Below are 54,921 nucleotides of genomic sequence, written 5' to 3'. Positions count from 1 at the left end.
AAAGCTCTTACCGTCGCACTGGATGACGCTGACCGGCATGCGGCCGGCGGGCTTGGCCGCCTTCTTGTCCTTCACCGCGACCTTCAGAAAATCGAAAAGCCCCATCCCGCGCCCCCGGAAAACCGCCCCGGATCACCGGGAGGAAGGGCGAATGCCGCCCTCACCCGCGATTAAACGCGGACATGCTTCTTGGAGCAACGGAAACCTGATCGGGAGAAATCCCAGGGAAACCCGGGGAAGCGCATCAGCGGCGGACGGACTCCTGCATGGCGGCCCAGGCCCGCTGCGCCCGCCTGACGGACAGCAGCGCGAAGGGCAGCAGGGTCACCAGGACCACCGCCATCCCGACCATGACCGACAAGGCCCCCAGCGCATCGGAGGCGGGAAGCCGGGCAACCAGACCGGCCAGAAGATGCAGGATCAGCGCCCCCAGCACCGACACCGCCAGCAGCGGACCGACGACGGCCGGCAGCAGGCCAAGGGTGCCACGCCGCGAGCGCCCGGCAGTGCCGGCCGCAGCGGCATCCTCCGCCGCCCATCCCGACCGGCCCGCCGGGTACGGCATGCCGGCGACGCCCCGCACAACGCTCCGCATTGGCACCTCCGCTCTGGCTGTCTCTCCGCACTCCGTACGGCCGCATTTCGAAGGTCCGCCCGGATTACCGCCAGTCGGGGTACCGAGAGAACCGATGCGGGAACTATAGGATGCTTTCTCCGGCCTGGCTAAAATCCAATACGATTACCCCCTTGTGCAGAGCCCCACCCCTGCCCCGGCCCAAAGCATGGGCATCGAAAGTATAGGTCCGGCCAGCAGGCACGACGGGAGGCATGGCCGCCGGCAAAGCCGACGGTCTCCACAGAGGCTGTGGATAACTGTGTGGGCAAGCCGTGGGCAGTCCCGATTCGCGCTAGGCGATTCAAGGGGGCTACGGTGTTTGCCCAAAAATCAGGCAAATAACGCAAGCGCCTGATTTATAAAAGAAAACCCTGTTTTTTGGCTCTTGGAGCCCTGGCCGCGTGTCAACCGAAATCTGTCACATTCCGCCCGACCCTGCGATTTCACACCCTGTTGTGCCCTGTTGACAACTGCTCCCAAGGGCATTCCACCATCGTTGCGGGTGGGGCGGCCCTGATCGGCCGCCCTATGACCTTCGGAAAGGCGGGGTCTCCGCAACCGCCTGAACCCTTTAGCTCTCCGTCTTCGCCCAGCAGCGCAGAACCTCCGCCACGCTCCAGGCCTGGGAGATGCAGCCGCGCGGGGTGAAAGGCGCCTCGGCGTCGAAGATCTCGCTGATGGTGCCGATGCCGGCCTCGTCCAGATGCGGCAGGAAGCCCTCCAGCAGGCGTCGCGCCCCCGCCTTGTCCTCCGGGTGCAGCTTCAGCCACGCATCGACGTAGGGGCCGATCAGCCAGCCCCAGACGGTGCCCTGGTGATAGGCGGCGTCGCGCGCCCGCAGGTCGCCGAAATACTTCGCCTTGTAGTCGCGGCAGCCCGGCGCCAGCGACCTCAAGCCCACCGGGGTCAGCAGGCGGCTGCGCACCGTCTCCACCACCGGCTCCCACCGCTCGCGCTCCAGGACCGGATGATCCAGCGAGACGGCGAAGATCTGGTTCGGCCGGCAGGCGATGTCGTCGCCATGCTCGCCATCCACCACGTCGAACAGGTGGCCGGCCGACGGGCACCAGAAGCGCGCGTTGAAGGAGGCGTGGGCCTGATCGGCCAACTCGCTCAGCGGACGGGCGGCGGCCTCGCCGTCCTCCTCGCGCAGCCAGCCGGCCATCAGCCGCAGGGCGTTGTGCCACAGCGCGTTGATCTCCACCGCCTTGCCCCGCCGCGGCGTCACCACCCAGTCGTCGACCTTGGCGTCCATCCAGGTCAGCTGGTAGCCCTCCTGCCCCTGGCGCAGCAGCCCGTCCTTCGGGTCGACGCCGATGCCGAACCGGGTGCCGCGGCGGTGGAAGTCGATCACCTCGCGCAGCTTGGGCAGCAGCAGGCGCAGCGTGTCGCGGTCGCCGGTGGCGCCCAGATAGCGGTGCAGCGCGTGGAAGAACCACAGCGTCGCGTCGGCGGTGTGGTACAGCCCGCGGTCCTTGCCGTCGGGGAACATGTTGGGGATCAGGCCGTCGCGGATGTAATGGCCGAAGGTGTGCAGGATCCAGCCCGCCTCCAGATGGCGCCCGGTGGCCAGCGTCAGCCCTTCCAGCGCGATCATGGTGTCGCGGCCCCAGTCGGTGAACCAGTGGTAGCCGGCGATCACCGTCCGCACCTCGTCGCCTTCGGCCCGCGCCCGCATCTGGTCGGCGACACGGCCGGCCGGCACGAACAGGAAGCTGTCGGCGGACAGCACCAGCTCCGCCATCGCCCCTTCGCGCAACGCGGGATGGGCGTTCTGGATGATGCGGCGGCGGCGCTCCGTCTCGAACACCAGCACGTCCGCCGGCGGCAGAGCCTCCAGCCGCCACCAGTCCTCGGTCGCGGCGGCGAAGGTGATGCTCTGGCCCGCCCCGACCTCGCCGCTGAAATAGCCGGGCGTCCACAGCGAGCCGCGCGCCTGATAGCCGCGTTCGTCCTCCACCCGGTAATAGACGTCGCGCCGGATGCCGCCGTCGAGCGTCATCGGGAAATCGCCGCCCTCGATCGCCATGCGCAGCACCGGCAGGTCGGGGCCGGCGGAAACCTCGTAGCGCTGCCCGGCCGCGGTGATGCGATAGGCGCCGGCCAGCGGCCGGTCGACCGCCGATTCCAACGTGCGGAAGGCCATCACCGGCCGCAGGCGCAGCTGCACCGGCGCCTTCGCCTCCATCACCCGGTAGGTGACATGGACGATGTTCTGGCCGTGGGGCAGGACGACCTGCTTCTCGATCACCGCCCCGCCGGCGCGGAAGCGCCAGACCGGCAGCCCTTCCTCCATGCGGAATTCCTGCAGGGCGGCGGTCTGCCCCTCCTCCCCCGCTTCGCCGCCCGCCGGATCGCCACCGGTATCGCGGCAGCTCAGGCGATAGCTGCGGCCGTCGGCGTCGATGACCACGTCGCTCAACTGGCTCAGCATCAGCACGCGGCCGAGCGGGGCCGGCAATGCCGCGATCAGCAGCCCGTGGTAGCGCCGCGTCACCGCTCCCGACACCGACCCGGAGGCATAGCCGCCAAGACCGTTGGCGACCAGCCATTCACGGGTTTCGGCACCTTTCGGACCGGTGTTCAGAACCTCGCGCGACAGGGTGCGGACGAAATCAGCCATGGGGACCTACGCTCAGCTATCGGTTTCCGACCCTTGGGAAACCACGATGACCGGGGTTGTGTTGCCTCCGCTATCGTCGCTTTTCGTCGGAAAATCGCGTGCGGGGGTCAGAACCAGCGCCGCATGGCCGGGCAGCCGCCATGCGCCGTCCGGCTGTTCCACCGCCGCCGTGCCGCAGCCGCCATAGGTCGGCTCCTCGCTGGACCACAGCACCGTCCATGCCCCGTCGAGTGGCGGGGCCAGCAGCGGCTCCGCCAGCGCGCGGAGCGTCAGGTCGCGGCCCAGATTGACCAGGACCAGACGGTCGTCGCCCTCTTCCTCCCCGAAGAAGCGCAGGACGAACGCCTCCTCGCCCAGCACCGCGCCGTCCAGCCCGCCAACGCGCTGGGCGGCGAACACCGGGTCCTCCCGGCGCAGGCGCAGCAGGTCGCGGTGCATCGTCCAGACCGCGGCGTTGACCTCCCGCTCGCGGTGGTCGAGCTTGCAGCGGGTGAAGCTGTCCTCCGCCTGCGGCTTGGGCAGCCCGGTCCGCATCGCCGGCTCGGCGATGCTGGGGAACTGCGCCAGGAACTCCGCCCTGCCCGCCTCGACCAGCTTGGCCAGGTCCGGCTTGTGGTCGGCGAAATAGAGGAAGGGGGCGCCGGCCGCGAACTCCTGCCCCTGGAACAGCATCGGCGTGCCGGGACCAAGCAGGATCAGCGCCGTCATCGCCCGCAACAGCCCCGGCGTGGTCAGCGCATGCAGCCTCAAACCGCGGGCGGAGTTGGCGATCTGGTCGTGGTTCTGCAGGAAATTGACGAAGGCTGGCCGCGGCATGGCGAAGGCGGGCATGCCCCGCCGCTTGCCCTGCCAGCGATACCACTGCCCCTGATAGAGGAAGCCGTGCTTCATCGCCGACACCAACTCCTGCGGCGTGCCGCGATAGTCGGTGTAATAGGCCTCGTTCCTGCCGGTCAGCGCCACCATCGCCGAATGGTGCAGGTCGTCGTTCCAGATGGCGCACAGCCCGCAGCCGCCCTCGTCGGCCGGCTTCACCATGCTGGCGTGCTGCGGCTCGTTCTCCCCCACCAGGATGGTGGCGCGCCCGCCGGCCGCCTTGCGCACGGCGCGGGAGATCTCGGTCAGGATGTGCGGCTCGCCACGGTCTTCGCTGGCGTCATGAATCGACTGGGTGGCGTCCAGCCGCAGCCCGTCCAGATGGTATTCCTCGATCCAGAAGGCGGCGTTGCACAGGAAGAACTCCCGCACCGGCGCGGAGTTGGCGCCGTCGAAGTTGATCGGCTCGCCCCACTCGTTCTTGTGGCGGTCGGTGAAATAATCGTCGGAAAAGCATTTCAGGTAATTGCCGTCCGGGCCAAAGTGGTTGTAGACGACGTCCAGTATGACGGCGAGCCCCAGCCGGTGCGCACCGTCGACGAAACGCCGCATGGCGTCGGCATCGCCATAAAGCCGCGTCGGCGCGAACAGGTTCACCCCGTCATAGCCCCAACCGAAGCAGCCGGGAAACTCCGACACCGGCATGACCTCCAGCACCGTCACGCCGAGGTCGGCCAGCGCCGGCAGCTCCCGCAGCGCTGCGTCCCAGGTCCCTTCCTGCGTGAATGTGCCGATGTGCATCTCGTAGATCACCTGGCCCCGGATGGCGCGGCCCTGCCAGTCCTGATCGGTCCAGGCGAAGCGGTGCGGATCGACCAGTTGCGAGGCCCCATGCGGCCCCTCGGGCTGGAAGCGCGACATCGGGTCGGGATAAAGCATGTCGCCGCCGTCCAGCCGGAAGCGGTAGAGCCCGCCTGCCTCCAGCCCCGGCACGACGCCGGAGAAATAGCCGTTGCCCTCGCCCTCCAGCGCCGTCGCCCGTCCGTCCGGTTCGGCCATAAGCTCCACCCGTCCGGCCTTCGGCGCCCAGACCCGCGCATGGGCGCCGCCGGGCAGCAACTCCACACCGATGGGCCAGCGGCGTTTGACGGTGGCCTGCGCCTGTTCGACAGGCGGTACGGCGGCGGACATCTTCACGGCAGTTGCCCCCGATGAGTGATGCGGATTTGCCTTGCGGGGATGGTCAACAGGGGTGGGGCGGCGTGGTCACGGGTGGGCTGAAAATTGTTTCAGGGGCTAAGGGTTTCGGGGTGGGTATCGGCTTCGGATGCCCCCACCCCGTCCCCTCACACCCGCTCCCCAAAGCTCCGCGCCGCCGCGTCGATCACCAGCGGGTGGGCGCGCAGCGCGGTCAGCGCCGCTTCGACCTTGTCGTCGGTGACCTCCAGCGTCACCAGCACGTCCGAGCGGTCGCCGCGCTCGGCGTCGCGCTCCTCCCGGCCAAGCTGCACGACATCGCCGAAGCGGTCGCGCAGGCTGCCGACGATCTCGGCCTCCACACCCCGGCCGCGTTCGGCGGGATAGGCATAGACCAGTTCCATGGCGGCTCTCCCTTCTCACTCTAGCCTTGCGGGGCGAAGACGACGCGCAGGCAGTCGTCGGCCTTCTCCTTGAACATGCGGTAGGCCTGCGGACCGTCGTCCAGCGGCAGCCGGTGCGTCATCAGATAGGACGGATCGAGGTCACCATTGCGGATGTGCTCGAACAGCCGGTCGGCATAGCGCTGGCCGTTCTGCTGGCCCATGCGGAAGGTCAGACCCTTGTTCATCGCCGCCCCCATCGGGAACTTGTCGATCAGCCCGCCATAGACGCCGACGATCGACAGGGTGCCGCCCTTGCGGCAGCTCTCGATCATCTGGCGCAGCACCGCCGGCCGGTCGGTCTGCAGCCCCACCGCCTGCTTGGCTCGGTCGTACAGGTCCTCCACCGCGTTCGACGCGCTGTCGGCCTCCATGCCGACGGCGTCGATGCAGACGTCGGGACCGCGCCCGCCGGTCATCGCCTGCAGCGCGTCGAAGATGTCGACGCGGCTATAGTCCAGTGTCTCGGCCCCCACCTTCATCTGGGCGGCGCGCAGCCGGTCGGGAAAGCGGTCGATGCCGATCACCCGCTCCGCCCCCAACAGATAGGCGCTGCGGATCGCCATCTGGCCGACGCCGCCGCAGCCCCACACCGCCACCACGTCGCCCGGCTTGATGCCAGCCATGTCGGCGGCCATGTAGCCGGTCGGCACCGCGTCCGACACGAAGACCGCCTTCTCGTCGCTGACTCCCTCCGGCACGCGGAAGGCGTTGAAGTCGGCATAGGGCACACGGATATATTCCGCATGGCTGCCGGCATAGCCGCCGAAGGCATGGCTGTAGCCGAAGATGCCGGCGCCGCAATGGCCGTAGGCGGTGCGGGCATAGTCCGGATTCGGGTTGGAGTTGTCGCACAGCGAGCTTTCGCCGTGCTGGCAATGCCCGCAATGGCCGCAGCCGATGATCGACACGGTGATGACCCGGTCGCCGCGGTTGAGATAGCGGACCTCCGGCCCCTTCTCCACGATCTCGCCGAGGAATTCGTGGCCGATGATGTCGCCGGGCCGCATGGTCGGCACATAGCCGTCGATCAGATGCAGGTCCGACCCGCAGACCGACGACAGCGCCACCTTGACGATCACGTCATGCGGATTGACCAGCACCGGGTCGGGCACCCGCTCCACCCGCAGGTCGTTGGTTCCGTTCCAGCAGAGCGCCTTCATTCCGTCGCCTCCCGGAAAGTACCCGATCCGTTTCCGCGCGGCTGCCGTTCGATGGTCGACAGTTCGCCGGTCTCCACCCGCTGTTTCAGCCGGCGCAGCGCCTCTTCCGCCTGCCCTTCCGGCGTCACGCCCAGCAGCGCCGCCACCTCGGTGGCCGGAACCCGGTAGACCAGCGTCAGCCGCACCTCCGTCCCGCGGTCGCCCGGCGCCGGGCTCAGCATCAGCGAGGCGCGGTGCGGCAGAGCCGTCTCGCCCACCGTGTGCCAGGTCAGCAGCCGGTCCTCGTCGACACGGTCGAGCACGCAACGCCAGCTCGGTCCCTCGCCACCCGAAACGGCTTTGGCGAGCCAGCGGCTTTCGGTGGCCGACAGCACGTCGACCCGCTCCAGCTGCGGCATCAGCTTCGGCAGGTTGGCGAAGTTGCGCCAGAAGCGGAAGACCGCCCCCGGTTCCGAGGCGATGGTGACGACCGCCTGCGTGCGCTCCGGCGTCAGCGACCGGCGGCGGGAGGCCGGGACGCTGCGCCAGGCACCGGGGTTCGGCACGGCACGCAGGGACCGCTCACCCAGGGGCCGCAAGCCCAGCGCGCCGACGGCGAACAGGCCGGCACCGCCCAGCGCCAGCATCGCCCCGCCCCATCCCGACCGCCGCAATCCGATCACGCCCAGCGCGGTGCCGCCCATCATGGCGAGCCAGCGGCCGCCGGTCGCGGCCTCGCCCGAGCCCAGGTCCGACCCCAGGTTTGAAAGAAAAGAGTCCGGCTGCGGCCAGCGGCCCCGCCCGGTCAAACTGTTCGACGCCATCGCCGCTCCTTTCCCGTCTGTGCAAATTCTTCGGCCAAAGCCTTTGGGCCAAAGCCTTTGGACAGAGAACAGCCGGGTTGCGGCTTCGTTTCCTCGCTTGCCTCGGCAAACGGCAACCGCGGGGCGTTCCCGCTGTTAGCATCTTCAGCAGCCAAGATCGGAAGGGAGAAGGGCCGTGCCGCTTCTGGACGCCACCATGGGCATCGCCGACGCCGAAGGCTTTCAGCCGGTGACGCTGGAAACCGACCGTGGCCCGGTCGAGGCCCGCTATTACCCGGTGCCGGGCGGGGAACTGGCGGCGCTGTGGGTCGGCGGGGTCGGCGGCGGCTTCGACACGCCGGCGCGCGGGCTCTATCCCCGGCTGGGCGCCGACCTGACCGCGGACGGCATCGCCTCGTTGCGCCTGCGCTTCCGCGATCCACGCGACCTGGAGGAGGCGGTTTACGACCTGTTGTGCGGGCTGAGCTTCCTCGGCCGCCAGGGCATCCACCATGTGGCGCTGGTCGGCCATTCCTTCGGCGGGGCGGTGGTCATCCAGGCGGCGGCGTCGAACCGCGGCGCCGTCTGCACGGTGGTGACGCTGGCGACCCAGGGCTACGGCACCGACCCGGTGGGCGACCTGTCCTGCCCCATCCTGCTGATCCACGGCGAGGCGGACGAAATCCTGCCGCCCAGCTGCTCCATCCACGTCCACCGCAAGGCGCGCGAGCCGAAGAAGCTGGTCCTGGTCCCCGGCACCGGCCACGCCCTGGACGAGGCGTCGGAGGCGGTCTGCCGCGAGGTGCGCGACTGGCTGAAGGAGAATCTGCTGAGGAAGTAGGGGGCGACGAAGTGTACCGACTGCCCCCTCCCCATCCCTCCCCCGCGTTCCGCGGGAGAGGGGGCAGGATGCTTGTCTGCGTGACGCAAGCGCAAAGCGGCGGCAGTCCCCTCTCCCGCCGAAGGCGGGGGAGGGCTAGGGAGGGGGCACCGAGCGCCCCTCAGCTTTCCTTCGCCTTGTGCGTGTCGCTGATCGGCTGCACGCCGGCCGGCTGTTCCTGCTGCTGTTGAGGTTGCTGCTGCTGGGGCTGCTGCTCCGGCGACGGTTCGCGGCGCGGCGGGCCGGCCTTCACGTCCTGATAGACCGCCTTGGCGATCTCCAGCAGTTCCTCCTTCGACAGGCGGCCGGCCAGCGCATAGGCCAGCGGACCCTCGACCCAATAGAAGGTGGCGACGTCGCCGTTCTGGGTGAAGCTGAAGTTGGACTGGTTGCCGGCCTGGGGAGCCCCAACGAACAGGGTGATCCGCTTGTTGCCGTCGTTGGCATACATATACTGCGCGCCGGCACCGAGATCGGTCGGCAGCGACCGGCCGCCGATCAGCCGGTAGCCGACGCGGCCCAGGTCCGGACCGAACACGTCGCGGCCCATCCGCTTGGACAGCCAGCCGTTCAGCTCGTCCTGATTGTCGGCGCCAAGCTCCACCTGGAACCGTTCGTCGGACGTATAGAAGCGGTGCGCCTGCGTCGCCTCCTGGGCGAAGGTGGCCAGCGTCTGGCGCTGCTGGGCGACCGGGGCCGCGGCCTGCTGGTCGGCGCCACGGCCCATCCAGCCGCCGGCCGCACCGGCGACCACCAGCATCACCGCCGCGGCGAATCGCACCAGCGGGCGGGCATGCCAGGCCGGACGGTTGTCGTTGAAGGCGATGCGACCCTTCAGCCGGTCGGACAGCTCCTGAACCGTGTCGCTCGGCGGCTCGCGCAGGACGGCGTCGAACATCTCGTGCAGCAGCAGCCCCTGGGCGCGGTAATCCTCCGCCCGGCGCGCCGCCTCCGGATCCTCGGCAAGCCATCGCTCCACCGCCAGACGGCGGTTGCCGTCCAGCTGGCCATCCACATAGGCGTGGAGTTCGTCCTCCGTGACCCGTCCAGTCGCTTGATGCGCGTTCATCACTTCACCCGCCGGAGGGTGACGCCACCCTCGTTCGCCAGTTTCGCCCGCACCGCCTCGCGCGCCCTGGAGAGGCGCGACATGACGGTCCCGATCGGTACGCCGAGCATGTCGGCGACCTCGTCATATTTCAGGCCCTCCAGCGCCACCAGAAGCAGCACCTTGCGCTGTTCCTCCGGCAACTCGTCGACCGCGCGCATCATCTCGCGCAGCTCGACACGCTCTTCCTGCCGGGCCGGGCTGACCAGCTTCGATTCGACGTCGGCGACGTCGACCTCCTGCGGCCGGGCGGCCTTGGAACGGACCTGATTGACGTGGACGTTGTGCAGGATGGTGAAAAGCCATGCCCGCAGGTTCGTCCCCGCCTGGAAGCTGTCGGCGCGCGCCACCGCGCGCGTCAGCGCCTCCTGCACCAGATCTTCCGCATCCGCACCGTTGCGCAGCAACGCACGCGCGTAGCGCCGCAAGGACGCGATGTGGACTTCCAGATCGACCCCGAATTTGCTCAACCGCGCACCCGATCCTTACCGGTAACGCCACGGCTCACGCCATGGCCTCCCCCTTCCAGCGAGAGGCCGGACGGGACGACGAGGGCGCCGCAACTCCAGGGCCGGGCCGGCTCACTCGACCCTGCGGCCGAAATGGGGACCCGATGCATATGGGTGCGAACGCGCGCCGCGCATCCTTTATTCCAGACTTTGTCGGGCTTGCAGCAAAATTTGTGCGGTACGGCCACGCTTGTGCCGAAAAGGCTTCAGGCGGACGGCGTAGATGATCGGATGGGATATGCCCACCCTGGAGTTGCCCTGGAAAAATGGAGAGCCCTCGGTCTTCGGCTATGGGGGCAATCATGCGGACGTGGCCCCTGCCGCATCTTTCACCCTTTGGAGACGACCCGCCCGTCGCGCAAGGTCACCGTGACGTCGAAACGGCCGAAGATCGTCTCGTCGTGCGTGACGACCAGGATCGCCGCCTGCTGCTCGATGGCGAGCCGGCGCAGCAGGTCCATCACCATGGCGGCGCGCCCGGAGTCCAGGGCCGCCGTCGGCTCGTCGGCCAGGATGATGCGCGGACGATTGGCGAGCGCGCGGGCGATGGCGACACGCTGCGCCTCGCCGCCCGACAGCCGCGACGGCAGCGTCGCGCTGCGGTGTCCCACCTCCAGATAGTCCAGCAAGGCCCGCGCACGGCGCCGCGCCTCGGCGCCGGGAACGCCGGCAAGGTCGAGCGCGACCGCGACGTTCTCCTCGGCGGTGAGGAACGGCAGCAGGTTGTGGAACTGGAAGATGAAGCCGATCTTCTCCAGCCGCAGCCGGCGCAGGTCGGATCGCAGCCAGCGACCGTCGTAGACCGTCTCGCCGTCGAGATCCAGGCGGCCCCGCGTCGGCTCGACGATGCAGCCGATCAGGTTCAGCAGCGTCGTCTTGCCCGATCCGCTGGGGCCGAGCAGCCCGACCACCTGCCCCGGATAGACCCGCAGGTCGGTGTCCTTCAGCGCATGCACGGCGGTCTCGCCGCGGCCATAGGTCTTGGCGAGTCCCCGAAGCTCGACGAGCGGCGCGGCCATCGCCCTACCCTCCCAGCGCCGTGGCCGGATCGACCTTGAGCGCCAGGCGCACGCCAAGCCCGCTCGCCGCCACGCACAGGACCAGCACCGCCGCGCCCAGCATCAGCGCGTCCTCCGGCAACAGCAGCAGGCGGCGCGGAAAGTGATCCTTGGCGAGCAGAATGAGCAGCGTGCCGGCACCCCAGCCGATGAGCCCCATGGCGAGCGCCTGCTGCACGATCAGGGCGACGATGGTGCGGTCGGGCGCGCCGATGAGCTTGAGCGTGGCGATGGCCTTCACCTTGTCCATGGTCAGCGTGTAGAGGATCAGCGCGATCACCACGGCCGAAACCGCCAGCAGGATCGCCGTGAACAGACCGATCTGCCGGCGCGCCTTTTCGACCACCGATCTCAGCAGCAGCCCTTCCTGGTCCTCCTGCGTCAGCGCCCCGAGGTGTTTCCAGCGCGCCGCGTCGGCCGCGACGCCGGGCGCCGGCACGCCGGGCAGCAGCCGCGCCACCACCGCGTTCACGGTGTCGAGTCCGGCCGGGCGGGCGCCGCGCGCCAATTCGCGCCGGGCGGCGGGCGGGTCCAGTTCGAACTGCAGGCGCTGGCTGTCCTTCAGCGTCAGATGGACCACCGGATCGCCGCCCGACGCGACGATGCCCTCGGTCAGCCCCACCACCTCGTAGGAGTACCGCCCCAGCCGCACCCGCTCGCCGATCTCCAGCCCGGCGCGGCGGTCGGCGAGCATTTCGTAGTGGCTGCGGGTGATCGGCCGCCCGGCGACGAGGCGTTTCGGTTCGCCCGGCCGGCCCGGCTCGTAGCCGACCACGTACAGGCGCAACGTCCGCCCCCGGTGTGCGGTTTCCACCGACTGGAAGGTGAGCGATCCCGCCGCCGCCACCCCGGCCAACCGCGCCACCGCGTCGCGCGTGTCGCCGGGAATGCGCGAGGCCTCGGCAAACGGGCCGCGGGTGCCGGATTCGACGATCCACAGGTCGGCGCCGGGCGCGCGCACCAGGGTCAGCGCCTCGTCCACCAGCCCACGGTAGATGCCGATCATCGACAGCACGACGCCCAGCAGCAGGCTCAGCCCCAGACAGGTCAGCAGAAAGCGGCCGAGGTTGTGGCGGACATCGCGCAGGGCGAGGTTCATGGCGGCGTCCCCAGCGGATCGGCACGCCGGCCCTCGCGCAGGCCGGGCACGGCGGCGACCACCGGCCGCGCGCCATCGGGTAGGCCGCCGGTCACCTCCAACCGGCCGTCCAGCGTGCGCCGGCCGAAACTCAGCGCGCGGCGGGCGAGGCGGTCGTCCTCGACAGTCCACACCGTGCCGCTCCCTCCGTCGAAGCGGTCGATTGCCGTCTGCGGCACCAGCACGGCGCGCGGCAGGCGGCCCACCGCGATGGTCGCCTCGACCTGTTCGGCAAGGTAGACGCGCGGCGGGCAGACCTCGCATTTCAGATAGACTTTCCGCTCCTCGGTGACGCGGTCGCTTTCCAGTTCGATGCGCGTCACGCGCGCCCGAAAGGTCTCGCCGGGATGCGAACGCAACCGCACCGTCGCAACCTGCCCTTCCACGAGGCCGCCGGCCGAGGCCTCGTCGATGTGGACCAGCGCCCAGACGCTGTCCGGGGCGATCAGGGTGAACAGCGGCTCGCCGGGATTGACGGCGGCGCCCAGTTCCTTGTGGCGGACGATCACCAACGCGTCGAACGGAGCGGTCAGCGTGTAGCGGTCGAGCCGCGCGGATTCGTAACGCAGCCGCGCCTCGGAATCGGCAACGGCGGCTTCCGCCACCGCAAGGTCGGACTGCGCCACCGTCAGTTCCGCTTCGGCGACGCGCAGGTCGGCGGCGCTGTCCTCCGCCACCTCCACCGACACGCTGCCCTTGGCCAGCAGTTGCTGCCGTCGTCCGGCGGCCTGCCGGCGCTTGTCGAGCAGTGAATGCGCCTTGAGGATGGTGGCCTCCGCCCTGGCGCGCGCCGCCCGCGCCTGCCCGACGGCGGCCTTGGCCTCGGCAACGCGGGCGTCCTGCTGGCGGGTGTCGAGGCGGGCGAGCACAGCGCCCTGCGGCACGCGGTCGCCGTGGTCGGCGAACAGCTCCGTCAGCGTGCCGGCGACCTCCAGCCCGACCGCCGAGCGCACCCGCGCCTCCACTGTGCCGATGCCGTAGACCTCCAAAGGAACGTCGCCCTCCGCCGCCGCAACCGGCACCGCCAGCGGACGCAGCCACAACGCCCAGGCCCCGCCGGCCAGGGCGCCGAGAATCAGGAGCAGCGCGAGACCGAGCCGCAGCCGACGCATGTCCGGATTCCCTTCGCCCGTTCCCCATTGCGGAAACGATACACCCCGCCACGCACCCGCGTCGGTGAGATAGTCACCGACGCGCCGGGACGAACCGCCGCAGGTCAACCGAAAGGCTGCCCGATCATGTCCGAGGGATGGTGTGTCTTATCCGACGCGATGCACGACGGGGGCGAGGGGGCCGACGGCCTGTCGGAATCGCCTGGAATGCGTGGTGGGCCCGGCCGGATTCGAACCGACGACAACACCGTTATGAGCGGCGCGTTCTAACCGCTGAACTACAGGCCCTACCGCGGGGCGCACTTTGCGACAAAGCTTCGGGGAAATGCAACCCCTCGTTCATCGGTCCGACACGGAAGTCCGAAAACGAAAACGGGGGCCAACCGGCCCCCGCTTCGTCTCAAACCGGAACGCTTCCAATCAGGTATCCAGGAAGCTGCGCAGCTTGCGCGACCGCGACGGGTGCTTCAGCTTGCGCAGCGCCTTCGCCTCGATCTGGCGGATACGCTCGCGGGTCACGTTGAACTGCTGGCCGACCTCTTCCAGAGTGTGGTCGGTGTTCATGCCGATGCCGAAGCGCATGCGCAGCACACGCTCCTCGCGCGGGGTCAGCGAGGCCAGGACACGGGTCGTCGTCTCGCGCAGGTTCGCCTGGATGGCGGCATCGAGCGGCAGGACCGCGTTCTTGTCCTCGATGAAATCGCCGAGATGCGAATCCTCCTCGTCGCCGATCGGCGTTTCGAGGGAGATCGGCTCCTTGGCGATCTTCAGGACCTTGCGGACCTTCTCCAGCGGCATCATCAGACGCTCGGCCAGCTCTTCCGGGGTCGGCTCGCGGCCGATCTCGTGCAGCATCTGGCGGCTGGTGCGGACCAGCTTGTTGATCGTCTCGATCATGTGGACCGGGATGCGGATGGTCCGCGCCTGGTCCGCGATGGAGCGGGTGATGGCCTGTCGAATCCACCAGGTGGCGTAGGTCGAAAACTTGTAGCCGCGCCGGTACTCGAACTTGTCCACCGCCTTCATCAGGCCGATGTTGCCCTCCTGGATCAGGTCCAGGAACTGCAGGCCGCGGTTCGTGTACTTCTTGGCGATGGAGATGACGAGACGCAGGTTGGCCTCGACCATCTCCTTCTTGGCACGGCTCGCTTCCTTCTCGCCCTTCTGGACGGTGGAGACGATGCGGCGGAACTCGTTGATCGGCAGGCGCGCTTCCTCGGCGACGTTGGAGATCGCCTCGCGCGTCTTGCGGATGTCGCCGTCGTACTTCTCCGCGAACTTGCCCCAGGTCTTGGGGTTCAGGCCACGGATGCGCTCCAGCCAGTTCGGGTCCAGCTCGTGGCCGAAATACTGGTTCAGGAAGTCCTCGCGCTTCACCCGGCACTCGGTCGCCATGCGCAGCAGGCGGCCTTCGAAGCCGGTCAGCTTGCGGTTCAGGCCATAGAGCTGCTCGACCAGCTGTTCGATGCGCTGGTTGTTCAGGCGGACGGTGTTCATCAGCTCGACCATTTCGAGCTTCAGCTTGTCGTACTTCTTGTCCGTCTGCTTGGCGACGTCCTCACCGCGCTGCATCGCGCCCATGCGGGCCTCGTGCAGCTTGTGCAGCTTGTCGTAGGTCGCCTTGATGTTCTCGAAGGTCTCGATGACCTGCGGCTTCAGCGCGGCTTCCATCGCGGACAGCGACAGGCTGTTCTCGCCCTCGTCGCCTTCATCGCCCTCTTCGCCCTCGCCTTCGGCGCGCGGCGGACGCGGCTCGTCGCCGTCCTCCTCGGCCGCCGGCGTTTCGGAGGCTGGGGCCGGGGCAGCGGCGGCACCAGGGGCGCCACCGGCTTCGACCACCTCGGCCAGACCTTCCGGAATCTCCTCACCGTCCGGGCCGCCGCCATAGGTGGCGTCCAGATCGATGATGTCGCGCAGCAGCATCTTCCCTTCCATCAGGGAATCATGCCACTCCAGGATGGCGCGGATGGTCAGGGGCGATTCGCAGATCGCGCCGATCATCATCTCGCGGCCGGCCTCGATCCGCTTGGCGATGGCGATTTCGCCTTCGCGCGACAGCAGCTCCACCGAACCCATCTCGCGCAGATACATGCGCACGGGGTCGTCGGTGCGGCCGATGTCGTCGTCGTCGAGATTGCCCGACGAACGGCCTTCGCCCTCGCCTGCCCCCTCGCCGCTGTTCTCCGAATCCTGCTCTTCCGATTCGACGATGTTGATGCCCATTTCGGACAGCATCGCCATCGTGTCTTCGATCTGCTCGGACGAGGACGAATCCTGCGGCAGCGCTGCGTTCAGCTCGTCATAGGTGACATACCCGCGCTCCTTGCCGCGGGCGATCATCTTCTTGACGGCCAAACCCATGCCGTCCATCAGAGGACCGTCTGCGGATTCCTCCCGCGTTTCGGAAACTTCCACGCTGTTCGCAGCTTTCGTGGCCATGCGATCGGTGCCCCCGCATTACCCCAGTGAATAAAGACGAAAGGAGCGCCCGGTCCCGGTTGCCCGGCCCGTCCGCCCCACCCCCAACCATGTATCTACCCAGAACCCGCCATCACAGAAACTGTCATGCGGCCCCGTCCTGTTGCCCTGTGTCCCGTCAACCGATGCCCGATTGGCGACGATTTGAGTCATCAACCGTCAGACATCGTCAAAGTCACTGTCGTCCGCAAAACCCAGACCGGACCTTATGACCTCCTGCTGAAGAGCCACGACCCTCGCGAAGTTGGCCTCGCTGTTGTCACGGGTCAGAGCCGCCTTCGCTTCCCTAAGATCGTCGAGCACCCGCTCGTGATGCAGATGCCGCCACGCAGGCCACCATCCCTTCCTGGCATCCTCCGTAGAGGCATCAGGACGGGCGAAGCCGGCATGGACATAGGTCGACTCGCCTAGCAAAGCACCGACCATGGTCTCATGGCCGGCGGATGACAAGTGGCGACAAAGCGCAGCGGCGTCAAGTGTCGAGTCGCTTCTATCTCCCTTAAGATGTGCTTTGTGCAACAGGTGAGATGAATAAGCGCCAGTTCCATATCCCCGAGAAAGGCACCGAGAAAGCAACCTCAAGACGATTCTCCGTCCGGATTTTTCAACTCCCCCGTACCCATCGTGAACTCCTGTCTCAATGCCTCAATTCTAGAATAATTCTGATTCCCTGGATCGCTGTTAAACGTCCTAAGGGCATCAATCATTTCCGACTTTATTCGCGGGTTTTTAGAGAACTCACAAGCATCTATCAAGCATTCCCTAACAAATCCGACATCACCTCCCTCTTTTGCAAAAGAGGCATACGTATACGTCTTATCAGAGAACAGATTCTCTAATCCCTCATCAAAACCTTTTCCCTCTACAAATCTGATTATTTTTTCCCTTGTAACTTCCGACCCTGACAATACGAACTCCACCAAGCACTCCCTTATTCTAGCGAACTCCTGAGTCTCAAATTCAGCAACAACAAGAACGTCAAAAAAATCATCGATCAGTTCAGGATGATTGATAAGTGACGCCAAAATGATCCGCTCGAATCTTTGGCTAAGGGTTTGCATCTTCAACGGCTTATCGTGCATCAGCTTCGACGTGAGGCGTCCCGGCACTCCCGGCACATGGCGGCGCGGCGCCTCGCCGAAGCGGCCCCCCCGCCCCTGCCCCGGCACCCAGGGGCCGCGATTGTAGCCCTGGCGCACCGGGGCGAAGGCCTCGTCGACGCGGCGGCGCATCTCGGTGCGGTAGAAGCTCTGGACGTCGCGGTCGGCGATGGTGGCGACGCGGGCCTCCAGCGCCGCCTTCACCGCGGCCTTGGCCTCCGGCGTGTCGGTCGGCCGGCCCTCGCTCTCCATCCGCCACAGGGCGTCGGACAGCGGGATGGCCGCCTCCAGCACCGCCCCCATCGCCTTGGCGCCGCTGGCGCGGATCAGGCTGTCGGGGTCCTCGCCCTCCGGCAGGAAGGCGACGCGGGCCGACTGGCCGGGGGCGAGGTGCGGCAAGATACGCTCCACCGCCCGCCACGCCGCGCGCCGGCCGGCATTGTCGCCGTCGAAGCACAGGAAGGGCACCTTCTCCGCCGCCGGGATAAGCTTCCACAGCTCCTGCACCTGCGTCTCGGTCAGCGCGGTGCCCAGCGGCGCCACGGCGCCCTCGAAGCCGGCGCGGACCAGCGCGATCACATCCATATAGCCTTCGGCGACGATCACCGGCTTGCCGTCCGCCGCCGCCTGCCGCGCCCGCGACAGGCCGTAGAGCAGCGTGCCCTTGTGGAAGAGCGGGGTGTCGGCGGTGTTGACGTATTTCGGCCCGTCGCCCTCCAGGATGCGCCCGCCGAAGGCGACCACCTGCCCGCGCCGGTCGGTCACCGGGAACATCACGCGGTTGCGGAAGAAGCTGTAGGGCGCCCGGCCGTCGTCCGGCCGCTTCAGCAGCCCGGCATTGACCATGTCCTCGTCGGAAAAGCCCTGCTTGCCCAGATAGGTGCGCAACGCATTCGAATCGCCGGGCGCGTAGCCCAGCCGGAAGCGGGCGATGGTCTCGCCGTCCAACCCGCGCCGCATGAAATAGTCCAACCCCGGCCGCCCGGCGGACGTGTGCAACTGCTGCTCGAACCAGCGCGCCGCCTGCTCGACGAGATCGTGCAGGGTCTTGCGCCGCTCGTAGCGTTGCCGGTCCTCCTCGGTCGGGCGCGGCACCGGCAAGCCGGCCTCGCCGGCCAAATGCTCGACCGCCTCGGGAAAGCCGAGATTGTCGTGGCGCATGACGAAGCCGATGATGTCGCCATGGGCGCCGCAGCCGAAGCAATGGAAGAAGCCCTTCTGGTCGTTGACGTAGAAGGACGGCGACTTCTCATTGTGAAAGGGACAGGGGGCCTTGTACTCCCGACCGGCGCGGATCAGCCGCAGCCGCTTGGAGACCACTTCCGACAAATTCAGCCGGGTGCGCAGTTCTTCCAGGAATTGGGGCGGGAAAGCCATGGTCGAACGGTCACCGGGGTGGGATGGGCAAAGGGCGCTAGGCTATAGCAGAGGCATAGTATGGGAACCAGCACCGCCGGCCCCAAGGGTGCAGATGGCGCAGGGTGGAGTGCGTCAGTCCGGCTGCCTGACGAGATGCGTCCCGGCATAGAGCGTGCGCAACGGGACCTGATAGCCGATGCTGTCCAGAGTCAGCACCTCGTCCCCGACGATCACCTGCGGACTTTCCGGCCAGTTGCCATCAGCCTGTCGCCGCAGAAGCTCCGCACCGACCCCGGCCGTCCACAGCACCAGGATCTCGCGGACCGACGGCAGCGTGGTGTAGGTCCAGACATTCTCCCACGTCTCGGCCTCGTTGCTGGGCGAGAGGATCTCGATCAGCAGGACCGGGTCGGGCAGCGTGCGCAGGCCCCGTTCATCCGGGGCGCAGGTCACGCCCAGGTCGGGGATGCGCATGTTGTGGCTGGATCGGACGCGGGGTTGCACACCCGGCGCGGTCACGACATGGCAGCCGGGCGCGCGGTCGGCCAGATGGTTGCCGATCAGGCGGGCGACGGTGCTCTGCAGGATACCGTGGGTGATGCTCGCCGGCGCCATGGCGCGCGGTTCGCCGTTCACCAGCTCATAGCGCGTGTCGGTGCCGTCGCCGTTCCAGTCCAGGAACTCCGCGACGGTCATGCCTGAGAAGCTGGATTTGCGGACCGCGACCATTCCACCGTCCTCCTGCCCGTCTGCCGCGCGGGGGATCAGACTTCAGCCTAGCCTGAGTCGCCCCGCGGCGGCCAGCGCCCCTTACTTGCCCGCCCTTACTTGCCCGAAAGCCGCGCCTTCACCAGACCGCCGGCCTTGGCGAAGTCCATTTGGCCGGCATGGCGGGCCTTCAGCTCGGCCATTACCTTGCCCATGTCCTTGATGCTGGAGGCGCCCAGTTCGGCCACGATGGCGTCGATGGCGGCGGCGGACTCCTCCTCGCTCATCTGCTTGGGCAGGAAGCGTTCGATGACCGCGATCTCCTCGCGCTCCTGCTGCGCCAGTTCGGGACGGCCGCCCTGATCGTACAGCCCCGCCGATTCGTTGCGCTGCTTCACCAGGGTCTGCAGCATCGACAGGATCTCCGCCTCGTCGATGCCGTCGGTCACGCCGCGGGTGCGGGCGGCGATGTCGCGGTCCTTCAGGCCTGCGAGGATCATGCGGATGGTGGACACCGCGCGCTGGTCCTTCGCGCGCATCGCATCCTTGAGGCTGTCGTTGAACTGCGTGCGAAGCGTCATGTCCTGTCTTCCTTGGTTCGTCGGGCCGGGATCGAAAGGCTCCGGCCGGACAGCCGACTATTCCGAAAATGGCCGCCGATTTCCATGGCAAAAGCCCCATCCGGCGAATGGACGCCCCGGAACCTTCCGACTTTGTCCGCGGATCAGGGCCGCCTTGCAAAGCTATTGCTGGAAATCCGGCCGCCAATCGTCATATAGGATGTCCGGCCCACCCGATCAGCCCACTCGATCCCACGTCATCGCCCTCCAGGGCGGATATGGGGTGCGAGCGGTTGCGTGTGCGCGCCCGGCGGGACGCTAGGCCGTCGCCGTTCCGCCGATCACCCGATCCGTCGCCGGCCGCGGTTTTTGGGAAGGTTCACAGGAATGACTCTCGCCACTCCCCCCTCCGACAATGCGGTTCACACCGGCGTCCTGGTCCTGGCCGACGGCACGGTGTTCCGCGGCCGAGGCATCGGCGCCACGGGGGATTCGGTGGGCGAGGTGTGCTTCAACACCTCCATGACCGGCTATCAGGAGATCCTGACCGATCCCAGCTATGCCGGCCAGATCATCACCTTCACCTTCCCGCACATCGGCAACACCGGCGCCAACGCCGAAGACATCGAGACGGTCACGCCGGCCGCCCGCGGCCTGATCCTGCGCGCCGACATCACCGACCCGTCGAACTGGCGCGCCACCCGCCACCTGGACGACTGGCTGAAGAGCTACGGCCTCATCGGTCTGGCCGGCGTCGACACCCGCCGCCTGACCCGCCGCATCCGCGACCTGGGCGCGCCCAACGGCGTCGTCGCCCATTCGCCGGACGGCAAGTTCGACATCGAGGCGCTGATCGCCAAGGCCAAGGGCTGGCCAGGTCTGGAAGGCATGGATCTGGCCAAGGACGTGTCCTGCCGCCAGACCTACGACTGGACCGAGGCCGGCTGGACCATCGGCGGCGGCTACGCCACCCAGGACAAGCCGCAGTACCATGTCGTCGCCATCGATTACGGCGCCAAGCGCAACATCCTGCGCTGCCTCGCCGCCGCCGGCTGCAAGGTGACGGTGGTTCCGTCGACCGCCACGGTCGAGGACGTGATGCGCCACCAGCCGGACGGCGTCTTCCTGTCCAACGGCCCCGGCGACCCCGCCGCCACCGGCGAATATGCCGTGCCGACGATCAAGGGCCTGCTCGACACCGGCGTGCCGATGTTCGGCATCTGCCTCGGCCACCAGATGCTGTCGCTGGCGCTGGGCGCCAAGACCACCAAGATGGCGCTGGGCCACCGTGGCGCCAACCATCCGGTCAAGGACCTCGCCTCCGGCCGGGTGGAGATCACCAGCCAGAACCACGGCTTCGTCGTCGTTCCGGAGACCCTGCCGGCCGACGCCGAGGTCACCCATGTCAGCCTGTTCGACGGCACCAACGAGGGCATCCGCCTGAAGGGCAAGCCGGTCTTCTCGGTGCAGTACCACCCGGAAGCCTCGCCTGGCCCGCAGGACAGCCACTATCTGTTCGACCGCTTCGTCCAACTGATCGCCGAGAAGAAGGCGGCCTGACGCTCGACAGGCAGCAAGTCATGGAAAAAAGGGGGAGCCGTTCGCGCGGCTCCCCCTTTTTCTATTTGGCGTAACGGTCCTTGTCAGGGGCCAGCGTCGTGGCGGTCGCCGTGCGTGGCTGGACCCGCTGGATGCCGCCGTAGCAGCTGGTGCCGCCACGCCCGCCGGGCGACCCGGCAGCCTGGCCGTACTGGGTGCAGTCGGCTGTCTGGCCGGCGGCGGTCTGGGTAGCGGTCGGCTTGTCGCCGCCATGCGTCTGGTCACGAGGCTGTGATTTGGAATCGTTCACAGTGGCCTCCTGGAGGTTGCGGACCATATCGATTATGGCCTCTCCTAGATTGCCAACATGGGCAGCGATCAGCGGTTCCAACAGATATGCGTCTTCCGGATTATCCGTTTTCCCACAAGTCTGCACCGTCTGCCCAGCCCGACGGCCCCGCCTGCCCGCTCTGCGGCCGGCCGATGGTGTCGGGCGCCAGCCTGAACGAGCACCACCTGATTCCGCGCACCTATGGCGGCCGGGAAACGGTGACGATGCACCGCATCTGCCATGCGAAGATTCACGCGGTGCTGACCGAACAGCAGCTGCGCGACCACTATCACGAGATCGAGGCCCTGCGCGGCCATCCCGACATCGCCGCGTTCATCCGCTGGGTCCGCCGCAAGCCGCCGGAGTTCATCGACGGGCATGCCACCGACCGGCGGCGGCGCAAGCGCTGACCGCCCTCAGCCCCGCTGCATCGCCCGCCGCGCGGCCGGCTTCGGCAGATACTCGCGGGCCTCGCCGTTGCAGACGCGGCTGACCCGCTCATACTCCTCGACCGTATCGACCTTGGCCTGCCGGCTGTCGCGCTCGCGGCCGAACTCCTGCATGATCCGCCGCATCGCCGATTCGAGCGGACGGCGGATCGCCGCCATCGCCTGGGTCTGGCTGCGCGAACGCACCGGCGCCATCCCGTCGATCACCTGCTCCAGACGGCTGCGGATCTGCGGCATCATCTCGTTCAGCAGCGCCTCGTCCACCGCGACATGGCGCATCTCATGGGCCAGAACCTCGCCATGCAGGCAGGAATTGGCCGGGATCTCGCCGGCGACATGAACGATGCGCTGCTGGAAGCCGAAACTGATGGTCAGCGCGCTGGCCGACGCGCAATAGGTGCCGTCGCCCATCGACTTGAACAGCGCCTGCACCTGCGACTGCTCGCCGTAACGCGCCTGGGTCAGCCCCAGCACATGGCTGTCGGTGGTGCTCACCGGCCCCGGCGTCCGCCCCGGAAGCCGGGTGAGCTGGGCGATCGACAGGCTGTCATCGCGCTTGATCGGCGCCAGCACGGTGTCGAGCGTCAGCTTGGTCGGCGGAAAGCCGCCACAGCCATTGGACTGCGCCGCGGCCGGCATCGCCGCAAGGAAGAGCCCCAAAAGGGAAAGGAACAGGAGGCGAACGGTCATCCCAGCACTGTTACCGGGAAACCGTTCGCCGACAAGAGATATGGAAGGGTGGAGGTCACCCCGCACCCCTTACTTCCCGGCCTTCAGCTGCTCCCGCGTCAGCCAGAACACCTCGCCGAAGCTGTTGGCGGTCTGCAGCCACAGGAAATCCAGGTGCGGATACTCCGCCTCCAGAATCTCGCGGCCGGTGCCGAACTCGCACAGCAGGCCGCCTTCGGGGGTCAGGTGCTTGGGCGCTTCCTTCAGGATGCGGCGGACGATGTCCAGCCCGTCGTCGCCGCCGGCCAGCGCCATTTCCGGCTCGGCGCGGAACTCTGGCGGCAGGGCGTCCATCGATTCGGCGTCGACATAGGGCGGGTTGGTGATGATGACGTCGTACTTGCGCGTCTTCAGCGGGGCGAACAGGTCGCCCTGATGCAGGGTGATGCGGTCCTCGAAGCCGCTGTCGGCGACATTGCGCTTCGCCACCTCCAGCGCGTCGGGCGACAGGTCGACGGCATCCACCTGGGCCTCGGGGAAGATGCGGGCGGCCAGGATGGCGAGGCAGCCGGAACCGGTGCACAGGTCCAGCACCCGCTCCACCGAGGTCGGATCCTCCACCAGCGTGAAGTCGTCGCCGCCGAACAGGTCGGAGAACAGCAGCTCGCCGATGTAGGAGCGGGGAACGATCACCCGCTCGTCCACATAGAAGGGAATGCCCTGGATATAGGCCTTGTTCAGCAGGTAGGGCGCCGGCTTGCGGGTGTCGATGCGGGCATGGAGGATGCCGGCCACCGCCTCGCGCTCCGCCGCGGTCAGCCGGGAGTCCAGATAGGGGTCGAGCTGGTCGACCGGCAGGTGCAGCGTCTCCAGCACCAGGAACACCGCCTCGTCGAAGGCTGTGGTGGTGCCGTGGCCGTAATCCAGATCGACCTCGTTGAAGCGGCTGACGCCGTAGCGCAGGAAATCGCGGATGGTCGACAGCTCGGCGGCGGCTGCGGCGGCGGTGTGCTTGCTGGTCAGCTTGCTGGTCATGGGGCGCTGGCTCCGGTCAGGAACGGGAAAGGGGTCAGAGGATCTCCAGCACCGAATCCGGTGGACGGCCAACGCGGGCGCGGTCGCCCTTAACCACGATCGGGCGTTCGATGGCGGCCGGATTGGCGGACAGGGCGGCGATCAGCGCCTCTCCGTCGAGGTCCTTGGGCAAGCCGGCCTCCGCCGCCTCCTTGGCGCGGGTGATGTCGCGCGGCCCCTTGCCCAGCTTGGCGAGGATGGCCGACAGCTCCGCCGGGCCGGGCGGGGTCTTCAGATACTCGATCACCGTCGGCTCGACACCGCGGGACCGCAGAAGCTCCAGCGTCTCGCGCGATTTGCTGCAGCGGGGGTTGTGATAGATCGTCACGTCGCTCATGCCAGACTTCCTGACCTTGGTTGCTTTCTCGGTTTGAAGAGCGGTCAGACTGATACACCCAACCCGCGTGCCGCGCCAATCCGGCATGCGGAAACGGACGCCGCGGCGCAACATCCCTCAGGTGACAAGGGATGGCTTTGGTATTACTTTGCGCGCTCGCTTTTCCGAAGGCCCGTCCGCGCCCTTATCCCGGTGGGCGGGCCATGCGGAACAGATCCGATGCCCAGATACGGATGCCGGCCGTGACCAAGCTCTCGCTCTCCAAGGACAAGATCAACATCCTCCTTCTGGAAGGTGTCCACGACAACGCCATCGACGAACTGGCCCGCGGCGGCTATGCCTCCGTCGAGCGGCTGCCGCGCGCGCTGGACGAGTCCGAACTGCTGGAGCGCATCGGTTCGGTCCACATCCTGGGCATCCGCTCGCGCACCCAGCTGACCGCCAAGGTGCTGGAGGCGGCGAACAAGCTGATCACCGTCGGCTGCTTCTGCATCGGCACCAATCAGGTCGACCTGAAGGCTGCGCGCCGCCAGGGCGTGCCGGTGTTCAACGCCCCCTATTCCAACACCCGGTCGGTGGCGGAGCTGGTGATCGGCGAGATCATCATGCTGATGCGCGGCATCTTCGAGAAGTCGCAGCTGGTCCATGGCGGCGGCTGGATGAAGTCGGCCAAGGACTCTTACGAGATCCGCGGCAAGACGCTGGGCATCGTCGGCTATGGTCATATCGGCACCCAGGTGTCGATCCTGGCGGAAGCCATGGGCATGCAGGTCCGCTTCTACGACGTCGTGCGCAAGCTGGCTCTCGGCAATGCACGCGCCTGCGACTCGCTGGAGGAACTGCTGTCGGTGTCCGACGTGGTGACCCTGCATGTGCCGGACACCCCGCAGACCCGCAACATGATCGGCGAGCGTGAACTGGCCGCCATGAAGAAGGGCAGCCACCTGATCAACGCCGCCCGCGGGCAGGTGGTGGACATCGAGGCGCTGGCCGCCGCGATGAGCTCCGGCCACGTCCTGGGCGCCGCCATCGACGTCTTCCCGGTCGAACCCGGTTCGGACAAGGACGAGTTCCAGAGCGCGCTGCGCGGCATCAAGACCGCCATCCTGACCCCGCACATCGGCGGTTCGACGATGGAGGCCCAGGCCAACATCGGCACCGAGGTGGCGCAGAAGCTGCTCGAGTATTCGGACAACGGCTCCACCGTCGGCGCGGTCAACTTCCCGCAGGTGGCGCTGCCGGTGCAGGCCGGCTGCACCCGCTTCCTGCACGTCCACGAGAATCGTCCGGGCATCCTGCGCAAGGTGAACGAGGTGTTCTCCGGCCGCGACCTGAACATCGCCGCCCAGTATCTCCAGACCGATCCGGAGCTGGGCTATGTGGTGGTCGACGTCAACGGCGATGTCGACGAACTGGAGGTCGTCAACGACCTGCGCGCCATTGAAGGCACCCTGAAGGCGCGCTTCCTGTTCCCGTCTCAGCGCTGATCGGATAGGGGAAGGGTTCCGGGGGGGCGCGACAGCCTCCCCCCGGGAACCCTTCCCCATGCCGCCCGGTTGTCCCCTCATGATGCTGCGCCGCAGCACCAGCCTTGAGAGGACGACCGCCATGACCGACCGCCACTCCACCATGCTCAAGACCCTGGGCCTCACCGCGCTAGCGCTGGGCGGGCTGGCCGTCGCCAACACCCTGGCGGCACGCGCGGCCGAGCGCCGCTATCCGCCGGAAGGCCGTTTCCTGACCGTCGACGGCGTCCGCCTGCATTACATGGAGGCCGGCGAAGGTCCGCCGGTCGTGCTGCTGCACGGCAACGTCTCCGCCCTCGGCGATTCGCTGGCAAGCGGCCTGTTCCAGCGGCTGGCGCGGACTCACCGGGTGATCGCCTTCGATCGCCCAGGCATGGGCCACAGCGATCGCCCCCATGACCGCGACTGGACACCGGAGGATCAGGCCGACCTGCTGGCCCGGGCCTTCGCCGCCCTGGAGATCGAGAACGCCGTGGTGGTCGGCCATTCCTACGCCACGCTCGTCGCCCTGGCGCTGGCGCTGGACCATCCGCGGACGGTGAAGGGTCTGGTGCTGTTGGCCGGCTATTATTTCCCGACGACGCGGGTCGATACGGTTCTGGTGGCGCCATTGGCGATGCCGGTGCTGGGCGGCCTGCTGCGCCACACCCTGTCGCCGCCGGTCTCCAAGGCAATGATGCCGGGCCTACTGAAGACACTGTTCTCGCCGCGGCCGGTGCCGGACCACCTGACGGAGAGCTTCCCCGCCGCCCTGACGATCCGGCCGGGCCAGTTGCGCGCCAACGCCCAGGACGGCGTCACCATGGTGCCCGCCGCCGAGCGGCTGCAGCACCGCTATGCCGGGGTGACGGTCCCGGTGGCGATCTTCGCCGGGCATTATGACCGGGTCGTCTCGCAGGAGGAACAGAGCGGCCGGCTTCACCATGTCCTGCCCGACAGCACCCTTCATTGGGTGCCGGACTCCGGCCACATGGTGCATTACGCAGACCCGGAGCTGGTGGTGCGCCGGATCGACGAGCTGTCGGCCGAAAAGGCGATGCCGCGGGTCTCCGCTCACAGGTAGCGCCGCATCAGGATGCTGCCGCCCTGGTGCGGCAGGCGGGGATGCCAGGGGATGTCGGCGCGGCCGATCTCCTCGAATCCCTCGCCCGCGTAGAGACGGCGGGCCGGCTCGTTGTCGGCCCAGACATGCAGGGTGACGCGGTCGAAGCCGCCGGTCCGCGCCCGCTCGTAGAACCAGCCGAGCAGCCGCCCGGCGATGCCCTGCCGCCGCAGGTCCGGATCGACCGCCAGCGCCGACAGGAAATAGCTGCCCCAATCCAGCGTTTGGGAAAATTCGGCCATATGGGCGACCCGGTCGGGCGGCAGGCCGCTGTAATCCTCCGTCCGGATCCAGTCGGTGGGATAGCCGTGGGCGACGCCGACCACCTGCCCGTCCAGTTCCGCGACTCCGCTCTGCCGGTGCGACAGCGACCCGCTGCGGCCGGCCAATCCCGGCACCAACATCTCCGCCGCGGTCATTCCCGGCATCAGCCCGTCGAGCAGAAATTCATAGACCCCGCCCCCGGCAATGTCGATCAGCCGCGCCAGCTCCGGGGCGTCGTCGGCATCGGCCGGGCGGATGCGGAGACGGTCGTCAGTCAATGCAGGGCTCACGGCGAGAACCTTCGATCAGGAGAGCGGCCGAATAGAAGAGGCTCTCGCGCCGCCGATTTCCAGCCCCTTTCGTGCGAACCGGCCCGTTCAGCCCCGATCCGCTCAGCCCTGATCGGCGGCGCGGTTCAGGTCGTCGCGCAGCCGCAGCAGCGCATCGCGGAGCGACATCAGTTCCCCGGCCGAACTGCCGGCGGCGGCGGCGATCCGCGTCGGCAGGCATTCGGCCTTGCCGCGCAGAGCCGCCCCTTCGGCGGTCAGGCCGATTCGCACCAGCCGTTCGTCCTGCGGATCGCGGGCGCGGGTGAGAAGCCCCTGCCCCTCCATCCGCTTCAGCAACGGGGTCAGCGTGCCGCTGTCCAACCCCAGCCGCTCGCCCAGCAGCTTCATCGACTGCCCGTCCTGCTCCCACAGCAGCAGCATGATGAGATACTGCGGATAGGTCAGGCCAAGCTGCTCCAGCATCGGGCGATAGACGCGGCTCATCGCCAGATTGGCCGAATAGAGCGCGAAGCACGCCTGGTTGGAGAGCAGAAGCGGATCGTCCTTGTCGGCTGCCATGATGGGTGAACCTTGCAAATGCGGCGCGCCGCCGGGATGCCGCGCGTCGGTCGATCATGCGTCCTGCACAATCGCGCGCAACAGCCCGGCGGCGCAATGCCGAAGGCTTCTCGCCTCAGGCGATGCCCTCAGGCCCGGTCCTTAGGCAACGGTCGTGGTGACCGGAATGTTGCCCTTGGTCGCGTGGCTGTAGGGGCAGACCTTGTGGGCGCGGGCCAGCAGATCCTCGGCCGCAGCCTTGTCCATGCCCGGCAGCGAGACCACGAAATCGACCGTCAGGCCGAAGCCCTCGCCATCGTCGCGGGCGCCGATGCCGACCGTGGCGTTCACCGTCAGATCGGCCGGAACGGCGATCTTGTCACGGTTGCCGACGAACTTGATGGCGCCGATGAAGCAGGCCGAATAGCCGGCGGCGAACAGCTGTTCCGGGTTGGTGGCGCCGCCCTGGCCGCCCAGTTCCTTCGGCGCGGCCAGCGCGACCGATAGCAGTCCATCCTCGCTGACGGCCTTGCCGTCACGGCCACCGGTCGCGGTCACCTTGGTTGAATAGAGGGTCTTCATGGCGTGTGCTCCTTCAGTGAGTTTGGTTTCCGGGGCGGCGGCCTTGCCCGGCGCCCGTCGATCTCGTGGGACTAACTATGACGCGCAATTCGATTGCGCGCAATGTATTTGGCCGTGCGTAATTGAATTGTGCGCAATGCGTCTGACGCATGGCCCATCTTTCGAGCCCCGCCGTAGCGGGAGCACCGGATCGAAGCGCGCGACCGGCTGCACCCGCTGATCGAGCGGGTGACGGTGCGGTTCAGCGGCAGCGACGCTTTGACCCGGTGGACCGTGGACGCGCGCTCCCGCTCAGAAGGCGGCGCGGAGGCCGGCGTAGACGGTGCGCCCCTCACCCGGATAGAAGATCTGGGTGCCGGCGCGGCGGGCGTCCGTGATGGTGCCGATGTCGCTGACGTAGCGCTTGTCCGTCAGGTTGCGCGCGTCGACGAACAGCAGGACCCCGTCCTTCACCTCCATTCCGGTCTGGACCCCCAACAGCGTGTAGCCCGGCGCCCGCAGCGTGTTCGCCTGATCGGCCCACGCGCCCTGCGGCACCCAGTCCACGGTCGGCGTCACGTAGAAGCCGTCCGGCCGCGTGTAGGACAGGGACGTCCGCAGCACGTTCTTCGGCACGCCGGCGATGCTGTTGTTGCCGTATTGCCGGTCGTTGCGGAAGTGGAAGTCGTTGTGGTTCCACACCTGTCCGACGATGAGCTTGTCGCCGGCCGCGGGGCCGGTGATGTCGCTGGCGACCTCGACCTTGACGCCCAGTTCCAGGCCCTGGTGCACGGTGCGGTCGGCATTGAAGGTGGCGGCCGGGATGCTGGGATTGGTGGTGAACTGCAGCATCTCCCCCTTCACCTGGGAGCGGTACAGCGTGGCGTCCCAGGCGAAACGCCCCTTCTGCCCGCGCGTCCCCACCTCCGCCGTCCAGGCGCGCTGCGCCTGCAGCGGCACGAAGGCGGGATTGCCGTTCGCCTGGGTCTGGGTGAGGTCGCTGAAGTCCGGCACGTCCATGCTGCGGGTGACGTCGGCAAAGACCTGCACGTCCGGCAGCGGCTCCCACAACAGGCCGAGCTTGGGGTTGAACCCGTCATAGGTCTGGTCGGAGTTGCGCCGCGGGTTCCAATGGTCGGTGAAGCTGCGCTCGTTGCGCAGCATCTTGGCTCCGGTCATCACCGCCAGGGTGGGCATGACATAGAGCCGGTTTTCGAGGTAACCCTCGTAGTTCCGGGCCTCCTGGCGGGTGTCGGCGGTCTGGGCGCCGCGGCTGCCCTTCACATTGACGAACTGCAGCGCCTTGTTGGTGCCGGCATAGGCCCGCAAGCCGACGGTCAGCTCGTCGCGCAGCCCGCCCACGGTGAAGGAGGTCGTGTAGCGGGTGCCGATGCCGTAGGTCCAGCCATCCTGGTCGACGACCTGGAAGATCGGATGGAACAGCTTCTTGTGAATCCCCCAGCTGTCGATGTCCAGCTGTCCGCCGTCGAGATGGATGGTGGTGCGGTTGGCCAGCCGTTCGGTCCAGGTCATGCGCGACTGGTCGCCAGACAACGCCGCCGCCGCGGCGGAGCGCGGCCGGTTCAAGGCATCGCCCAGGCTCAGCGCACCGGGCAGCTTCTGGTCGACGACATAGGCGCCGGCGTAGAAGCGGGTCTCGACATTCGGGTTGAAGCGGTAGCCGACATTGGCGTTCAGCAGTTCGCCCTGCCCTTCCGAATGGTCGCGATAGCCGTCGGAATGGGCCACGGTGCCGCTGATCAGATAGTCGGCGTCGCCGATCACGCGGGAAACCTGGCCGCTGGCGGTGGCGGCCCCATAGCTGCCCCCCTCCACCCGCAGGACGTTGGGCGCGACGGCGGTGCGGGCGGTCGGCGTCACGAAATTGATGGCGCCGCCGAGGGTCGAGGAGCCGTAAGCCAGCCCGTTCCCGCCGCGGAAGACCTCGGCATAGCGCAGGGCCAGCGGGTCGATCTGGTAGAAGTCGCCGCTGCCGTCGGCGAGGTTGACCGGAATGCCGTCCTGCAGCAGCTCGATCCCCCGCAGATGGTAGCCGCGGGCAATGCCGGAGCCGCGCATCGACAGGCGGACCTCCTGGCCATAGCGGCTTTCGACGAAGACGCCGGGCGTGTCCTTGAGGACGTCGCGCAGATCCTTGGCATGCTGGCCCTTGTAGGCCTCGGCATCGATGAAGCCGACGGAGCCGGCCGTACGGTTCAGGTCGTCGCGCGCCTGCTCGGCGGACGGGGCGGTCGGGGAGCCGGCGCCTTGCGCGTTGATGGTGAGGGTGTCGAGGGTCACCGGGGCTGCCGTTTGCGCGGCGGCCGGAACCGGGGTCAGCACGGTGGTCGTCAGAAGAAGTGCGGCCAACGCGGCGGCACCGCGTCCGATGGATTGGGAACGGGTCACAAAAGCTCTCCCTTGCGGGCCGGCATCACGGGCCGGCCGGTCTCGTCGTTCAGCGGCTGTATCGGCGATGCGACGATCCCGGAGGCGCACGGGCGTTGGGGCGGTGGATGGAAGACCGGCGGCGCGGCGGAGACCCGATGCGGCGGCGCTGCACCAGGCCGTGCCGGTGCGGCAACGGAAGCACGCCGCCGTCGGGGGGAATGGCTGCGGGGACGGCGCAGCAGGTCAGACAATCGGGGCACAGGCGGTGCCCATGGCCCGCATCCGGCTTTGCCGGGCCGTTATAGTCCGGCGCTTCGTCGTGCTGGCACAGCGACTGTTCCGCGACGGCCGCGGCCGCTTCGGCCACCAGCATCGCCACGGCCTGCCTCGGCGCCCAGCACTGCAGCAGAAGCAGCGCCAGGGCGGCGAGGAGGGCGACAAGGCGGAACGGGCGCGGCACCGGGGTCATGACTGGTCCGTCACCGCAACGCGAACTGCACGGGCAGCACGACGTCGAGCCGGTCGCCGGGAAGGTCGTCCGGCATCGGCGGCAAGGGAGCCGCCCGCCCGATCATCACCTCCACCTGACGGTCGAGGCTGTCGAAGCCCGAACCACGCTCGATGCGCCAGGACAGCACGGCACCATCGCGGGCCACGACGAAGCGCAGCAGAACGGTGCCCTCTTCGCGGGCGAGCTGGGCCGCACGCGGATAGGTCTTGTAGCGGGCAAGCCGGGCCTGGAGCCGCGCCAGATAATCGGGCGGCGGCCCCGCGGCGCGAACCGGCGCCGGTTGCGGCGGCGCAATTTGGGTTTGGGACTGGGCCACCGGAGGACGGTCGGCGACGGGTGCCGCGGCAGACGCAACCGGTCGCGGATCCGGGCGAGTTGCCGGGCGCTTGACCGTTTCCGGCGGGCGGGGTTTGACCGCCGGAAACGGGATCGCCGCCACGTCCGGTGCAGCCGCTGGCGGAGGCGGAACCTCCTCGATGGGCGTGGGCTCGGCGACGGCGACCGGTTGGGGGACCGGGTCGGGCAATTGCGGGGACGGTTGCTCGGGCAACGGGTCCGCCGGTGCCTGCTGCTCGGCCTCCTGTACAGCGGCCGGCTCCGGCGGCGATGGATCAGCCGGGGGCGTCACCTCCGCCGGAGGCTCGGGATCGGGCTGCCGGAGGTCGAGGTCGATCAGAACCGCGGCCGGAGCCGGCGGCACGGGATCATAGCGCGCAGCCAGAAGCGCCAGCACCCCGACATGCAGGGCGATCGAGAGGGCCCGCGCCCAATGGCGTCCTGCCCGGCGCATGGTCGGGGGGCGCACGGTCAGGGCGCCTTCTTCGCGGCAGGGGCCAGCCCCTCCGCCATCAGCGACACCCGGGCGAAGCCGGCCTGGCTGACCTGCCCCATGACCTCCATCACCCGGCCATAGCTCAGCGCGCGGTCCCCCCGCACATAGACGACCGTGTCGGGGGCCTCCCGCGCCAGGGCCGCCAGCCGCGCCGGCAGATCGGCCGGCGCCATCTCCTCCTGGCCCAGGAAGACGCGGCCGTCCTGGTCGATGCTGACCTGGACGGGATCGCGCGGCTGGCTGAGTTTCTGGGCGGTTGTCTTCGGCAACTGCACCGGCACGCCGGCCGTCATCAGGGGTGCGGCCACCATGAAGATGACCAGCAGGACCAGCATCACGTCGATGAAGGGCGTGACGTTGATCTCGGCGACCGGACGGTAGGAGAACTCGTCCCCCGCCCGGTTCTCCGCAGGTGTCATCCCCATCACTCGGCCGCCACGCGATGGGGCAGGCTGCGGCTGCGCACCGCCTGTCCGGCAAGGCGGCCGATGGCGACCGACAGGCGCTGCGACAGCCGGCCGAGACCGCTGGTCAGCGCGTTGTAGGCGACCACCGCCGGGATGGCGGCGACCAGACCGATGGCGGTGGCGAACAATGCCTCGGCGATGCCCGGCGCCACCACGGCAAGGCTGGTGTCGTTCGCCCCGGCGATCGCGACGAAGCTGCGCATGATGCCCCACACCGTCCCGAACAGCCCGATGAAGGGAGCGGAGGAGCCGACGGTGGCGAGCACCGGCAGATGGCCGTCGAGACGGCGCAGTTCCTCGGACATGGCGGTGCGCATGGCACGCTCCAGCCGCTCGCGCTGCTCGGCCCGGCTCTCGCCCGGATCGAAATCGTGCCACTCGTGCCGCCCGGCGGCGGCGATGGCGGCGGGCAGCCCGGAGAAGACGGTGTCGAGACCGCCTCCGCCGGCGACCGCCGCCTCGAAGGCGCGGGCCTGCGCCTTAGCGCGGGCGAGCGCCATGGATTTTTCCAGAATGATCGCCCAGCACGCCATCGACGCGGCGAGCAGCAGGATCATCACACCCTTCACCACCGGATCGGCGGCAAGGAACAGGCCCACGATCGAGAAATCATGGTCTGGCATGAACCCCTCCCATAGATGCGCCGCAGCGGTCAGTGACCGGATGTCGGGGCGGTCAGGGTCAGGCCGGGGGCCGGTTCGGGGAGGTCGGCGGGCGTCTTGCCGGGCTCCGGAATCTCGATCCAGCGGGCCACGCCGGAACCGCATTCCTGCACCACCGGGAAATACAGCACCGTGCCGGCGGGCTGCTTGGGCAGCACGGCCTGGAAGACGAATTCGTCATACCAGGCGTCGGGCAGCGAACCGCCACTCCAGGCGATCTCGGTGACGCCGTGGGTGATGGTGCGGCCGTGCGACTGGTAAGGCTGGGCGTATTCGCCGTCCTTGGTGGTCAGCGTCCAGCCGGGCTTCGGCATCGGCTTGGCGGCGACGACGCCGGCCGGCAGCCGGACGCGGACAGCGGTGGTGGCGGCGCCGCCGCAGCCGTGCGGCACCTTGACGACGGCCTTGTAATAGCTGCCGGCCGGGGCCTCGCGGGTTTCCAGGGTGACATGCGCGGACGCGGTGCCGGCCGTTGCGGCAAGGCACAGGAACCCGGCGCCCAGCGCCAGGGCTTGAATACGGTTCATGATGAGAGTTTCCGGACAGGAGATCGGGTGGGCGCACGCGCGGCGCGCCCAGTTGACGGCGATCAGACCTGTGCGGTGCCCGGCGGCGCCCGTGGATGGAGGCACGTCAGGAAGAGCAGGCGCGGACGGACGCCGGCCTCCTGCGGCTGCGCGGCCGCGTAATGATCGGTGGGGACCGGAAGCTTGCCGCCCGGTTCCGTAATCAGGCCATGGGTGCCGAGCGCCAGACAGAACGGACAAACAGCCCCGTGATCGTCGCCCCCGGCGGGAGCCTGCGGGCTGTGCGCCGCCCCCGTCGGCATCTGCATCCCGGACCCGGCGCCAAGCTCCGGCTCGCCGCTTTCCTGGTGGCAGTCATGTGCCGCCGCGGCCTCGACCGCGTTTCCGATCCGGTAGCCGGCGGCGCGGGCCGCCATGGCGAAATCCGGAACGATGGTCTGCACCAGAATGGCCAGGATCGCCAGCCACGCCAGAACCCGCCGCCGACCGCCAAGCCCCGAGCAACCGCAAAGAGCGGTCGGTCGGCAAGAGGCTGGAGGGAGGCGGCGGGACATTCGACGCGACGGCTCGGCATTGGCTGTTGTGCGGGCAGAGGTATCAGGATCGGTCGCGTCCGGACTTGTCCGAGATCAAGCGAGGATCAATCCGACGTAGAAACCTGCCCCGCAGCCATTATCTCGGGGAGCATGGCTAAATCGTCTCACCCTTGTCGAACGGCTTGACTGGAGGATGCCGCGCGTGAACGTTGGTTCCGGCCTTCCGCAACAGCTGGCTGCCCTCATATGGCTCGTCGCCGGACAGTCCGAAGCATGCGGGCGTCACGCTGATCGAGCCCCAACTGTACTGACATCCGGCACCAGCCGGGGTGATTGGGCTGCATGCCGACCGCGGCGATGACCGCACCGCATGCAGCCCCTCGACCATGCCCCCTACCAGAGCGAGGCATCCTCATGCGTCCCGGCCTCCGTCGTATGACCGGCATTCTTCCAATCGTGGTTTTGGCCGTGCTGATCCTCGCAGCCTTCCCGCCGAGCGGCTGGGCCCATGCGGTCCTGATGGAGTCGGTGCCGGCCGAAGGTGCCAGCCTCGACACCGCGCCGGCAAGCTTGACGCTGAGCTTCAATGAACCCGTCACGCCCGTCCGTATCCAGTTGCTCGACCAGCAGGGACGGGACATGGCCGAGCAGCAAAGCGCGGTGACGGAGAACGACAGCGTCCGCCTCGCCCTGCCGCCGGGATTGCCGAACGGCCTCTATGTCGCCAGCTATCGCGTCACCTCGGCGGATGGGCATCCCGTCGCCGGGTCCTTCACGTTCGGGATCGGCGTGGCGCCGTCATCGACGGCCAGTTCCCCTCCGCTGGACGACCCGTCCCGTGCCGCCGCCCTGGCCGGCCTGCTGTTGCGGACCTTGCATTACGCCACCCTGCTGGCCGGTACAGGCGGTGGCCTGTTCCTGGTGCTGGTGACGGGACGCTGGGCGACGCTCAACGACCGGCTGAAGCCTTTTCTGTGCCTGATGCTGCTGGCGGCAGGCCTGTCGGCGACGCTGCTGGTGGGGGTGACCGGGGTGACGCTGGCAGGTCAACCCCTCGCCGCCCTGCTGACCGGAAGCCCCTGGACCACCGGAGCGGCGAGCAGCGTCGGCCTCAGCGCCGGAGTCGCTCTGCTCGCCCTGCTCTGCTCGGCCTCTGGCTTGGCATTGGAGTTCCGTCCCGCGGTCGGGCAGGCGCTGCTGGTGACGGGGGCACTGCTGGGGGCCGCCTCGCTGGCCGTCACCGGCCATGCGGCCACCGCCTCTCCCCGATGGCTGAGCGCGCCGCTCGTCGGTTTGCATGGGCTGATGGCAGCCTACTGGGTCGGGGCGTTCTGGCCGTTGACGATGGCATTGCGCCTGGAGTCGCCGGTTGTCGCCGCAAGGCTGACCCGCCGATTCTCGCGCCTGGCCGTCGGTGCCGTGGCCATCCTGGCCGGCGCCGGCATGGTACTGTCCGCGATCCAGCTCCGCTCCTTCCAGGCGATCCTGTCCAGCAGCTATGGCTGGGTGTGGGCCGGCAAGATGGTGGCTGTCCTGTTGCTGCTCGGACTGGCGGCGTGGAACAGGCAGTCCCTGAGCCCGGCCCTCGACGGAGATGGAGACCGGGGTGGCGACCACGCCGTCAGGGCATTGCGGCGGAGCATCGTCCTGGAGATGGCGGCGGCCGGCGCTGCCCTGCTGCTGACAGCGGCCTTCGCCCTGACGCCCCCGCCCCGCGCATTGAGCGCAGCCGAGGAAAAGCCACCGGCCGGATTTTCCACCCTTGCGGTGAAAGGAGGTCTCGTCGCCATCATCGACGTTGTTCCGGCGAAGCCGGGAAGCAACGGCGTTCGGCTCCATCTTCAGGATGAGGATGGCAAGCCGGTTTCCACCCGTGAGGTGACGATGAACTGGGAGCTTTCGGCAGCGGGTGTGGCCCCTCTGCGGCGTACCCTGACAACCTACGGCCCTGGCTTCTACGGAGTCGACGACATGACTCTGCCGCTTGCTGGTCGATGGTCGTTGCGCCTTGAAGTGCTGATCGACGATTTCGACAAGCGGACGTTCCAAACCGAGGTGTCGATCGGTGAGGCGCCGGTGAACATCGAAACGGCCAAGTGACGGCATTCGAAGAGTGAGGAACAGGGCGTTTTGGCGATGAATGATCACCGCCGGTCCTGCTGGCTCCTCGGTTGCAGGATCTCGCCTCGATGGAGATGCGCTGCGCCCGGTTGAGCATGCATCGCACGAATCTGTTCGGTTACGTTGAGTTCCACACGGCGCCGAAAGATGACGCATCGGCAACCGATGACGCGGGCAAAGAAAAAGCCCTGGAACCATTAGGTTCCAAGGCTTTTTTCAATCCCTCCGGAACTGGTCGGAGCGACAGGATTCGAACCTGCGACCCCCAGACCCCCAGTCTGATGCGCTACCAGGCTGCGCTACGCTCCGTCAACTTCACCGCAGTGCTTGCGGCTTGGCTCCGGAAGGGAACGGGACTATAGCCGCGGGCTTTTGCCGATGCAACATCTCCCGTGATGATTTTTCAGCTTTTTTTGCTCCCCATTTCGGACAGTCGGGACAGCACCGATCGCAGCGATTTCAACTCGTCCAGCACCATGGTGATCTCGTGACGCACGGCATCGGACAGGGGCGGATGATCGGCTCCGCCCTCCCCGACGTCGTCGGACTCGTCCCCGGCGAAAGCCTCGGCATCCGCCGCGTCGCCGCCATCATCCGTATCTTCCGGCAGCGGCGGCGTCGGGTCGGCCATCCGCCCTTCCTTCAACAGGCGCTGAACGCCCTTGATGGTATAACGGTCCTCATACAGCAGCGCCTGGATGCGCCGCAGAAGCTCGACATCCTCCGGCCGGTAATAGCGTCGGCCGCCGCCGCGCTTCAGCGGGCGGATCTGGGGAAACTTCGTCTCCCAGAACCGCAGCACATGCTGAGGCACGTTGAGGTCAGTCGACACCTCGCTGATGGTGCGATAGGCCGTGGCGGATTTCATGACCGGATCAGGCCGCCATCCGACAACAATCGGGGGCGGCAGTCCGTGGGACGGCACGACATGGCGATGGGCAGGGCTTCCGGATCATCATCGGAAACGGCCGGCGTCAGGACAGCGCCCGCGCGGGCGTCGGCGCCCCACCCTCCTGAACGTCGTTGATGCGGTTCTTCAGCACATGGCTGGCGCGGAAGACCAGAACGCGGCGCGGCAGGATCGGCACCTCTTCCCCGGTCTTGGGGTTGCGGCCGATTCGCTCGCCCTTCTGGCGGACCTGAAAGCTGCCGAAGGACGAGATCTTCACCATCTCCCCCCGGGCGAGCGCATCGGAAATCTCGTCCAGGACGGTTTCGACCAGATCGGCCGATTCATTGCGCGAAAGACCGACCTCCTGATAGACGGCTTCGCTCAATTGCGCGCGCGTGACGGTGTTTTGCGACATTGTTCGACCTCCCCCCGCAACCATTGCGAAGACGGTAATCCGGGGGAAGAAGGTCCGTCAATTCAAAAGCTTGGCAGGCGCAAACGGCCCGGCCGAAGTCCGGCCGGGGTTGCAGCGCAGCATGCTGACGGGGAAATGGGGAAGGAGCGCCGGCGGCTTACCAGCGGACCAGCGCCGAACCCCAGGTCAGGCCGCCGCCGATGGCTTCCATCAAGATCAGGTCGCCGCGCTTGATGCGGCCGTCGGCAACCGCCTCGCCCAGCGCCAGCGGGATCGACGCGGCCGAGGTGTTGCCATGGCGGTCCACCGTCAGCACCACCTTTTCCGGCGACAGCTTCATCTTGCGGGCCAGCCCGTCGATGATGCGGCGGTTCGCCTGGTGCGGCACCATCCAGTCGATGTCGGTCGACTCGAGGCCGTTGGCGACCAGAGCCTCCTCCACCACCGCCGACAGCTTGGACACGGCATGGCGGAAGATTTCCTGCCCGTGCATGCGGACATGGCCGATGGTGCCGGTGGACGACGCGCCGCCGTCGACATAGAGCAGGTCGTACTGGCTGCCGTCGGAATGCAGGTGGGTGGACAGCACGCCGCGGTCGGACGAATCGCCCTTGCCCTCATAGGCGTCCAGAACGATGGCGCCGGCGCCGTCGCCGAACAGCACGCAGGTGGTGCGGTCGTTCCAGTCGAGCAGGCGGGAGAAGGTCTCCGCCCCGATCACCAGGGCGCGGCGCGCCTGACCGTTGCGCAGGAAATTGTCGGCCACCGACATGGCATAGACGAATCCGGCGCACACCGCCTGGATGTCCATGGCGAAGCCCTTGGTCCCCAACGCCGCCTGCACCTTGGTCGCCGTTGCCGGGAAGGTGTTGTCGGGCGTGGTGGTGGCCAGGATGATGCAGTCGATGCTGGAAGCCGGCACGCCGGCATGCTCCAGCGCGCGGGTCGCCGCGGCGATGGCGAGGTCGGAGGTCTTCTCCCCCTCCGCGGCGATGTGGCGCGACTTGATGCCGGTGCGCTGGACGATCCACTCGTCCGACGTGTCGACCCGCTGTTCCAGATCTTGGTTGGTGACGACGTTGGACGGCAGGAAGATACCGCAACCCAGAACTCGGGAACGCATGACCATTGTTCAGCCCGCCGCCGCCTTCGTGTCGGGAAGAGGGTTCGCGTCGGCTATGCGCCCCATCTCTTCCTTGATGCGTTCGTTGAAGCCGTGCGTCGCCAGATTGACAGCGACCGCGACGGCGTTGGCGAAGCCGACCGCGTCGGTGCCGCCATGGCTCTTCACGCAGACGCCGCGCAGGCCCAGGAACATCGCGCCGTTGTAGCGGCGCGGGTCGATCCGCTCGCGGAAGCGCTTGAAGGCGCCGCGTGCCAGCAGATAGCCGATCCGTGCCAGGAACGACGTCGCGAAGGTCCGGCGCAGGAATTCGGAGAACAGCTTGGCCGTGCCCTCCGCCGTCTTCAGCGCGACATTGCCGGTGAAGCCGTCGGTGACGATGACGTCGACCGTTCCCAACCCGATGTCCGTGCCTTCGACGAAGCCATGGAAGCGGCCGGGCAGCGGCATGTCGCGCAGGCTGGCCGCCGCGGCACGCACCACCTCGTTGCCCTTCATGTCCTCCGACCCGATGTTCAGCACACCGATCGACGGCTCCGGAAGGCCCAGGATGGCGCGCGCGAAGACGGCCCCCATCACGGCGAACTGGACAAGATTTTCCGGCTGGCATTCGGCGTTGGCGCCGAGGTCCAGCATCACGCTCTCGCCCCGTTGCGTCGGGAAGAAGGAGGCCATCGCCGGCCGGTCGATGCCCGGCAGCGTCTTCAGCACGAACTTGGCCATCGCCATCAAGGCGCCGGTGTTGCCGGCCGACACCACGCAGGCAGCCTCGCCCGCCGCGACGGCGTCGATGGCAAGCCGCATGCTGGACTGGCGACCGGCGCGCAACGCCACTGCCGGCTTGGCGTCACCGGCCACGAAGTCGGCGGTGTGGCGGATTTCCGCCACTGCCTTCAACGCAGGCCGCTGGTTCAGCAGCGGTTCAAGCCGCTGCTGGTCGCCATACAGCAGAAAGCGCACGTCGGGATGGCGCTCCCGCGCGATGTCCGCCCCGGCAATGACCATGTCGGGGCCGTGATCGCCACCCATGGCATCCAGGGCGATGGTCAGGCGCTGGCTCACCGCGAACAGGCTCCCCGGCTTGGACCCCGGCAGGGGCGACCAGCGCCCCCGGTCATCGGGACCTCAGACAACGCGATCCGGATCAAGCGGCCGCGGTGCCGCTCTGAACCACTTCACGCTGGTCGTAATGGCCGCAAGACCCGCAGACGTGGTGCGGACGCTTCAGCTCGCCGCAGTTCGGGCATTCGTTGTACGCCGAGGTCGGCAGAGCGTGGTGCGAACGCCGCATGTTGCGCCGCGACTTGGAGGTCTTCTTCTTCGGAACAGCCATGACCGTAAACTCTCTTCATTGGAAAGGGCGGCCCGAACAGGGGCCGCCCAGCGCGAGCGGCATTCAATAAGGCAAATGCCCCCAAAGGGCAAGCCCGAACAACCCCCATTTCGCAACCCCGCGCCGCTCATTGGTGGGGGTGGAAATGCCGGCCCTTATACAAGGCGCGGCGGGGAAAGCAACAGCCGGATCAGTTGCGCGACTTCAACTGCTGCAGGACGGCGAATGGATTGGGCTTTTCAGGCTCCGCAGCCACCTCTTCCTCCGCCGTCTCCTCGCCCTCATGCTCGCGATAGTCCTCGAATTCCACGCCCTCGGCATGAGGATAGGGGTCGAGACCGAGCGACAGGTGCTGCGCCGTCAACTCGCCGATGTCGATTCGGTTGTTCTCCATCGGCTCGGGAATGTCCTCGTCCGACAGGGACGGATCGAAATCGACCTCCAGTCCCTGGTCCTCGATCATTGACGGCGGGGCGAACAGCGCATCGAAGCTCTCGCTGACATGGGCGGGCACCGGCTCCAGCGTGACGACGCAGGTCTGCACCACGTCGGCCTCCAGTTGGCCGGAGACGCGGATCATCTGGCCGCCGCGCACCGCGCGCAGTTTCACCGTGGCGGTCAGGCTGCCGATCGACTCCAGCTCCAGCCGTTCGGCCAGCGCCTTGCGCTCCGTCTCCGTCGCTTCGATGGTCTCGGTCACGTCGGCGCGGCGCACCGCGTCGGCAGGGACGATGCGCGAGAATTCTGGGGCCGGCAGGGCACCGTTGGCAGGGCTCATGGCGAAAGACTCTCTGATCGAAAACCGAAACGGCCGGCGCGACGGGCGACCGGCATCTTCTGAGTCACATGCAGCCGCCGGACCGGAAAGGCAAGCCCTCACGCATCACCCCGGGCATCGCTCCAGGCATCACCCCGGGCATCGGCCGCCCGGCTGCGGGCGATTCATCGCTCACCTTATATAGTGCAACGCTCACGCCGGCACCGGGGCGAAGCGGACCTCCCCCCGCATCAGCGACTCCAGCGGCTGGGCGTCGAGCGCCGCGGCGCAGGCGCGGACATAGGTGGCCATGGTCGCCAGCGTCCCGTCCGGCACCGGGTCCACCGTGCCGTAGAGGTTGTTGTCGAGCGCCACCTCCAGCCTGCCGTGGTCGGAGTCGGCCAGCGCCTCGTCATAGGCGCGGATTCGCCCGGCCATGCCGCGGGCCATCGTCTTGACCCGCCGGGCGATGCCGCTGTCGCCGACCCCCATCTCCAGCAGCGACTTCTCGAAATCGTCGACCATCGTCTCATAGAGGCGCTGCGACAGTTTGCCCGCCTCCGCGCCCTGCCCCTTCAGCCGGCGCATCACCAGCAGCAGATGCAGCGCCACCATCTCGAACCGCCCGTCGAGCGTGTCGGGCACGGCGAGCGCACCGTAGAAGGCCGGCTCGCGGGCGCGGCGGACGATGGCGGTGAACAGCCCACCCACCGCCGTGGCGTTGCGGGCACGCGCACCGCCGCCGATACCGGACATCAAAGGGGCCAGCAGACGGCCGATAAAGCTTCCTGACACGAACGGCAGCCCTTCCCCGACTCGGAGTCTCGTTGACAGGGCGAAGCAGCCGGTGCGATTGTCCTGCCCGGAGACTGTCCACAGCCGTGGACGGCCTCTCTGCCCCGCCGGCTCCATCATAGCCCGAGCACCATGACCAGATCGAACTTTTCCGCCCCCCGTACCGTCATTCGCACCGCCCTGCTGGGCAGCGTCCTGCTCGCCGGCCTTGCCGCGACCGGCTGCTCCCCCGTCGTCGCCACCCGCGGCAACCTGACGGACCCGCAGCAGGTGGCAGAGCTGCAGCCGGGCCAGAGCCGGCGCGACGACGTCGCCGCGGTGCTGGGCACGCCGACCTCGGTCGGCACCTTCGATCCGAACGTCTGGTACTATATCGGCCAGAAGACCGAGAAGACCGCCTTCTTCGAGCCGGAAGTGACCGAGCGCCGCGTCGTCGTCGCCCATTTCGACGACAGCGGCGTCCTGCGCGAGATCAAGACGCTCGACAAGTCGGCAGGCCAGGACGTCGATCTGGTGGAGCGCACCACCCCCACGGCTGGCCGCGAGATGGGCTTCCTGGAACAGATGATGGGCAACGTCGGCCGCTTCTCCGCCAAGGACACCAAGGGCAAGGGCCCCGGCAGCTGATCGCTTAGCCGATAGCCTGGCCTTCCGTGCCCGTTCAGCCCGATACTGACACCGACCTGCGCCACATGCGCGCCGCCCTGTCGCTCGCCGCGCGCGGGCTGGGGCGGACTTGGCCGAATCCGGCGGTCGGCTGCGTTCTGGTCCGCGACGGCGTCGTCATCGGCCGCGGCTGGACCCAGCCCGGCGGCCGGCCGCATGCCGAGACGGAGGCGCTGGCCCGCGCCCGCAGCCTCTCCGGCGGAGCAGTCGGCGCCACCGCCTACGTCACGCTCGAACCCTGCAATCACTATGGCAAGACGCCGCCCTGTGCCCTGGCGCTGGTGGAGGCGAAGGTGGCGCGCGTCGTCGTCGCCTGCCAGGACCCCGACCCGCGGGTTGCCGGCGGCGGTCTGGCCCGGTTGCGCGACGCCGGCATCGAGGTGACCACCGGGGTTTGCGAGGCCGAAGCGCTCGCCCTGAACGAGGGCTTCTTCAACCGCATCACGCTGGGCCGTCCGCTGGTCACGCTGAAGATCGCCAGCACGCTCGACGGCCGCATCGCCACCGCCACCGGCGAGTCGCAGTGGATCACCGGCCCGACCGCCCGTGCCTGGGGCCACCGGCTGCGCGCCAGCCACGACGCCATCCTGGTCGGCATTGGCACCGCGCTGGCCGACGATCCCGAACTGACCTGCCGCCTTCCCGGCCTGGAAGACCGCAGCCCGGTCCGCGTGGTGGTGGACAGCGGCCTGCGCTTGCCGCCGACGGCGAAACTCGCCACCGGTGCCGGCCGCATCCCGACCTGGGTCCTCACCGGCCCCTCCCCCGACACCGCCCGCACCGAGGCGCTGACCGCGCTCGGCGTCGAGGTGATCCCGGTCGCCACTGGTATTGATGATCGCGTCGATCCAGCCGCCGCAATGGCCGCCCTCGCCTTCCGCGGCATCACCCGCGTGCTGGTGGAGGGCGGAGCGTCCATCGCCGGCGCCCTGCTCGGCGCCGGTCTGGTCGACCGGCTGGAGTGGTTCCGCGCCGCGTCGCTGATCGGCGGCGACGGGCTGCCGGCGGTCGCCGGATTCGGAGTCGAGGCACTGACCGCCATGGCGCGCTTCGAACGCACCGCCGTCCGCAACGCCGGCGCCGATCTGGCCGAAAGCTACCGCCGGATCCCCGCCAAGGCATCGGTCTAGCCGACGCAACAGACCGTTGCGCCGCCCGCGGTGTCGCGCGCGCTTCCCCTGGCCGCGAAACCTGCTAAATTCCCCGCCATGTTCACCGGAATCATCACCGATGTCGGGCGCGTCCAGGCCGTGGAGCGGCAGGGCGACACCCGGTTCACCATCGAGACCGCCTTCGACACGGAGACGATCGCGATCGGGGCGTCCATCGCCCACAACGGCGTCTGTCTGACGGTCATCGAAAAGGGGCCGGGGACCTACGTCATCCAGGCGTCGGGGGAGACCCTGTCGAAGACGACGCTCGGCGGGTGGGAACCCGACACGCGCGTCAACCTGGAACGCGCGTTGAAGGTCGGCGACGAGCTGGGCGGCCACATCGTGTCCGGCCATGTCGACGGCGTCGGCCGGCTGCTGTCGATCCGCCCCGACGGCGAATCGCTGCGCCTGACCTTCGAGGCGCCGGCGAACCTCGCCAAATACATCGCGCCGAAGGGCTCGGTCGCCATCGACGGCGTGTCGCTGACCGTCAACGAGGTCGAGGGCAACCGCTTCGGCGTCAACATCATCCCCCACACCCAGACCGCCACCACATTCGGCGGGCTGAAGGAGGGCGATCCGGTCAATCTCGAAATCGATATGCTGGCGCGCTATGTCGCCCGGCTCGCGGGGCAGGAATGACGTCCGAGTTTCACAAGTACCTGTCGACGGCCGAAGAGATCATCGAAGAGGCGCGTCAGGGCAGAATGTTCATCCTGGTCGACGACGAGGACCGGGAGAACGAGGGCGATTTGGTGATCCCCGCCTCCTGCGCCACGCCGGAAGCGGTGAACTTCATGGCCAAGCATGGGCGCGGCCTGATCTGCCTCACCATGGACCGGCCGAACATCGAGCGGCTGCGCCTGCCGCTGATGGCGCAGCAGAACGCTTCGCGCCACCAGACCGCCTTCACCGTCTCGATCGAGGCGCGCGAGGGGGTGACCACCGGCATCTCCGCCGCCGACCGCGCCCGCACCATCGCCGTCGCCATCGACCCGGCGTCCGGCCCGCAGGACCTCGCCACCCCCGGCCACATCTTCCCGCTGCTGGCGCGTGACGGCGGCGTGCTGGTCCGCGCCGGCCATACGGAGGCGTCGGTCGACATCGCCCGGCTGTCCGGCCACACCAACTCGGCCGTGATCTGCGAGATCATGAACGACGACGGCACCATGGCCCGCCTGCCGGATCTGGTGCAGTTCGCCCAGTTCCACGGGCTGAAGGTGGGCACCATCGCCGACCTGATCGCCTACCGCCGCCGCACCGAGACCATCGTCGAGCAGGTGCTGGCCGGCACGCTGGACAGCCGCTATGGCGGCCGCTTCCAGTCCTACGTCTACATCAACAAGATCCAGTATGCGGAGCACATCGCGCTGGTGCGTGGCGACATTTCCGGCGACGAGCCGGTTCTGGTCCGCATGCATGCCCAATCGGTGCTGGACGACGTGCTGGGCGACCGCAACTCCGGCCGCGACAACGACCTCCACGCCTCGATGGAACTGATCGCCAAGGAAGGCCGCGGCGTCATCGTGCTTCTGCGCGAGCCGAACCCGAACGGCCTGTCGGTCACGCTGAAGGCCCGGCTGGAAGGTCAGGCCAGCAGCGTGCCGGAGCTGCGCGATTACGGCATCGGCGCGCAGATCCTGCTGGATCTCGGCGTGCGCAAGATGGAGCTGATCTCCAACCGCAAGAAGCCGATCATCGGGCTGGAGGGCTACGGCCTGACCGTGGTCGGCCACCGCGCGATCAATCCGGGCGCCGCCGAGCCGGGCGACGACTGAGAAAGGGACTGGTCGCCGCCGGATGACCGACACGCCCCACATCATGGTCGTGGACGCCCGCGTCCACGAGGACATCGCCGATGAGCTGGCGCGTGGCGCCGTCGCGGAACTGGACCGCGCCGGCGCCACGCACATCCGCTATGGAGTGCCCGGCTGTCTGGAGCTTCCGGCGGCGATCATGTACGCCATCCGCTCGATGGATTTCTTCACAGCCCGCAAGCGCTTCGACGGCTATGTCGCGCTGGGCTGCGTCATCCGGGGCGAAACGACGCGGTACGAAACGATCTGTACCGAAAGCGCCCGCGGCTTGCAGGATCTGGCGCTGCGTTACAGTCTGGCGGTCGGAAACGGCATCCTGACGGTGGAAAACCGCGAGCAGGCCTGGGCGCGGGCGAATGTCGGATCGGTCAATACGGGCGGCCGCGCCGCGCGGGCCTGTCTTGACATGATTGACCTGAAGCGCAAATTCCGCCTCTATCCGCGCTGACCCCGACATCTCCTCTCTTTTAGCGACTGCAGATCATGAGCAACGACGACGCGGGCAGCCCCGTGACACCCGATCACGCCCCCAAGGGCGGCGACTCCAAGGGCAAATCGAAGTCCCGCAAGAACAAGACCGGCGGCGGCTCCGCCAAGGCGCGCCGCAAGGCCGCCCGTCTGGCCGCGGCCCAGGCGCTGTACCAGATCGATCTGGCCCAGGCCCCGGTCGAGAATGTCGTCGGCGAGTTCGTCGCCCACCGGCTGGGCGAGGAGATCGATGGTGACAAGTTCGTCGCCGGCGATCCGCAGCTGTTCGCCGACATCGTCCGCGGCGTCGTCCACCGCCGGGCGGAGGTCGACGGGGTGCTGGGCGCCGCGCTCGATCCGCGCTTCCCGCTCGACAGGCTGGAACTGCTGCTGCGCGCCATCCTGCGCGCCGGCGCCTATGAGATCGCGGTCCATATGGACACCCACCCGCGCATCCTCATCAGCGAATATGTCGACGTCGCCCGCGCCTTCTTCTCCGGCCGCGAGCCGGCGATGGTGAACGGCGTCCTCGACCACGTCGCCCGCGCGCTGCGCGCCGACGACCTCGCCAAACCCGACCCCGGCCGCGGCACGGGCGAGGAGTGATATTGGAAGAAGTCCCCTCTCCCCCCGGGGAGAGGGTTAGGGTGAGGGGGTCGCACCGCGTGCCTTTCACGAGAATCCACCTTGTGCATCCCCCTCACCCCGACCCTCTCCCCGGGGGGGAGAGGGGGAGATGCCCGGCTTGGAATCAGTGAAGGCACCCTCATGACCAATCCCCACCTCGGCGAGTTCGGCCGCATCACCCGCTTCTTCAAGCCGCTGGCCGCCGGGTTCCCCGGCGCCCGCGGGCTGCGGGACGATGCCGCTGTGTTCGGGGTGCCGGAGGGGCGGGAGTTGGTGGTCACCACCGACGCCATAGTGGCCGGGGTGCATTTCTTCCCCGACGACACGCCGGCCGACATCGCCGCCAAGCTGATGCGCAGCAACCTGTCCGACCTCGCCGCCATGGGGGCGGAGCCGCTGGCCTACACGCTGGTGACCGCACTGCCCCGCGGCCTGGACGAATCCTGGCTGGAGGCGTTCGCCGCCGGCCTGGGCGAGGATCAGCGGCAGTTCGGCATCGCGCTGGCCGGCGGCGATTCGGTGTCCACCAGCGGCCCGATCACCCTGTCGGTGACCGCCTTCGGGCTTGTCCCCACCGGCCGCGCCCTGCCGCGCTGGGGCGGGCAGGCGGGCGACCGCGTCTTCGTCACCGGCAGCATCGGCGATGCCGCCCTGGGGCTGGAGATCGCCTATGGCCGCCTCGATGTTCCGGACGAGGAGACCCGCGCCCATCTGTTGCGGCGGATGCGCCGGCCGGACCCGCGCATGAGCGTGGGGCCACGGCTGATCGGGCTGGCCGGCGGTGCGATGGACGTGTCGGACGGTCTGGTCGCCGATCTCGGCCATCTCTGCGAGGAATCCGGCTGCGCCGCTCTGCTGCGGGCCGATGCGGTGCCGCTGTCGGAAGCGGCGCGCGGCGCCATCGACGGCGATCCGGTCCGGCTGGCGCTCGCCATCACCGGCGGCGACGATTACGAGCTTCTGTTCACCGCCCCGCCCTCGGCCCGCGACGCCTTGGCTGCCCTGGCCGCCGAGTGCGGCGTTGCGATCACCGAAATCGGTGAATTCCGCCCCGGCACGCCGGGTGAGGTCGCCGTGCTGGATGCCTCCGGCGCGCCCCTGCCGCTGGCCCGGCGGGGCTGGGACCATTTCTGACCCGTCGCATCAGATTTCCCGCATTTAAGACAATCGAAAGCTTCCCCGGCGCAGGGTTCGGCGAACTTTCGTCTGCGTAAGGTGTGCTGCCGTGGTCAAGGCCCTGATCGTCCTCGTTCTCGGCATCGTGTTGCTGGGCGGCGCCAGCTTCGGCGGCTGGTTCGTCTATCAGAAATACTTCACACCGCATCCGGAAGAGCCGAAGAAGGTGGAGCCGCCGCCGAAGCCGCCCACCGCCTTCGTCCGCCTGCCCCCCCTGGTCGTGCCGATGATCGGCCCGTCCCGAGTCGAGCAGTTCGTCACCGTGGTGGTCGCGGTCGAGGTGATTCTGGAACAGCAGCCCATGGTTCAGGCCAACCAGCCGCGCCTGACCGATGCCTTTCTGACCGCGCTCTATGGCGGCGTCGCCGACAAGTCGATCCTGAACGGTGCTTTGGTCAATATTCCTGCCGTAAAGGCGAAATTGAAGGAGGCGGCCATCAAAGTGGTCGGCAAGGACGCGGTCTATGACGTGCTGGTTCAGGCGGTTACGCAACGCAATCTCTGACCGCACTGCACAACACCCGCGATTTGCACCCATTTTGCGGTGCAGAATCCCTGCACTACCCATAAAGGTCAGGATCACCCTCGGCCATTTCGCCGCGTCGCGTCGCCCCGTGCGGCGGTTGCAAAGCGGCGGGACCGGGCGCATGCTTTTCCCGATAATACTTGCGCCCGACTTCTCCCCCACTTGAATGCGTGGTGGGACCAGCCTTTCCGGGGCGCGTCCTTAAAAGCAATCGGGGGATGCGATGGCTCTAGCGTTCATCGTCATCATCGCCGCCGGCCTGCTCGCGCTGGCCTACGGTTTTCGTACCGGAAAAGAAGTCATGGCCGCGTCGCCGGGGTCCGACCGGATGCAGGCCATCGCCGCCGCGGTGCAGGAAGGCGCCCGCGCCTACCTGAACCGCCAATACACCACCATCGCCATCGCCGGCGTCGTCCTGCTGCTGATCCTGTGGGTCACGCTGGGCTTTCCGGTCGCCTTGGGCTTCCTGATCGGCGCCGTCCTGTCGGGCAGCGCTGGCTATATCGGCATGAACGTGTCGGTCCGCGCCAATGTCCGCACGGCGGAGGCGGCAACCAATGGGCTGGCTCCCGCGCTCGACATCGCCTTCAAATCCGGGGCGATCACCGGCATGCTGGTGGTCGGGCTGGGGATTCTGGGGGTCGGCGGCTATTTCGGCATCCTGACGCTGGTCTACCACGTCAACGACCCGGTCGAGGTCCGCACCGTGCTGGAGGCGCTGGTGGCGCTCAGCTTCGGCGCGTCGCTGATCTCCATCTTCGCCCGTCTGGGCGGCGGCATCTTCACCAAGGGCGCCGACGTCGGCGCCGATCTGGTCGGCAAGGTGGAGGCCGGCATCCCGGAGGATGACCCGCGCAACCCGGCGGTCATCGCGGACAATGTCGGCGACAATGTCGGCGACTGTGCCGGTATGGCCGCCGACCTGTTCGAAACCTATGCCGTCACGATCGTCGCCACCATGCTGTTGGCGGCGATTTTCTTTACCGGCGGCGTGTTGCGGATGATGCTGGTCTATCCGCTGCTGATCGGCGCGGTCTGCATCCTGGCCTCGGTCGCCGGCACCTTCGCGGTGAAGCTCGGCGCCGACAACGCCATCATGAAGGCGCTCTACAAGGGGTTGGCCGTCGCGGCGGGCCTGTCGCTGGTGCTGATCCTGATCGTCACCGCGATCCTGTTCGGCTTCACCCGCGCCATTCCGATGACGGACGGCACCACGATCACCGGCTTCAACCTGTTCGTCTCGGCCCTGGTCGGGCTGGGCGTCACCGGCCTGCTGGTCTGGATCACCGAGTTCTACACCTCGACCGCCTTCCGCCCGGTGCGCAGCGTCGCCAAGGCGTCTGAGACCGGGCACGGCACCAATGTCATCCAGGGCCTTGCCGTCTCGATGGAATCGACCGCCCTGCCGGTGATCGTCATCTGCGCCGGCATCCTGATCGCCCACGGGCAGGCCGGCGTCTTCGGCATCGGCATCGCCGCGACGACGATGCTGGCGCTGGCCGGCATGGTGGTGGCGCTCGACGCCTATGGCCCGGTCACCGACAATGCCGGCGGCATCGCCGAGATGTCGGACATGCCCGCCAACATCCGCGTCACCACCGACGCGCTGGACGCCGTCGGCAACACCACCAAGGCGGTGACCAAGGGCTACGCCATCGGCTCCGCCGGTCTGGCCGCCCTGGTCCTCTTCGCCGCCTATGTCCAGGACCTCGGCCATTACTTCCCGAACATTCCGGTCGAGTTCCGGCTGAACGACCCCTATGTCGTCGTCGGGCTGCTGGTGGGCGGCCTGCTGCCTTACCTGTTCGGCGCCATGGGCATGACCGCCGTCGGCCGCGCCGCCGGATCGGTGGTGGTGGAGGTGCGGCGCCAGTTCCGCGACATCCCCGGCATCATGGAGGGCACCGCCAAGCCCGACTACGGCCGGGCGGTCGACATGCTGACCCGTGCGGCGATCAAGGAGATGGTGATCCCCTCGCTGCTGCCGGTGCTGGCCCCGGTGGTGCTCTATGTGGTGATCGCCGCCATCGGCGGTCAGGCGGCCGGTTTCGCATCGCTGGGCGCCATGCTGCTGGGCACCATCGTCACCGGCGTGTTCGTCGCCATCTCGATGACCTCGGGCGGCGGCGCCTGGGACAATGCGAAGAAATACATCGAGGAGGGCAACCACGGCGGCAAAGGCTCCGACGCCCACAAGGCGGCGGTGACCGGCGATACCGTCGGCGACCCCTACAAGGACACCGCCGGCCCGGCGGTGAACCCGATGATCAAGATCACCAACATCGTGGCGATCCTGCTGCTGGCCATCCTGGCACAGTTCAGCTGAAGGGTTGGCGCGGGGCAGGCCAACCACCTGCCCCGCACCGGGCCACTCACATCCCCGGCGAAGCTTCCGGTGCCAACTGCTCCACGAACTCGTTGAAGTCGGACGCTTCGCGGAAGTCCTTGTAGACGGAGGCGTAGCGGATATACGCCACCTGATCCATCGTCTGCAGCGCCTCCATGATCTTCTCGCCGATCTGCTTCGACGGGATTTCGCTCTCGCCGGAGGATTCCAGCTGGCGGACCATGCTGTTCACCACCCGGTCGATGCGGTCGGCGTCGATCGGGCGCTTGCGCAACGCGATCTTCATCGACCGCAGCAGCTTCTCGCGGTCGAAGGGTTCGCGCTGGCCGTTGCTCTTCACCACCGTCAGCTCGCGCAGCTGGACGCGTTCGAAGGTGGTGAAGCGGGCGCTGCAACTGGGACAGAAGCGCCGCCGGCGGATTGCCGAGTTGTCTTCGGTCGGGCGCGAGTCCTTGACCTGGGTATCCTCGTTTCCGCAGAACGGGCAGCGCATCTGTCGATCACCTTATCGGATCAGAGGGTCGGATAAATCGGGAACTGACGGCACAGGCCGCGCACCCGCTCGCGCATCGCGGCCTCGACCGCCGTGTTGTCGCCGGAGTTGCTGGCGGCCAGCCCGTCCAGCGTCTCGACGATCATCTCGCCGACCTGTTTGAACTCGGCGGTGCCGAAGCCGCGGGTGGTCGCCGCCGGGCTGCCCAGACGGACGCCGGAGGTGATCATCGGCTTCTGCGGGTCGAACGGCACGCCGTTCTTGTTGCAGGTCATGCCGGCATGCTCCAGGCTGGCTTCCGCCGCCTTGCCGGTCAGGTTCTTCGGACGCAGGTCGACCAGCACGATGTGGCTGTCGGTGCCGCCCGACACGATGTCCAGCCCGCCGCCGATCAGCGTCTTGGCCAGCACCTGGGCGTTGTCGACCACCGCCTGGGCGTAGGTCTTGAACTCCGGACGCAGCGCCTCGGCGAAGGCGACGGCCTTGGCGGCGATGACATGCATCAGCGGGCCGCCCTGCAGGCCGGGGAACACCGCCGAGTTGATCTTCTTGGCGATCTCTTCGCTGTTGGTCATCACCATGCCGCCGCGCGGGCCGCGCAGGGTCTTGTGGGTGGTGGTGGTGGCCACGTCGGCATAGGGGAACGGGTTCGGATAGACGCCGCCGGCAATCAGGCCGGCATAGTGGGCGATGTCCACCATCAGGTAGGCGCCGACCTCATCCGCGATGGCGCGGAAGCGCTGGTAGTCGAGGACGCGCGGATAGGCCGAGCCGCCGGCGATGATCAGCTTCGGCTTGTGCTCGCGGGCCAGCGCCTCGACCTGGTCGAAGTCGATCAGGTGGTCGTCCTTGCGAACGCCATACTGCACGGCCTTGAACCACTTGCCCGACATGTTGGGGGCTGCGCCGTGGGTCAGGTGGCCGCCGGCGGCCAGCGACATGCCGAGAACGCAGTCGCCCGGCTGCAGCAGGGCCAGCATCACCGCCTGGTTGGCCTGGGAGCCGGAGTTCGGCTGCACGTTGGCGAACTCACAACCGAACAGCTTGCAGGCGCGCTCGATCGCCAGGTTCTCGGCAATGTCGACGAACTCGCAGCCGCCATAGTAACGCTTGCCCGGATAGCCTTCGGCATACTTGTTGGTCAGGACCGAACCCTGCGCCTCCAGCACCGCCTGCGAGACGATGTTCTCGGACGCGATCAGCTCGATCTGCTCCTGCTGGCGGACCAGCTCGTCGCGCACCGCGCGGGCCAGTTCGGGATCGGTCTCGGCGAGCGAGGCGGCGAAGAAGCGGCCGATCTCGGCGGTGTTGCTGCTGGTCATGGCGGAAGGTTCCTCGATCGAAGGGCGCGAAGCCGGCCGGACGCCCGGTCCGGCGGCTTCCGTTGGGTCTTTCCGGGTTCTGTCGCGACCCGGTTGCGGGCCTTGGCGGCCAAATAAGGGGCCGGGAAAGGCGGCGCGACGGGCGCGCTCAGCCCATCTTGGCGATGCGGCGGCTGTGACGCTCCCCACCCTCGAAAGCGGTCTTCAGGAAGACGTCGACGCAATCCTTGGCAATCTCCGGGCCGATGACGCGGGCGCCGAGCGCGATCACGTTGGCGTCGTTGTGTTCGCGCGACAGGCGCGCGGTGGTCACGTCATGGACCAGCGCGGCGCGGATGCCGGGATGGCGGTTGGCGGCGATGCTGATGCCGATGCCGCTGCCGCAGATCAGCACGCCGCGCTGCGCCCGGCCGTCGGTGACGGCGGCGGCCAGCGCCGCGGCGAAATCCGGGTAATCGACCGAGGCCGGCCCGTCGGTACCGAGGTCGAGGACGGTGAAGCCGGCGTCCTCGAGCTGCCGGGCGATCTGGGCCTTCAGCTCATAGCCGGCGTGATCGGAAGCGAGTGCCACGGTGCGGACGGTCATGACGGCAAAAACTCCGGTGCGTGCGGTAGCGGATGCACAAACGACGACAACGCCGACAATGCGGCGAAAGACGCCCGCACCCTACCAGATGTCGGTGCAGACCGCCACTGCCACACCATGACGTGGATGCATGGCTAGGCTCGGGGCCAAAACCGGCCTGCACCGGCCAAACGCCCGGTGCAGGCCGTTCTTCGCGGTTCCCCGCCCGCGCCAAGCCATCGCACCCCGTCACCGCGAAGGTTCGGAGACGGTTTTCACCTCTGCGTTGCCGAGAAGCCGAAACAAGGGAGTTAGCCGATTCGTTATAGGAGCGGGAAGACGCCCAATTGCCGCTGCGGACTCGGCGGAAAATCGCAAGCCTGCGCTTACTAGACCGCCGCTAAAGCTGCGGCACAGCCACAACCGCGCAACGATATTCAGCGAAGGCTGATTTGCACCACGCTCCTTTGTTCTGGCAGCCAAGAGCAACTAATTTGGAGCTTGCCGAAATTATATTGACACCCAAATCACGGTATGCAACTTGGTTCGTACGGACAAATGAAAAACCAGGACACAGTGCAATGAGCGACCAGCTTCGCGCCGATGTACCGGACAATGCGCTGCTGCGGATGACCGCCGACATCGTATCGGCGTATGTCAGCAAGAACGTGTTGCCTGCTCAGCAAATCCCCGATGTGATCAATACGGTCTACTCGTCGCTGACTGGCCTGAATGGTCAGCCTCGCGAGGTCGCGGCGGAACCGCTGAAGCCTGCCGTTCCGATTCGCAAGTCGGTGACGCCCGAATACATCGTCTGCCTGGAAGACGGGAAGAAGCTGAAGATGCTGAAGCGGCACCTTCGTTCGACCTACAACATGTCGCCGGACGAGTATCGCTCCCGTTGGGGACTTCCCCCCGACTATCCGATGGTCGCGCCGAACTATGCGGCGCAGCGTTCGGAATTCGCCAAGCGCATCGGCCTCGGCCGCAGCTCCGGCCGCCAGACCCGCCGCAAGGCCGGTTGATCGTGTAAAGTCCGTATGCAACGCGGGCCGGTCCCATGGGATGCGGCCCGTGTGCATGTCAGAACGATGGCAAAGCGGTCGGATTGACGGCGAAGCCATCGGATTGGTTGAAGACGCGAGCCGGCCACCTCCGCCAGCTGCGGCGAACCGATCGCCGCCGGCATCTCAACCGCCCCGGCGCATCCCGGCGGCCTCCCAATTTGCCAATCTCAGTTGGCGCAGCCTTTCCGGCCCGACAGGCGGCAGTTGAACCGGTCGACATTGCGGCTCAGTTCCCGCCCGGTCGCCACATTCTCTTCGTTCAGACAGGTCAGGTAGGCCATCGACTTGTCGACATACTCCTTCACCTCGCCCTGACAGGACGACATCTTGTCGGCGCTGAGGAAGGTGGACTGGTCGTCCATGCACAGCGGCACGCCCGGCTTCAGGCAGCCCGCCGCCGGGGTGGTGGGCTGGGGAGCCGTCGATGCCGCTCCGCCGGCCTGAACGCCCGGTGACGGCGCAGCGGGCGCGGCAGACCGGCTGCCATGATCCTGCGTCCCATGGCCCAGCTTCTGCGAGGTCGCGGCGCCTGCCGTCCGCGCCGTGGTCAGCACCGGCAGGGCCGCCGCCAGGGCGGTTGCCGTCAAGACCGCCGACATCACCGACACGCGCAGGAAAGCCGTCACACGAACCGCCCTCACACCAACCATGGCCTCGATCCTCTGGTGTTTCGTTCCTCTGTGCGAAAGCCGGCCGCACAACGGCCGGGCCCTTTCTTCGCTTACCCGCCCCGACGGCACGGGAGAAGGGCCCTTTCTATGCGCCATTCGTTCAGAGATGCGCGGTTCTACAAGCGTTACACCCCCTGCGCCAGTGCCAACGGGCAGGCATAGGTCTACTGTCTGGGTCGAGCGGTTCGCTCTACGACCGGCGATCCGGATTGGGGCGATGTCCCATGCGGGGTTGCCGGCGGAGGCATGCCGGCGCTCACCATCAGCAAAAGCCAGACTTCGATACGCGCCGTCCGGCCCCGTCCGGCGGCGCGTTTTCTTTGGCAGGCCC

58 protein-coding genes and 2 tRNA genes (1 of these 60 running past the window's edge) are annotated in these 54,921 nt (G+C 67.9%); 16 read left to right on the top strand and 44 right to left on the bottom strand.

Translation table 11 applies throughout. The annotated features are described in order from the left end of the window. The 7 genes from M5E06_RS03755 to M5E06_RS03725 form a co-directional block, all read right to left on the bottom strand. A protein-coding gene (locus tag M5E06_RS03755) for a hypothetical protein (RefSeq protein WP_109151499.1) crosses the window boundary here: on the bottom strand, positions 1-105 show its start. The gene continues 258 nt to the left of window position 1, outside the view; the window shows 105 of its 363 coding nt (coding positions 1-105); the start codon lies at positions 103-105; its stop codon lies beyond the left edge, outside the window. A gap of 139 nt (positions 106-244) precedes the next feature. Beyond that, the gene (locus M5E06_RS03750; protein WP_109074526.1) at positions 245-595 is read right to left on the bottom strand and encodes a hypothetical protein; all 351 of its coding nucleotides are present in this window, start codon (positions 593-595) and stop codon (positions 245-247) included. 592 nt (positions 596-1,187) lie between these two features. Continuing rightward, entirely contained in the window at positions 1,188-3,239 is a 2,052-nt protein-coding gene (locus tag M5E06_RS03745; RefSeq protein ID WP_252137200.1) for an amylo-alpha-1,6-glucosidase, read from the bottom strand. Positions 3,240-3,251: 12 nt separating this feature from the next. Continuing rightward, positions 3,252-5,246, bottom strand: coding sequence for a malto-oligosyltrehalose trehalohydrolase (gene treZ, locus M5E06_RS03740; RefSeq protein WP_252138509.1), 1,995 nt, complete (start codon positions 5,244-5,246; stop codon positions 3,252-3,254). Between the two features lie 155 nt (positions 5,247-5,401). After that, a complete protein-coding gene (locus tag M5E06_RS03735) occupies positions 5,402-5,656 on the bottom strand; it encodes a hypothetical protein (RefSeq protein ID WP_109074528.1) in 255 nt (84 codons plus the stop codon). 20 nt (positions 5,657-5,676) lie between these two features. Next, a complete protein-coding gene (locus tag M5E06_RS03730) occupies positions 5,677-6,858 on the bottom strand; it encodes a zinc-dependent alcohol dehydrogenase (RefSeq protein ID WP_109151502.1) in 1,182 nt (393 codons plus the stop codon). Further along, positions 6,855-7,661, bottom strand: a complete 807-nt coding sequence (locus M5E06_RS03725) for an SRPBCC family protein (RefSeq protein ID WP_252137199.1) — start codon at positions 7,659-7,661, stop codon at positions 6,855-6,857. Before M5E06_RS03725 ends, M5E06_RS03730 begins: the two co-directional genes overlap by 4 nt. Positions 7,662-7,836: 175 nt before the next feature. Here M5E06_RS03725 and M5E06_RS03720 point away from each other — a divergent pair, with 175 nt between their 5' ends. Beyond that, positions 7,837-8,481: an alpha/beta hydrolase gene (locus M5E06_RS03720; protein WP_252137198.1), complete on the top strand. Its 645-nt coding sequence runs from the start codon at positions 7,837-7,839 to the stop codon at positions 8,479-8,481. Between the two features lie 160 nt (positions 8,482-8,641). Here the strand turns inward: M5E06_RS03720 and M5E06_RS03715 are convergent, their stop codons facing one another. From M5E06_RS03715 to M5E06_RS03665, 11 genes are all read right to left on the bottom strand, one after another. Further along, complete coding sequence (locus M5E06_RS03715; protein WP_252137197.1) at positions 8,642-9,589, bottom strand: anti-sigma factor family protein; 948 nt, start codon at positions 9,587-9,589, stop codon at positions 8,642-8,644. Then, the gene (locus M5E06_RS03710; RefSeq protein ID WP_085089022.1) at positions 9,589-10,098 is read right to left on the bottom strand and encodes a sigma-70 family RNA polymerase sigma factor; all 510 of its coding nucleotides are present in this window, start codon (positions 10,096-10,098) and stop codon (positions 9,589-9,591) included. The genes M5E06_RS03715 and M5E06_RS03710 overlap by 1 nt, the downstream gene beginning before the upstream one ends. Before the next feature lie 368 nt (positions 10,099-10,466). Next, on the bottom strand, positions 10,467-11,156 hold the full coding sequence (locus tag M5E06_RS03705) for an ABC transporter ATP-binding protein (protein ID WP_252137196.1): 690 nt from the start codon (positions 11,154-11,156) through the stop codon (positions 10,467-10,469). Positions 11,157-11,160: 4 nt separating this feature from the next. After that, the gene (locus tag M5E06_RS03700) at positions 11,161-12,294 is read right to left on the bottom strand and encodes an ABC transporter permease (RefSeq protein ID WP_252137195.1); all 1,134 of its coding nucleotides are present in this window, start codon (positions 12,292-12,294) and stop codon (positions 11,161-11,163) included. After that, positions 12,291-13,445: an efflux RND transporter periplasmic adaptor subunit gene (locus M5E06_RS03695; protein WP_252137194.1), complete on the bottom strand. Its 1,155-nt coding sequence runs from the start codon at positions 13,443-13,445 to the stop codon at positions 12,291-12,293. Before M5E06_RS03695 ends, M5E06_RS03700 begins: the two co-directional genes overlap by 4 nt. Before the next feature lie 212 nt (positions 13,446-13,657). After that, positions 13,658-13,733, bottom strand: a tRNA-Ile gene (locus M5E06_RS03690). A 132-nt stretch (positions 13,734-13,865) separates the two neighbouring features. Beyond that, positions 13,866-15,884, bottom strand: a complete 2,019-nt coding sequence (rpoD, locus tag M5E06_RS03685) for an RNA polymerase sigma factor RpoD (protein WP_252137193.1) — start codon at positions 15,882-15,884, stop codon at positions 13,866-13,868. Between the two features lie 198 nt (positions 15,885-16,082). Further along, positions 16,083-16,349 (bottom strand): hypothetical protein, encoded by a 267-nt coding sequence (locus M5E06_RS03680; RefSeq protein ID WP_252137192.1) that lies wholly within the window; start codon positions 16,347-16,349, stop codon positions 16,083-16,085. A 152-nt stretch (positions 16,350-16,501) separates the two neighbouring features. Further along, entirely contained in the window at positions 16,502-18,400 is a 1,899-nt protein-coding gene (dnaG, locus tag M5E06_RS03675; protein ID WP_252137191.1) for a DNA primase, read from the bottom strand. Positions 18,401-18,514: 114 nt separating this feature from the next. Then, positions 18,515-19,111 carry a Uma2 family endonuclease gene (locus M5E06_RS03670; RefSeq protein WP_252137190.1) on the bottom strand — a complete coding sequence of 199 codons (597 nt, stop codon included), beginning with the start codon at positions 19,109-19,111 and terminating at the stop codon, positions 18,515-18,517. Between the two features lie 95 nt (positions 19,112-19,206). After that, positions 19,207-19,671 (bottom strand): GatB/YqeY domain-containing protein, encoded by a 465-nt coding sequence (locus tag M5E06_RS03665; RefSeq protein WP_252137189.1) that lies wholly within the window; start codon positions 19,669-19,671, stop codon positions 19,207-19,209. Positions 19,672-20,037: 366 nt separating this feature from the next. Here M5E06_RS03665 and carA point away from each other — a divergent pair, with 366 nt between their 5' ends. Beyond that, positions 20,038-21,210: a glutamine-hydrolyzing carbamoyl-phosphate synthase small subunit gene (gene carA / locus M5E06_RS03660; RefSeq protein ID WP_109151513.1), complete on the top strand. Its 1,173-nt coding sequence runs from the start codon at positions 20,038-20,040 to the stop codon at positions 21,208-21,210. Between the two features lie 61 nt (positions 21,211-21,271). On the opposite strand, the gene M5E06_RS03655 is transcribed toward carA, so the two are convergent. After that, complete coding sequence (locus tag M5E06_RS03655; RefSeq protein ID WP_252137188.1) at positions 21,272-21,499, bottom strand: hypothetical protein; 228 nt, start codon at positions 21,497-21,499, stop codon at positions 21,272-21,274. A gap of 86 nt (positions 21,500-21,585) precedes the next feature. On the opposite strand from M5E06_RS03655, the gene M5E06_RS03650 reads away from it, so the two are divergent. Further along, complete coding sequence (locus M5E06_RS03650; RefSeq protein WP_252137187.1) at positions 21,586-21,930, top strand: HNH endonuclease; 345 nt, start codon at positions 21,586-21,588, stop codon at positions 21,928-21,930. 6 nt (positions 21,931-21,936) lie between these two features. Here M5E06_RS03650 and M5E06_RS03645 read toward each other — a convergent pair whose 3' ends face one another. The 3 genes from M5E06_RS03645 to arsC all read right to left on the bottom strand — a co-directional run bounded on the left by M5E06_RS03645 (position 21,937) and on the right by arsC (position 24,049). Beyond that, entirely contained in the window at positions 21,937-22,659 is a 723-nt protein-coding gene (locus M5E06_RS03645) for a hypothetical protein (protein ID WP_252137186.1), read from the bottom strand. 69 nt (positions 22,660-22,728) lie between these two features. Beyond that, positions 22,729-23,673, bottom strand: a complete 945-nt coding sequence (gene prmB, locus M5E06_RS03640) for a 50S ribosomal protein L3 N(5)-glutamine methyltransferase (protein ID WP_252137185.1) — start codon at positions 23,671-23,673, stop codon at positions 22,729-22,731. 34 nt (positions 23,674-23,707) lie between these two features. Further along, positions 23,708-24,049: an arsenate reductase (glutaredoxin) gene (gene arsC, locus M5E06_RS03635; protein ID WP_252137184.1), complete on the bottom strand. Its 342-nt coding sequence runs from the start codon at positions 24,047-24,049 to the stop codon at positions 23,708-23,710. A 242-nt stretch (positions 24,050-24,291) separates the two neighbouring features. Between arsC and serA the strand changes: the two genes are divergently transcribed. Together serA and M5E06_RS03625 are read left to right on the top strand one after the other, a co-directional pair. Continuing rightward, the gene (serA, locus tag M5E06_RS03630; protein ID WP_109151552.1) at positions 24,292-25,536 is read left to right on the top strand and encodes a phosphoglycerate dehydrogenase; all 1,245 of its coding nucleotides are present in this window, start codon (positions 24,292-24,294) and stop codon (positions 25,534-25,536) included. A 121-nt stretch (positions 25,537-25,657) separates the two neighbouring features. Beyond that, positions 25,658-26,638 (top strand): alpha/beta fold hydrolase, encoded by a 981-nt coding sequence (locus M5E06_RS03625; RefSeq protein WP_252137183.1) that lies wholly within the window; start codon positions 25,658-25,660, stop codon positions 26,636-26,638. On the opposite strand, the gene M5E06_RS03620 is transcribed toward M5E06_RS03625, so the two are convergent. The 10 genes from M5E06_RS03620 to M5E06_RS03575 all read right to left on the bottom strand — a co-directional run bounded on the left by M5E06_RS03620 (position 26,629) and on the right by M5E06_RS03575 (position 34,273). Beyond that, positions 26,629-27,219, bottom strand: a complete 591-nt coding sequence (locus tag M5E06_RS03620) for a GNAT family N-acetyltransferase (protein WP_252137182.1) — start codon at positions 27,217-27,219, stop codon at positions 26,629-26,631. The two genes, M5E06_RS03625 and M5E06_RS03620, sit on opposite strands and share 10 nt — an antisense overlap. A gap of 114 nt (positions 27,220-27,333) precedes the next feature. Further along, positions 27,334-27,789, bottom strand: a complete 456-nt coding sequence (locus M5E06_RS03615) for a MarR family winged helix-turn-helix transcriptional regulator (RefSeq protein WP_109151519.1) — start codon at positions 27,787-27,789, stop codon at positions 27,334-27,336. 141 nt (positions 27,790-27,930) lie between these two features. After that, positions 27,931-28,350, bottom strand: coding sequence for an organic hydroperoxide resistance protein (locus M5E06_RS03610; RefSeq protein ID WP_012973667.1), 420 nt, complete (start codon positions 28,348-28,350; stop codon positions 27,931-27,933). A 291-nt stretch (positions 28,351-28,641) separates the two neighbouring features. Then, positions 28,642-30,738: a TonB-dependent receptor family protein gene (locus tag M5E06_RS03605; RefSeq protein ID WP_252137181.1), complete on the bottom strand. Its 2,097-nt coding sequence runs from the start codon at positions 30,736-30,738 to the stop codon at positions 28,642-28,644. 49 nt (positions 30,739-30,787) lie between these two features. Next, positions 30,788-31,189 (bottom strand): DUF2946 family protein, encoded by a 402-nt coding sequence (locus M5E06_RS03600; RefSeq protein ID WP_252137180.1) that lies wholly within the window; start codon positions 31,187-31,189, stop codon positions 30,788-30,790. 10 nt (positions 31,190-31,199) lie between these two features. Beyond that, complete coding sequence (locus M5E06_RS03595; protein ID WP_252137179.1) at positions 31,200-32,036, bottom strand: TonB family protein; 837 nt, start codon at positions 32,034-32,036, stop codon at positions 31,200-31,202. A 2-nt stretch (positions 32,037-32,038) separates the two neighbouring features. After that, positions 32,039-32,488, bottom strand: coding sequence for a protein TolR (tolR, locus tag M5E06_RS03590; protein ID WP_252137178.1), 450 nt, complete (start codon positions 32,486-32,488; stop codon positions 32,039-32,041). Continuing rightward, positions 32,488-33,153, bottom strand: coding sequence for a MotA/TolQ/ExbB proton channel family protein (locus M5E06_RS03585; RefSeq protein ID WP_109151524.1), 666 nt, complete (start codon positions 33,151-33,153; stop codon positions 32,488-32,490). The genes tolR and M5E06_RS03585 overlap by 1 nt, the downstream gene beginning before the upstream one ends. Before the next feature lie 29 nt (positions 33,154-33,182). After that, positions 33,183-33,719 carry a YcnI family copper-binding membrane protein gene (locus tag M5E06_RS03580; protein ID WP_252137177.1) on the bottom strand — a complete coding sequence of 179 codons (537 nt, stop codon included), beginning with the start codon at positions 33,717-33,719 and terminating at the stop codon, positions 33,183-33,185. A 62-nt stretch (positions 33,720-33,781) separates the two neighbouring features. Further along, positions 33,782-34,273, bottom strand: coding sequence for a DUF2946 family protein (locus M5E06_RS03575; RefSeq protein ID WP_286208612.1), 492 nt, complete (start codon positions 34,271-34,273; stop codon positions 33,782-33,784). 417 nt (positions 34,274-34,690) lie between these two features. On the opposite strand from M5E06_RS03575, the gene M5E06_RS03570 reads away from it, so the two are divergent. Next, positions 34,691-36,355 (top strand): copper resistance CopC/CopD family protein, encoded by a 1,665-nt coding sequence (locus M5E06_RS03570; RefSeq protein ID WP_252137175.1) that lies wholly within the window; start codon positions 34,691-34,693, stop codon positions 36,353-36,355. A 253-nt stretch (positions 36,356-36,608) separates the two neighbouring features. Here the strand turns inward: M5E06_RS03570 and M5E06_RS03565 are convergent. The 8 genes from M5E06_RS03565 to M5E06_RS03530 all read right to left on the bottom strand — a co-directional run bounded on the left by M5E06_RS03565 (position 36,609) and on the right by M5E06_RS03530 (position 41,691). Continuing rightward, positions 36,609-36,685, bottom strand: a tRNA-Pro gene (locus tag M5E06_RS03565). 94 nt (positions 36,686-36,779) lie between these two features. Beyond that, on the bottom strand, positions 36,780-37,244 hold the full coding sequence (locus M5E06_RS03560; RefSeq protein WP_252137174.1) for a MerR family transcriptional regulator: 465 nt from the start codon (positions 37,242-37,244) through the stop codon (positions 36,780-36,782). Positions 37,245-37,350: 106 nt separating this feature from the next. Continuing rightward, complete coding sequence (locus M5E06_RS03555) at positions 37,351-37,683, bottom strand: integration host factor subunit alpha (protein ID WP_014247260.1); 333 nt, start codon at positions 37,681-37,683, stop codon at positions 37,351-37,353. Between the two features lie 157 nt (positions 37,684-37,840). Beyond that, entirely contained in the window at positions 37,841-38,812 is a 972-nt protein-coding gene (locus M5E06_RS03550) for a beta-ketoacyl-ACP synthase III (protein WP_286208611.1), read from the bottom strand. A 3-nt stretch (positions 38,813-38,815) separates the two neighbouring features. Beyond that, the gene (plsX, locus tag M5E06_RS03545; RefSeq protein WP_109074555.1) at positions 38,816-39,868 is read right to left on the bottom strand and encodes a phosphate acyltransferase PlsX; all 1,053 of its coding nucleotides are present in this window, start codon (positions 39,866-39,868) and stop codon (positions 38,816-38,818) included. A gap of 82 nt (positions 39,869-39,950) precedes the next feature. After that, positions 39,951-40,139, bottom strand: a complete 189-nt coding sequence (gene rpmF, locus M5E06_RS03540) for a 50S ribosomal protein L32 (RefSeq protein ID WP_012973646.1) — start codon at positions 40,137-40,139, stop codon at positions 39,951-39,953. Between the two features lie 190 nt (positions 40,140-40,329). After that, positions 40,330-40,917 (bottom strand): YceD family protein, encoded by a 588-nt coding sequence (locus M5E06_RS03535; protein ID WP_252137172.1) that lies wholly within the window; start codon positions 40,915-40,917, stop codon positions 40,330-40,332. Positions 40,918-41,109: 192 nt separating this feature from the next. Then, positions 41,110-41,691: a ubiquinol-cytochrome C chaperone family protein gene (locus M5E06_RS03530; protein ID WP_252137171.1), complete on the bottom strand. Its 582-nt coding sequence runs from the start codon at positions 41,689-41,691 to the stop codon at positions 41,110-41,112. A 132-nt stretch (positions 41,692-41,823) separates the two neighbouring features. On the opposite strand from M5E06_RS03530, the gene M5E06_RS03525 reads away from it, so the two are divergent. From M5E06_RS03525 to M5E06_RS03485, 9 genes are all read left to right on the top strand, one after another. Further along, the gene (locus tag M5E06_RS03525) at positions 41,824-42,318 is read left to right on the top strand and encodes an outer membrane protein assembly factor BamE (protein WP_109151532.1); all 495 of its coding nucleotides are present in this window, start codon (positions 41,824-41,826) and stop codon (positions 42,316-42,318) included. A 26-nt stretch (positions 42,319-42,344) separates the two neighbouring features. Continuing rightward, positions 42,345-43,487 carry a bifunctional diaminohydroxyphosphoribosylaminopyrimidine deaminase/5-amino-6-(5-phosphoribosylamino)uracil reductase RibD gene (gene ribD, locus M5E06_RS03520; RefSeq protein ID WP_353654312.1) on the top strand — a complete coding sequence of 381 codons (1,143 nt, stop codon included), beginning with the start codon at positions 42,345-42,347 and terminating at the stop codon, positions 43,485-43,487. A gap of 78 nt (positions 43,488-43,565) precedes the next feature. Further along, a complete protein-coding gene (locus M5E06_RS03515) occupies positions 43,566-44,153 on the top strand; it encodes a riboflavin synthase (RefSeq protein WP_252137170.1) in 588 nt (195 codons plus the stop codon). After that, positions 44,150-45,289, top strand: coding sequence for a 3,4-dihydroxy-2-butanone-4-phosphate synthase (gene ribB / locus M5E06_RS03510; protein WP_252137169.1), 1,140 nt, complete (start codon positions 44,150-44,152; stop codon positions 45,287-45,289). Before M5E06_RS03515 ends, ribB begins: the two co-directional genes overlap by 4 nt. A gap of 22 nt (positions 45,290-45,311) precedes the next feature. After that, a complete protein-coding gene (ribH, locus tag M5E06_RS03505) occupies positions 45,312-45,776 on the top strand; it encodes a 6,7-dimethyl-8-ribityllumazine synthase (protein ID WP_109074562.1) in 465 nt (154 codons plus the stop codon). A gap of 35 nt (positions 45,777-45,811) precedes the next feature. Continuing rightward, on the top strand, positions 45,812-46,402 hold the full coding sequence (nusB, locus tag M5E06_RS03500) for a transcription antitermination factor NusB (RefSeq protein ID WP_109151537.1): 591 nt from the start codon (positions 45,812-45,814) through the stop codon (positions 46,400-46,402). 162 nt (positions 46,403-46,564) lie between these two features. Continuing rightward, a complete protein-coding gene (gene thiL, locus M5E06_RS03495) occupies positions 46,565-47,557 on the top strand; it encodes a thiamine-phosphate kinase (RefSeq protein WP_252137168.1) in 993 nt (330 codons plus the stop codon). Positions 47,558-47,648: 91 nt separating this feature from the next. After that, positions 47,649-48,104, top strand: coding sequence for a hypothetical protein (locus M5E06_RS03490; RefSeq protein WP_109074564.1), 456 nt, complete (start codon positions 47,649-47,651; stop codon positions 48,102-48,104). A gap of 244 nt (positions 48,105-48,348) precedes the next feature. Further along, the gene (locus tag M5E06_RS03485) at positions 48,349-50,451 is read left to right on the top strand and encodes a sodium-translocating pyrophosphatase (RefSeq protein WP_252137167.1); all 2,103 of its coding nucleotides are present in this window, start codon (positions 48,349-48,351) and stop codon (positions 50,449-50,451) included. Between the two features lie 46 nt (positions 50,452-50,497). Here the strand turns inward: M5E06_RS03485 and nrdR are convergent, their stop codons facing one another. The 3 genes from nrdR to rpiB all read right to left on the bottom strand — a co-directional run bounded on the left by nrdR (position 50,498) and on the right by rpiB (position 52,873). Then, positions 50,498-50,965, bottom strand: a complete 468-nt coding sequence (nrdR, locus tag M5E06_RS03480) for a transcriptional regulator NrdR (protein ID WP_014247245.1) — start codon at positions 50,963-50,965, stop codon at positions 50,498-50,500. Between the two features lie 20 nt (positions 50,966-50,985). Next, positions 50,986-52,287 carry a serine hydroxymethyltransferase gene (gene glyA, locus M5E06_RS03475; RefSeq protein WP_085088870.1) on the bottom strand — a complete coding sequence of 434 codons (1,302 nt, stop codon included), beginning with the start codon at positions 52,285-52,287 and terminating at the stop codon, positions 50,986-50,988. A gap of 148 nt (positions 52,288-52,435) precedes the next feature. Then, a complete protein-coding gene (gene rpiB, locus M5E06_RS03470) occupies positions 52,436-52,873 on the bottom strand; it encodes a ribose 5-phosphate isomerase B (RefSeq protein ID WP_109074567.1) in 438 nt (145 codons plus the stop codon). 560 nt (positions 52,874-53,433) lie between these two features. Here rpiB and M5E06_RS03465 point away from each other — a divergent pair. Beyond that, complete coding sequence (locus tag M5E06_RS03465) at positions 53,434-53,877, top strand: Ros/MucR family transcriptional regulator (protein WP_042701716.1); 444 nt, start codon at positions 53,434-53,436, stop codon at positions 53,875-53,877. A gap of 209 nt (positions 53,878-54,086) precedes the next feature. On the opposite strand, the gene M5E06_RS03460 is transcribed toward M5E06_RS03465, so the two are convergent. Beyond that, the gene (locus M5E06_RS03460) at positions 54,087-54,569 is read right to left on the bottom strand and encodes a hypothetical protein (RefSeq protein ID WP_252137166.1); all 483 of its coding nucleotides are present in this window, start codon (positions 54,567-54,569) and stop codon (positions 54,087-54,089) included. Positions 54,570-54,921 lie beyond the last annotated feature (352 nt).

It is taken from the genome of Azospirillum sp. A1-3 (assembly GCF_023806445.1).
Lineage (GTDB): Bacteria > Pseudomonadota > Alphaproteobacteria > Azospirillales > Azospirillaceae > Azospirillum.
The sequence above is the reverse complement of the archived record's forward strand: the minus strand, read 5'-3'. Positions and strand labels throughout refer to the sequence as shown.

Coding starts and splice junctions, on each gene's coding strand:
- M5E06_RS03700 (WP_252137195.1), bottom strand. CDS start 12,294: ATGAACCTCGCCCTGCGCGATGTCCGCCACAACCTCGGCCGCTTTCTG.
- M5E06_RS03465 (WP_042701716.1), top strand. CDS start 53,434: ATGAGCGACCAGCTTCGCGCCGATGTACCGGACAATGCGCTGCTGCGG.
- M5E06_RS03615 (WP_109151519.1), bottom strand. CDS start 27,789: ATGGCAGCCGACAAGGACGATCCGCTTCTGCTCTCCAACCAGGCGTGC.
- M5E06_RS03460 (WP_252137166.1), bottom strand. CDS start 54,569: ATGGTTGGTGTGAGGGCGGTTCGTGTGACGGCTTTCCTGCGCGTGTCG.
- M5E06_RS03745 (WP_252137200.1), bottom strand. CDS start 3,239: ATGGCTGATTTCGTCCGCACCCTGTCGCGCGAGGTTCTGAACACCGGT.
- rpiB (WP_109074567.1), bottom strand. CDS start 52,873: ATGACCGTCCGCACCGTGGCACTCGCTTCCGATCACGCCGGCTATGAG.
- M5E06_RS03725 (WP_252137199.1), bottom strand. CDS start 7,661: ATGGCGTCGAACAGTTTGACCGGGCGGGGCCGCTGGCCGCAGCCGGAC.
- M5E06_RS03695 (WP_252137194.1), bottom strand. CDS start 13,445: ATGCGTCGGCTGCGGCTCGGTCTCGCGCTGCTCCTGATTCTCGGCGCC.
- M5E06_RS03750 (WP_109074526.1), bottom strand. CDS start 595: ATGCGGAGCGTTGTGCGGGGCGTCGCCGGCATGCCGTACCCGGCGGGC.
- M5E06_RS03705 (WP_252137196.1), bottom strand. CDS start 11,156: ATGGCCGCGCCGCTCGTCGAGCTTCGGGGACTCGCCAAGACCTATGGC.
- M5E06_RS03585 (WP_109151524.1), bottom strand. CDS start 33,153: ATGCCAGACCATGATTTCTCGATCGTGGGCCTGTTCCTTGCCGCCGAT.
- M5E06_RS03650 (WP_252137187.1), top strand. CDS start 21,586: ATGCGTCTTCCGGATTATCCGTTTTCCCACAAGTCTGCACCGTCTGCC.
- thiL (WP_252137168.1), top strand. CDS start 46,565: ATGACCAATCCCCACCTCGGCGAGTTCGGCCGCATCACCCGCTTCTTC.
- M5E06_RS03525 (WP_109151532.1), top strand. CDS start 41,824: ATGACCAGATCGAACTTTTCCGCCCCCCGTACCGTCATTCGCACCGCC.
- M5E06_RS03535 (WP_252137172.1), bottom strand. CDS start 40,917: ATGAGCCCTGCCAACGGTGCCCTGCCGGCCCCAGAATTCTCGCGCATC.
- ribH (WP_109074562.1), top strand. CDS start 45,312: ATGACCGACACGCCCCACATCATGGTCGTGGACGCCCGCGTCCACGAG.
- M5E06_RS03515 (WP_252137170.1), top strand. CDS start 43,566: ATGTTCACCGGAATCATCACCGATGTCGGGCGCGTCCAGGCCGTGGAG.
- M5E06_RS03485 (WP_252137167.1), top strand. CDS start 48,349: ATGGCTCTAGCGTTCATCGTCATCATCGCCGCCGGCCTGCTCGCGCTG.
- M5E06_RS03550 (WP_286208611.1), bottom strand. CDS start 38,812: ATGGTCATGCGTTCCCGAGTTCTGGGTTGCGGTATCTTCCTGCCGTCC.
- M5E06_RS03645 (WP_252137186.1), bottom strand. CDS start 22,659: ATGACCGTTCGCCTCCTGTTCCTTTCCCTTTTGGGGCTCTTCCTTGCG.
- dnaG (WP_252137191.1), bottom strand. CDS start 18,400: ATGGCTTTCCCGCCCCAATTCCTGGAAGAACTGCGCACCCGGCTGAAT.
- M5E06_RS03560 (WP_252137174.1), bottom strand. CDS start 37,244: ATGAAATCCGCCACGGCCTATCGCACCATCAGCGAGGTGTCGACTGAC.
- rpoD (WP_252137193.1), bottom strand. CDS start 15,884: ATGGCCACGAAAGCTGCGAACAGCGTGGAAGTTTCCGAAACGCGGGAG.
- M5E06_RS03600 (WP_252137180.1), bottom strand. CDS start 31,189: ATGACCCCGGTGCCGCGCCCGTTCCGCCTTGTCGCCCTCCTCGCCGCC.
- M5E06_RS03680 (WP_252137192.1), bottom strand. CDS start 16,349: ATGGTCGGTGCTTTGCTAGGCGAGTCGACCTATGTCCATGCCGGCTTC.
- M5E06_RS03575 (WP_286208612.1), bottom strand. CDS start 34,273: ATGTCCCGCCGCCTCCCTCCAGCCTCTTGCCGACCGACCGCTCTTTGC.
- carA (WP_109151513.1), top strand. CDS start 20,038: ATGACTCTCGCCACTCCCCCCTCCGACAATGCGGTTCACACCGGCGTC.
- M5E06_RS03570 (WP_252137175.1), top strand. CDS start 34,691: ATGACCGGCATTCTTCCAATCGTGGTTTTGGCCGTGCTGATCCTCGCA.
- rpmF (WP_012973646.1), bottom strand. CDS start 40,139: ATGGCTGTTCCGAAGAAGAAGACCTCCAAGTCGCGGCGCAACATGCGG.
- treZ (WP_252138509.1), bottom strand. CDS start 5,246: ATGTCCGCCGCCGTACCGCCTGTCGAACAGGCGCAGGCCACCGTCAAA.
- prmB (WP_252137185.1), bottom strand. CDS start 23,673: ATGACCAGCAAGCTGACCAGCAAGCACACCGCCGCCGCAGCCGCCGCC.
- glyA (WP_085088870.1), bottom strand. CDS start 52,287: ATGACCAGCAGCAACACCGCCGAGATCGGCCGCTTCTTCGCCGCCTCG.
- M5E06_RS03670 (WP_252137190.1), bottom strand. CDS start 19,111: ATGGTCGCGGTCCGCAAATCCAGCTTCTCAGGCATGACCGTCGCGGAG.
- M5E06_RS03735 (WP_109074528.1), bottom strand. CDS start 5,656: ATGGAACTGGTCTATGCCTATCCCGCCGAACGCGGCCGGGGTGTGGAG.
- M5E06_RS03625 (WP_252137183.1), top strand. CDS start 25,658: ATGACCGACCGCCACTCCACCATGCTCAAGACCCTGGGCCTCACCGCG.
- M5E06_RS03665 (WP_252137189.1), bottom strand. CDS start 19,671: ATGACGCTTCGCACGCAGTTCAACGACAGCCTCAAGGATGCGATGCGC.
- arsC (WP_252137184.1), bottom strand. CDS start 24,049: ATGAGCGACGTGACGATCTATCACAACCCCCGCTGCAGCAAATCGCGC.
- M5E06_RS03715 (WP_252137197.1), bottom strand. CDS start 9,589: ATGAACGCGCATCAAGCGACTGGACGGGTCACGGAGGACGAACTCCAC.
- ribB (WP_252137169.1), top strand. CDS start 44,150: ATGACGTCCGAGTTTCACAAGTACCTGTCGACGGCCGAAGAGATCATC.
- tolR (WP_252137178.1), bottom strand. CDS start 32,488: ATGGGGATGACACCTGCGGAGAACCGGGCGGGGGACGAGTTCTCCTAC.
- M5E06_RS03730 (WP_109151502.1), bottom strand. CDS start 6,858: ATGAAGGCGCTCTGCTGGAACGGAACCAACGACCTGCGGGTGGAGCGG.
- nrdR (WP_014247245.1), bottom strand. CDS start 50,965: ATGCGCTGCCCGTTCTGCGGAAACGAGGATACCCAGGTCAAGGACTCG.
- nusB (WP_109151537.1), top strand. CDS start 45,812: ATGAGCAACGACGACGCGGGCAGCCCCGTGACACCCGATCACGCCCCC.
- M5E06_RS03555 (WP_014247260.1), bottom strand. CDS start 37,683: ATGTCGCAAAACACCGTCACGCGCGCGCAATTGAGCGAAGCCGTCTAT.
- M5E06_RS03580 (WP_252137177.1), bottom strand. CDS start 33,719: ATGAACCGTATTCAAGCCCTGGCGCTGGGCGCCGGGTTCCTGTGCCTT.
- M5E06_RS03610 (WP_012973667.1), bottom strand. CDS start 28,350: ATGAAGACCCTCTATTCAACCAAGGTGACCGCGACCGGTGGCCGTGAC.